Consider the following 55,808-nt stretch of genomic DNA (forward strand, 5'->3'; position numbering starts at 1 on the left):
GAGGCCTGGGGCTGGTGGCCGTCGGCGGCGGCGATCAGCACGTAGCTGCCCGCGCTGGGCGCGTCGAGCCCGTAGGAGCCGTCCGCGTGGGCGACCGAGCGGCCGAGCTGACGGCCGCTGAGCGAGATCAGCGTGACCGCGGCACGGGCCACACCGACACCGTCGGCGTTACGGACAGTCCCGCGGACCCCGTAACCGGACTGCCCGTACCGCAGTTCGCCCGGCCACGTGGGCATGGCCCCCGAGGACTGGGCCCGCTGCTCAGGTGCCGTGGCGCGCCGGGCATCGGAGACGGCAGCGCCCGAAGCGGACTCGGCCACGGACGCGCCCACCCCGGCGGGAACGCGCTCGCCCTCGGGCCCCGGCACGGGCACGGGCCCGCCGGAGGGCAACGGCCCCGGGCCGCCGGAACCGGGACCACCGGAACCGTGACCGTCAGAACCCGGGCCGCCCCCGGAGCCCGGTCCCGCGCTCTCCGGGGAGCCGCCCTCCAGGTTCTCGCGCAGGCCCTCGCCCTCCACATCGACGTTCGGCAGCGCGCGGTCCAGCCACTTGGGCAGCCACCACGCCTTCTTGCCGAGCAGCGCCAGCACCGCCGGGACGATGGCCATGCGCACGATGAACGCGTCGAAGAAGACGGCGACGGCGAGACCAAAGCCGATCATCTTGACCATGGCCTCGCTCGACCCGATGAAGCCCGCGAACACCGCGATCATGATGACGGCAGCCGCGGTGACCACCCGGGCCCCGTGCCGGAATCCGGTCACGATCGCCTGTCCTGGCCGCTCCCCGTGGACGTACGCCTCGCGCATGCGCGTGACGAGGAAGACCTCGTAGTCCATCGCGAGCCCGAAGACGACACCCACCATGAAGATCGGCATCATCGACATGACGGGCCCGGTCTCCTCGACGCCCATGACGTCGGCGAGCCAGCCCCACTGGAAGACGGCGACGACGGCGCCGAGCGCGGCGAGCACGGAGAGCAGGAAGCCGAGCGCGGCCTTGAGCGGCACCAGGATCGAGCGGAAGACGACGATCAGCAGCAGGAAGGCCAGTCCGACGACGAGCGCCAGGTACGGCAGCAGCGCGTCGTTCAGCTTCTCCGAGACATCGATGTTCATCGCGGTGGAGCCGGTGACCAGCACCTTCGCATCGGTCTCGGTGGTGATGTCGCCGCCCGCTTCGCGGATGGCGTGCACCAGGTCCTCGGTCTCGGTCGAGGACGGCTTGGAGTCGGGGACCACGCTCAGCATCGCGGTGTCGCCGGTCTTGTTGAACGTCGCCGGGGTCGCCGTGACTACGTTGTCCAGGCCCTTGACCGTCCTGGCCACCTCGCTGACGGCAGCCTTCGGGTCCTCGCTGTCCTTGGCGTCGACGACGACCATCAGCGGGCCGTTGAAGCCGGGCCCGAACCCGTCGGAGAGCAGGTCGTAGGCCTTGCGCTGCGTGGTGCTGGTCGGCTGCGACCCGTCGTCGGGCAGACCGAGTTCCAGCGAGGAGGCGGGGATCGCGGCGGCGCCCAGGCCCACCACGCCGAGCAGCAGCACGGCGATGGGGCGGCGGACGACGAAGCGGGCCCAGCGGGTGCCCGTCTTCGGCTTCTCCTCGACGATCCCGGCGCCCGAACCGGCACCCGTACCGGCGCCCGTGCCAGCGCCCGAACCGGTGCCGTCACCCGTGTCCGCCTGCGCGGGGACGCCGCTGTGGGCGCCACGGCCGCCGCCGCGCCGCGCGCGCTTCGCGCCGATGGGCCGCACCCGCTTGCCCGCGTAGCCGAGCAGCGCGGGAATCATGGTGAGGGCGATGAGGACCGCGATCACGACGGTGCCCGCCGCCGCGATGCCCATCTTGGTCAGCATGGGGATGTTGACGACGGCGAGGCCGACCAGCGCGATCACGACCGTCAGGCCCGCGAAGACCACCGCGGATCCCGCCGTGCCGACGGCCCGGCCGACCGCGTCCTCGCGCTCACGGCCCTCCGCGAGTTCCGCGCGGTAGCGGGAGACGATGAAGAGCGCGTAGTCGATGCCGACGGCGAGGCCGATCATCATCGCGAGGATCGAGGTGGTGGAGCCCAGATCGAGCGCGTTCGCCAGTGCGGTGATCGTGGAGACGCCGATGCCGACGCCGATCAGCGCCGTGAGCAGCGGCAGCCCGGCGGCCACCAGCGAGCCGAAGGTGATGACCAGCACGATCGCGGCGACCGCGATGCCGATGACCTCCGTCGCGCCGGTCTCGGGCACCGCCTGGAGCGCGTCGCCGCCGATCTCGACGGTCAGCCCGCCCTCGCGGGCCTTCTCGGCCGTGTCCTCCAGCGCGTCGCGCGAGGAGTCCGCCAGCTCCATGCCGGAAACCTCGTACGAGACCTGCGCGTACGCGGTCGTGCCGTCGCGGCTCACGGCCTTGGACCGGAACGGGTCGGCCACGGAGGCGACTTCGTCGCCGGTGCCGAGTTCCTTGACGGTCCGCTCGACGGCGGCCTTGTTCTCCGGTGAGGCGATCTTCTCGCCGTCGGGCGCCTTGAAGACGACACGTGCGGTGGCACCGTCGGCGCTCGCCCCGGGGAAGCGGTCTTCCAGCAGGTCGAACGCCTTCTGCGCCTCGGTGCCGGGGATCGAGAAGGAGGTGGTGCCCGCCGCGGGCGCCTGTGCGGCACCCACGCCCGCGAGGGTCAGCAGGGCTATCCAGATCAGGGCGACGAAGTGCCGTCGCCGGAAGGCCGTTCGGCCCAGTTTGTAGAGGAATGTGGCCACGAGGACGTACTCCCGGTCGGGTCGTAGGGTCTTGCGGGGCAGGGGGCATCGGCCCGACGACGTGAGCGGTCGCGTCAGGTGCTGAGAGGGTTCGGTGTGGCTGGTACGGGGCTACCTGATGGACGGGTCAGACGCCGAGGGCGGGGAGTACCACGGCGTCGATGTACGAGAGGAGGAAGTCCTGCGTGGGTGGCAGTTCGTCGATCAGGGTCCGGGTGCCGATCGCGCCGACCAGCATGTGCAGGACGTACTCCCGCGCGGGGTTGTCCGCGCGGACCTCGCCCCGCTCGACGGCGCGCCGCAGCATCCGCCGCAGCTCCTCCAGCTCCGGTTCGATCAACAGCTCGCGGAAGGCGCGGAGGAGGTCGGCGTTGCTGTGCACCGCCGTGGCCAGGCCCCGCATCAGCGCGGAAGTCTGCTCCACCTGGCAGTCGTCCTGGCACAGGGCCAGCGCGTGGAAGTCGCCGCGCAGGGACCCCGTGTCGACGTCGGCGAGGCTGAGCGGCTTCTGGTGCCGCAGCGCCCTGACGACCAGCTCGGCCTTGCCGCCCCACTGGCGGTAGAGGGTGGCCTTGCTTGAGCGGGTGCGGGTGGCCACGGCGTCCATGGTGAGCGCTTCGTAGCCGACCTCGCCGAGCAGGCCGAGCACGGCCTCGTACAGCTCGGCCTCGCGCTCGGGCGACATACGGCTGCGACGTGCCACTGCGGCATCGGACATGCTCATCCACTCCTGCGGCCACCCGCGCCGACTGCTCCGACTGCTCCGGGCGCCGCGAACACTGCGATCACTGTAAACGAAACGGTTTCGTACTGCGCCGAGCCTAACCCGGTGGTTCAGCGAAACGAGACCGTTTCGTACGTGGCCTGCGTCACGTCCCCGCGATCCCGCCGCGCGCGGGGACGGACGGAGGTCGCACCGTGCGGGTCACACCGTGCAGTGCAGGGGGCCGCCGTTGAAGGCGATCATGTCGGCGAGGGGGTCCTTGAGGGGCAGGTGGACACCACGGGGGCGGCCCTCGCACTCGGCGTAGGCGCGGTGCAGGTTGCCGACGAGGCGTTCGGGCTCCGCCAGCTCCGCGTACGGGCCCAGGTCCGCACGTCGCGCCGTCTCCAGCGGCGACCACCCGGCGGCCGTGCCGTCGGCGGCGAGGTGCTGAATCCAGCGCAGGTACTCCGCCGTGCGGTCGAGCACCTCGGGACCCTCGACCGGCCCGTGCCCGCTCACGACGACCTCCGGGTCCAGCTTCTTCAGCGTGTCCAGCACCTCCAGGGAACCCTCCACCGAGCCCATGAGGACGAAGGGTGTGCACCCGGACCAGGTGAGGTCGCCCGCGAAGAGGATCCGGTGCTCCGGGAGCCAGGCGACGACGTCACCCGTGGTGTGGGCGGTGCCGTGGTGGAGCAGTTCGGCGCGTACGGCGCCCGCGTGGAGCGTGAACGCGTCGGTGAAGGTGAGGTCCGGCAGCCTGAGCGCTATCTCGTCCCAGCCCGCCTCGGGCCATATGGCGGGCAGGTCGATACCGTTCCTCGCCATCGCCTCCCTGGTCTCGTCGTGCGCGATGACCGTGCTGCCGGTGAAGTGCCCGGCGCCGAAGTGGTGGTCGCCGTGATGGTGCGTCAGCACGACGCGGGTGACGGGCAGTTCGGCGCGGGCGCGCACCTCCGCCGCAAGGCGCCGCGCGCCCGCGTAGGTGGCGGTGGCGTCGATCAGGGTGACGCCGTCCTCTCCCACCAGGACGCCCGCGTTGCTGACGCACCAGCCGCCGCGTGGCTGGAGGTAGGCGTACACGGCGCCGGGGACCAGCTCGGTCAGGTGGGGCTGGGTCGAGCCCTGGGACCGCTGCTGGGGCGAGGGGGCCTGGGAGGAGGTGCGCTGGGCGGGAACGGAAAGGTTTCGCACGGTCTCTCTTCGCGGGGTGTGTGGTCGTCGACGGTGTGGCCGGGGCCGTCGGATGGATGGTGCCAGGCGGCCCCGACCAGGAGATCATCCACTGTGGACCTGTGCGCAACCGGCCACCCGCCGGGAGGTCAGGGTGCCGTGACGACCGGGTTTCCGCCCGCGCCCGCGACGATCCGGCCCGGGCACAGGCCGCGCGCCGCGAGCCCGGAGAGTATCTGCGGCACGGCGTCGACGGTGGCGCGGTACCCCCCGTCGTGCATGAGGATGATCCCGCCCGCGCGCAGGGTCGCGGCGGCCGCGACGATCTGCTGCGTCGTCGCGTTGTTCCAGTCCCGGGTGTCCACGTTCCACATGACCTCGGCCATACCGAGCCGCGCCGCCGTGGCCTTGATCTGGGCGTTGGTCTCGCCGTAGGGCGGGCGGAAGAGGGTGGGGGTCTGCCCTGTGATGCGCTGGATGGTGCTCTGGGTGTTCGCGATCTCCTGATAGGCCGCGGACTCGCTGAGCTGCGGGAGGTGGGGGTGGGTGTAGGTGTGGTTGCCGATCCACATGCCCGCCGCGTGCACCGACCGGAGCAGGTCGGGGTACTGGTCGGCGTGCTGGCCCCAGATGAAGAAGGTGGCCTTGGCGCCGCCCGCGCGCAGTGCGTTGAGCAGGGCCGTGGTGGAGGTCTGGTGCGGGCCGTCGTCGTAGGTGAGGCCCACATATCCGTTGGGGCAGTTCGCCCACGCCCGTCCGCCGCGCTGCTCCCCCGCCGAGGTGCCCGTCGAGTCGTCCGGCGATGTCCCCGTCGAGGCCGCGGGCGAGGGCGCCGCCGTGAACGCCAGGGTGGCGGCAGCGGCGACGGCGACGAGAGTGGCCCGCACCTGGCGGCGCGCACCGCGCGGGCGTTGGCGTGGCACGTGACGGCGGGCCGGGTGACGGCGGGGTAAGTGACGACGTGTACGGCGCATGGGTGGCGGGTCCTTCCCGTGTGCGGGGCTGGGCGAGATGGCGAGATGGGCGGGCCGCGAGGGGCGGCCCGTGGGCCGGGAGTGCGGGGCGGGGCGGGGGGGGCGGGGGTTTGCCCCCCGCGGGCCCGCCCCGCGGGCCGGGGCTCGGCGGGGGGGGGGGGCCGGCGGGTGGGGTGGGGGGGGGCGGCGTATGCGGAGCAAACATCGCCCCGCCTGCCGCCCCCGCCAGGGAGCCGCGGCTATCGGCGAGTCCGCGGCTCCCGGGTCCTCCGCCCGGTTCGGCGGGCCGTGCGGAGGACCGGTCGGAGGCCGGTCAGAGGAACGGCCAGTGGACGGCAGGAGGACCGGCCGGGGTCAGGGGCCGGTCGGCCGCCCGGTCAGGACGCCGTGCAGGAGGTGACGGTGGGTGTCGCCCACTCGCCGTTGGCCATGACCGTGAAGCCGAAGCTCGTCGAGGCTCCGGCCGCGACCGTCCCGTTGCCGCTCGGCTTCATCGTCATGACGCTGCCGCTGGAGTCCCAGGAGGGGGTGCCGTTCCAGGTGGTGGAGACCCTCTGCGGGGAACGGATGGCCACGGTCACCGTCCAGTCGCTGACGGCGGCGCTGCCCGCCGTCACCGTGACCTTGCCGTTGAAGCGGTCGCCCCAGCGTTCGGCCGGGGAGTACGTCGCGGTGCACGCCTTGGTGCCGCCCTCGCCGCCTCCGCCGCTCGTGCCGCCGAGCGCCGTGAGCACGGCGTTGTACGCGGGCTTCTTGTTGTAGTTGCTGTCGAACAGCAGCGGGGTGCCGCTGGCGCGCCAGGAGTACTTGTCGGTCACGCCCCACACCGTGATGCCGGTGCAGCGGGAGACGGCCAGGCACGCCTGGACGACGCGACGGTAGTTGTCGGCCTGGGCCGTGCCGGAGCCCTCGATGTCCAGCTCGGTGATCTGCACGTCGACGCCGAGGTCGGCGAAGCGCTGGAGGTTCTGCTGGTAGTCACCGGGCACGGGCGAGTTGCTGTTGAAGTGGGACTGGAAGCCGACGCAGTCGATGGGCACACCGCGCGCCTTGAAGTCCTTCACCATGTTGTAGACCGCGTTGCTCTTCGCGTTCTGCCCGTCGGTGTTGTAGTCGTTGTAGCAGAGCTTGGCGTTCGGGTCGGCGGCGCGCGCGGTGCGGAACGCCTCCTCGATGAACCCGTTCCCCAGCTTGTCCTGGAAGGGCGAGCTGCGTCGCGCTCCCGAATTCCCGTCCTGGAACGCCTCGTTGACGACGTCCCACGAGTGGATCTTTCCCTTGTAGTGCTGCATCACGGTGGTGATGTGGTTGTTCATCGCCGAGCGCAGATCGTTCGCGCCCAGCCCGCTGACCCAGCCGGGCAACTGGGAGTGCCACACCAGCGTGTGACCGCGGAGTGCCATGCCGCGGCTCTGCGCGTGGCTGGCGATCCGGTCGGCCGCGGCGAAGTTGAAGGAGTTGCGGCTGCTCTCCAGCGCGTCCCACTTCATCTCGTTCTCGGGCGTGACGCTGTTGAACTCGGTGTTCAGCGTGGACACGTACTGCGACTCGCCGAGGTGGTTCGCGGCCACGGCGGCGCCGAAGTACCGCCCCTTCTCGGCCGCCGCCGCGCCCAGCGTGCTGGCCGCTGCGGCGGACTCGGTGGCTCCGGAGGCCCTGGTGGCTCCGGCCGCCGTGGTGGCGCTGGTGGCGGAGAGCGTGGCGAGCCCGGCCGCCGCGAGGATGCCCGCCGTGCCGACGGCGAACACCCTGCGGACACCCGGCCGAGTACGTCCGCGTCTGTGGCCGGGAGAGGAATCGATGACCATTGGTGCCCCTTCTGCGGGGGGCCGGACGGTGGGGGGCTGCCGTCCGGCTGTGCGGGTGAGGACCGTGCACAGCGCTGCCGGGTCCGTCGCGCGACGGGGGGTGCAGGCCCGGCAGCGCCGCAGCGATTGGCGCCGATCGTTGCGGAGTATGCTGCGGCCCCGTCGCAACGTCAACACATCTTTCCGGAAACGTTCCGGAAGTAGATGCGACGCCGTTGACGCGCTGAATTCGCGAAAATATCGCACTCGTGACGGGTCATCAGGGCCTAAACGGCCGGGCGTTCCTCAGTTTCTGGCTCATTTCTTACCGGTAACTGGGATAGGATTACCGGTAAGCGGAACGGCACCGTACCCGTCGCCTCACAGGCCGTGGCGCCGGTCGCCCATCGCCACCTCGCAGACGCGGGCCTCGGCCTCGGCCGGGAACAGCGCTCGCCGCGCCGCCACGGCCCGACGGGTCTCCTCGGTGACGAGATCGGCGTTGATCTGGGCCCCCGCACCGGCACCCTGCGCCGCGGCGGCGCCCACCTGAGCCGTCAGATCCGTGACGTTGCCCGCGACCCACACACCGGGCACGTCGGTACGGCCCGTCGCGTCGGAGGGGACGTACGTGCCGACGCCACCGGGGTGTTCCACTGCCCGCAGCCCCAGCGACTCCAGGAACCCGGCGCGTGCCTCCATCCTCGGCGCGACCACCAGCGCCTCGCGCCCGATCACCGTGCCGTCGTCCATCCGCACCCCCACGAGACGGTCCCCTTCGACCTCCAGCGACGCCACCTCGCCGTCCACCACACGCACACCCCGGGCCGCCAACTGCTCGGCCTCGTCGCCCGTCGGCCGCGCCCTGGTGTGGGCGAAGAAGGTCACATCCTCGCTCCACTGCCGGAACAGCAGCGCCTGGTGCACCGACATGGGACCGCTGCTCAGCACGCCGATGGCCTGGTCACGGACCTCGTAGCCGTGGCAGTACGGGCAGTGCAGCACCTCGTGCCCCCAGCGCTCCCGCAGCCCCGGCACGTCGGGCAGTTCGTCGGCCAGTCCGGCGGTCACCAGCAGCCTGCGCGCCCGCACGGTGCGGCCGTCGCTCAGCGCCACCTCGAACTCCCCGCCGGGCCGTGACCCGGGCCCTTCGCCCTCGGCACCCTCGGACGGGGCCCCCTCGCGGGTCACCGCGGCCACCTCGCCGGAGACCACGTGGCCGCCGTAGCCCCTGACCTCGGCACGCCCGCGCTCCAGCAGCTCGGCCGGGCTCATCCCCTCCCGGGCCAGCAGCCCGTGCACCCCCTCGGCGGGGGCGTTGCGCGGGGCGCCCGCGTCGATCACCACCACGGAACGCCGTGCTCTTGCCAGCATCAGCGCCCCGTTCAGACCCGCGGCGCCACCGCCGATCACCACCACGTCGTAGCCGCTCTCCAGCCGATCGGTCACCTTGACCACCTCCTTGCGGACGACCATGCGCCAACGTCCCCGTAAGAGCAAACACTGTTGCCGTTCCAGCAAAGCGGAGGGGCTACGGTACGCGCCCCGGACCACCCCGTACCGCCTGCCGCACGGCCCTCGTACGCTGAGCCCACCGCCGCCCCGAAGGACTCGAAGGACCCGCAGAACCCGAAGGAGCCGCCTCATGACAGCACCGCACGCGCCCGCGCCCGGACCCGGACCCGGACCCGAGGTCCGCACCACGGCGGGCCGGGTGCGCGGACGCCAGGAGGGCGGGCTCGCCGTCTTCCGCGGCATCCCCTACGCCCAGGCCCCCACCGGCGAGGCCCTGTTCGCGCCGCCCGGCCCGGCCGCGGCGTGGGACGGCGTACGCGAAGCCCTCGCCTTCGGACCGCCCCCACCCCAGGGGACGATGCCCGGCATGCGCCCTGAACCCCCGGTGCCCGGCGACGAGTGGCTGACCGTCAACGTGTGGACGCCCGCGCCAGGACCGGCGAGCCGCCTTCCCGTGCTGGTGTGGGTCTACGGCGGCGCCTACATGTCCGGCTCGGCCGACAACCCCGGCTACGACGCGGCCCGGCTCGCCCACGAGGGCGGCCTCGTCGTGGTCACCCTCAACTACCGGGTCGGAGTGCTGGGGTTCGCGCACATCGAAGGCGCCCCCGCCAACCGGGGCCTGCTCGACCAGGTGGCGGCGCTGACCTGGGTACGGGAGAACATCGCGGCGTTCGGCGGCGACCCGGGCCGGGTCACCGTCTTCGGCGAGTCCGCGGGCGCCGGGTCCATCGCCGCGCTGCTGACCATGCCCCGCGCCACGGGGCTGTTCCAGCGGGCCATCACCCAGAGCGTGCCGGGCACCTACTTCTCGGCCGAGCTGGCCTCGGACATCTCCGCGGCCATCGCCGCCGAGGTCGGGCTGCGCCCCGAGGCCGCCGCACTCTCCGGCGTCGGCCCGCACGCGCTGACCTCGGCCGGGGACGCAGTGGCGGCCCGGCTGCGGCAGTACGAGGACCGCTGGGGGCCGGTCGCGCACACGCCCACGCCCTTCTCCCCCGTCGTCGACGGCGACGTACTGGCCGCCACGCCCTGGCAGGCCCTCGCCGACGGCGCGGCGCGCGACGTCGAGCTGATCACCGGTCACAACCGCGACGAGTACCGCCTGTTCCTCGCCCTCGACGGGCGCCTCGGCACCGTCACGGAGGAGCAGGCGGACACGGCGCTGCGCATCTTCGCCCCCGGCCCGGACGGTGCGCGTGCCTTCCGGGCCGCGTATCCGGAGCTCTCGGCGGAGGAGCTGTGCGAGCGGGTCCAGTCGGACTGGCTGTTCCGCATGCCGTCGCTGCGGCTGGCCGAGGCCCACACGGCGGGCGGCGGACGCGCGCACGTCTACGAACTCACCTGGCCCGCGCCCGCCGACGGCGGCGTACTGGGCGCGTGCCACGCCCTGGACATCCCCCTGACCTTCGGCAACCTGGAAGCGGGGCTCGCGCCCCTGTTCCTCGGGCCGGAGCCCGGGCCCGGGGTTTCGGCGGAGGCCGAGGCCCTGTCGGCGCGGTTCCGCGCGGCCTGGACCGCCTTCGCCGTCTCCGGCGACCCCGGCTGGCCCGCGTACACCGAGGAGAAGCGCCTCGTGCGGATCCTCGACGCCGAACCGGAGATCGCCGCCTACCCGGAGGAGACCTCCCGCCGCCTGTGGCGCGACCACCCCTTCGCGGCCCTGCCCCTGCTGGGGACGTGACCGCCGCCGCGGCACCGGACACGGGGCCGCAGGTCCGACGGCAGGCGGTCGGACGGCGCATGTCCGACGGCGCACGCTGGCGGCCGGGGACCCCTCACTAGGGGGTTGAGGGACCCCCGGCCACGACCCCGCGGGGCCGTACACCCCCTTCGACGGCGCGCCGCGCGGAAAGGTTCACCAAGTCCGGAGACTTTTCCCCCGCCGCTCCGTCCGCCGCACCGTCCGCCGCTCCATGAGAAGAACATTCGCCGTTGTTTCCCTGGTGCGTACGGCCCGCGCAACAACGTCCCGCCGCGCAAGACTCGTCGCGGATGAGGCCACCAGAGCCGTCGGGACAGCGCAGGTACGGGGGGATTCATGGACGTGGTCAGCAGCGCCGGTGTTCCCGCGGAACCCCGGTTCGTCCTGCGGCGCGGGGAGGGCGCGAGGCGCCCGGTTCCCGACGGCGTGCCCCTCGGGGCACGCGGCGGCCCGTACAGCCGGTGCGGCGCGGAACAGGACGCAGGGGACCTGGTTCTGGTGGAGGCCACGCCTCCCCGCCAGGCCAGGACCGCGCCGCACCACCCTCACCACCCTCCCGCGAGCGAGGCACTGCTCCCGTACGTCCCGCGCACGCTGCTGGCGCAGATCCGCGCCTACATCGCGGGCCGCCTGGGCGACGCGGAGCTGACCCCTGAGGTGATCGCCTCGGCGCACCACATCTCCCTGCGCTATCTGCACAAGCTCTTCCAGCAGGACGGGCACACCGTGGCGGGCTGGATACGCGAACGCCGCCTGGAGCAGTGCCGTCGCGATCTCGCCAACCCCCAGTTGACCACCCGGCCCATCCACGTCATCGCGGCCCGGTGGGGGTTCACCAACGCCGCCCACTTCAGCCAGGTCTTCCGCGGCGCCTACGGCCTCTCCCCACGCCAGTTCCGCCAGCACTGCGCGGCGGTGCGCGCGGCCTGACGGAACCGTTCCGGGCCGCCGTACCGGCGCGTGGAGGTGCCCTGGCCCGCACCCCGTTCGGCCTTGCCCGCGTGGCCTCTGCCGCCGGTTCGCCGGAAGGTGGAGGGACGCCGTGACCCCCCGCGGAACGAACAGTGGAAGGGCGCCGTCCCAGCCGCCCTGGGGTGAGAGAACGAGGCCAGGCGATGTACACGAGCATCACGACGGAACGCCCGGATCCGCACGAAATCGAGAGACCCTTCCGGAAGGGCTCCGGAGTCCTCATGCGCTGGAACCCCGCGGAACACGCCCGGCTGCGGACCGCCATGAGCTCCCTCAAGGAGTTCCTCTCCGGCACCGAACGCGAAAGCACGTTTCCGGGGATGGACAAGCTGGAGGCCAGCCGGCAGAGCTTCTGGGTGGCCGCGAGAGGTCTCCATCGCCCCTTGGTGGAGGACGAGGAATTCCTCGGTTCCCTGGACGGCGATCGTTCAGGAGGCCGCAGGGGCGCGGAGATCCTGAGATCCCGCCCCGACGTCTCCTCGGCCCTCGAGCGGGTGAGACGGACGCTCGACGGAGCACTGCTCACGGCCGCCCGCGCCGTCACGGTGCCCCGCGACGTCCTGCGCGGAGTCACGGTGCGCTACCGGGTCGTGCGGTACGCGGCCGGGACGGCGGACACGTCGGGGATCGGGCTCCACCCGGACGGGAACGTGCTCTCGGCGCTGGTGACCGACGGAGACGGCCTGACGCTGTGGCAGGACAGGAACACGTTCGTCTCCCCCGAACGCGACGGCACCCTGGTGCTCCCCGGATCGATTCTGTACCGATGGTCGGAGGGACACTACGAGCCCACGTTCCACCGGGTGGAACTCGACGAGCGCCACGAGCCCAAATTCTCGATGGTCGCCTTCCTGAACTTCCCGGACAAAGCCCCGCTGGCGTACTGGCGGTCCGGCGGCACACGCCTCTACTTCAACGACGTGCAGGCGAGCAAGGAAAGCGACCTGGACCGCTTTGGGGACATCGCGGAACTGTGGAAGAGATTCTTCTAGCCGGAACCGGTGCCCGGAAGGTCATGCGCTCATGGTGGCACGCAAGCAGCGGGAGGTCCCGGAGACGGAGCGGCCGGGACGTGCGGGAAAGCGCGTGGGCGGCGCCTTGAACGGCGGGCGTCCGCCTGCCACATGGGACGTTTTCCTGAGTTATTGCAGCACGGACGCGGAAAAGGTCCGGATGCTCGTGCGCGAGCTGAGGGGCGCCGGGCTGCGCGTCTTCCGGGACGCCGATCAACTGCCGTACTTCGGGTCCGTCTCGCAGCGCCTGCTGAGAGAGATCAGCGCCTCCCGCGTACTGGTCGCGTACTACTCACGCGACTACGCGGAGAGCCGGCCGTGCCAGGAGGAGCTGATGCACGCCTTCCTGGCCGGGCAGCGGGCGGGCGATCCGCTCAAGAGGATCGTCTTCATCAATCCCGAACTCGACACGGAACACGTGCACCAGCACGAGCTGCGGCGCGACGCGAACTGCCTGACCGCACCCCGGTCGAAGAGAGCGCTCAGAGAGGTCGCCGGGGCGGTGCTGGACGCCGCGCGGTCGCACCCCGACGGGATCGGACCCGAGGGGACGGAATGCCCCCGGCCCGCGGCTCAGCCCGCGACGCGGGGATCAGGTCTGTTCATCTGCCGCTACCGGGAGGAATGGGAGCTGCACGCCATTCTGAACCGGCACGAGATCAGGGTGACCGACGGCCGCTCTCCCGCGCTCGCCGTCGTGCACGGCCCTCCGGGTGTGGGCAAGAGCATGCTGGTGGCGGACTACGCATACCGTTTCCAGAGCGCGTATCCGGGCGGCACCGGATGGCTGAGCGCGGACGATGCCCCCGGCCGGCCGGGCGGACGCGGAAACCGGCCCGCCGGGAGAAGCGGGGGGCGGGTGCTGCGCGTCATCGACGACGTCCCTGAGAACCTCCCCGAGAAGCAGCTGAACGAGCTGCTCGCCCCCCTTCCGGACGGCCCGACGGTGCTCATCTCCAGATTTCCGCAGCAACTGCCCTGCGGCGCCGGCCTGGCCGTCCGGCAGATGTCGTACGGGGACTTCGTCCACGCCTTCCAGGAGCCGCTGCTCCGCGACGACTCCGGCGCGGAACTGCTGACGAGCATCTACGCGTCGGGAGGAGGGCATCCGGCGCTGCTGAGGATTCTGGAGGGCAGAGTCGCGAAGTACGGTCTGCGGGCCGTCGCCGAGGACTTCCTCAGTCCGGCTTCCACGCTCGCCCGGCCCGTCGCGGACACGCTGCTCGCCTACGTCGAAGGTGTGGGTGACTCCACGCTGGACCTGATGCGCGCACTGTGTTACCTGCCGGTTCCGGCGCCGGTGTGTCTCGTGCGGGACATCCTCGCCGATGATCCTGACGAGAGGAGCGGTGGCCGGACACGCGATTCCCCGCGAGCGGTCGAGGCGCGGCTCTCCCGGTGTGCGGATCTCGGGCTGATCCGGATGAGTGGGGGCGAGGTGTGGGTCTCGCCCATCGCCTCGTACGTGTTCCGGAACTTCGACGCCGACTGGGTACGGCACGACCGGGTCCGCCGGGCCGCGACCTGTGTCTCCGCGCCGTCCCCCGCCGGGAACAGGGCCGGTGCGCGTCTTCGGAAGCGCCGGGACGCGGAAGAGCGCGAGCGCCGGGCAGCCTTCGGCCTTCAGGTGGCCTTCGCGGCATCGGACCTCACCGTCCGGGTGCACAAGAGATCGGACCTGAGGAAGTCGCTGAACAGCGTCAGAAAGCTGCTGCGTGCGGCGCGGTCGGCCCTCGAAACGGCGGGATCGGCCACGACGCTCAGAAGCGGAACGCGCGTCGACCATGTGCAGCACAGCGTCATGAACCTGTTCAACCTGTTGCAGCCGATCGTGGTGGAGTGGGAGTCGAGGCTCTGCTCGTACCTCGAGCTGCGGCCACCGGGCGTGGAACGGCTGGCGCACGAGGAACGATGGCAGCACCGGGAGGAGGTCTGGCGCCAGCTGGAGACCGCGGTGGCCGAACTGGACGAGATCAGGAGCGAGCTGGCCCATGTGACGGGGGCGGGCGAAGGCTGGGTGAGGTGACGGACGGCAGGCGCCCTCGCGCCGGTGTCCGGCCCCGGCCGACCGCGTCGTGCAGCAGTTCCGCGGCCACCGATGTCCCGTCGGTACGGACCGTGCCGGCGACGGCCGTCGCTCGTGCCCGGGTTCCGGGGGCCAGGGCGATGCCGAGCGCGGCCGACAGGGAAGCGGCGGTCGGCTGCGCGCCGTCGTGTGCCGCTCCGATACCGAGAGCGGCCACCCGCCCGGCCCAGTAGGGCTGGTCCACTCCCTGGGGTACGACCACCTGGGGCGTCCCGGCCAGGGCGGCGGTCGTCGTGGTTCCCGCGCCGCCGTGGTGCACGACGGCGGCCACCCGGCGGAACAGCGCCTGGTGGTTGACCTCGCCGACGGCGAAGCAGTCGTCCTGGCCGTCGGCCGGGCCCAGTCCGGCCCAGCCGCTGGAGACGAGCGCGCGGTGGCCGTGCGCGCGGACCGCCGCGAGGGCCGCCCGGGAGGCGTCCGCCGCCGAGCACAGGGACGCGCTGCCGAAGCCCACGTACACCGGGGGCGGCCCGCTGTCCAGGAAGGCTTCCAGCGCGGCGGGGAGCGGGCGCTCGTCCGGCAGGATCCACGCGCCGGTCTGTACGACGTCGAGACCGGCCGGTTCCCGCCACGGGCCCAGGAGGGGATCCGCCGCCAGCCACGGGCGGCCGGTGTAGATGTGATCGCGGACGCTGTCCACCGGGGGCAGGCCGATCGCGGCGCGGTGGGTGTTGAGCGCGGCGCCGAACAGCACGTTGTAGTTCTCGGCGTCCAGATCGTTCAGCACCCGGTTGTCGGTGACACCCGGTGGGAACGGCCGGCCCGGCAGCGGATACGGCGGGTGATGCGGCGACGGCAGGGTGGTCGGCTGATAGCTCGCGTACACGTAGGGGATCCCCAGCTTCTCGGCCACCGACCGCGTGGCGAACTGCTTGACTCCGGTCGCCACCACCGCGTCGCACCCCTCGGCCGCCGCTGCGACCGCGCCGGAGTGCGCGGCGATCAGCTCGGCCGTGCGCCGGGGCAGGTCCTCAGGGCGCGGCGGCTTCCTGGCTGTCATGGCCGGGCGCACCGGTGAACCGACCGGCACGAGCGGCACGCGGACGCGGGCCAGCAGCTCCGCGAACTCCTGGTCCGGCGGCGCGCACATCCGCACGTCCGCGCCGAGTTCCCTGAGCCGCAGCGCGAGCCCCGCCAGCGGTTCGACGTCCCCGCGCGACCCGTGGGTCGACAGCAGAACACGCATGTCGCGACTCCCGTCCGCGGCGGCATGGCCCGGTGCTCGCCTCCGCACCTTCGGTGCGCTATTTTTCCATAAAGGCGCCAATAATCCCTTTTGCTGGAGTGTCCGCGTCGGCAGACGGCCCCGTCGACGCCGGCCACCCTTTTCCCTCCCACCCGCCCGGAACCGGAAGGCGGCGCGTGATGTCCGTGGTCGCCGTCTGGAACTGGTCCCAGGCCGGGGTGCGGAACTTCGGCGACGAACTGGGGCCCGCGCTGCTGGAGCGGCTGGGGTACCGGGTCCGGCGGGTTCCGCACATCGGCGAGGCCGATGTGATCGCCTGCGGCAGCGTCCTGGAGTACACCCAGCAGGCCCGTCCGGGGCTCATCGTCTGGGGGTCAGGGCTGATCAGGGGCGGTGAGTGCGATACCTCCCGGCTCGACGTCCGTGCGGTACGCGGGCGCCTCACCGCTCGTCGGCTCGGCGTCACGGTGCCACTGGGCGACCCGGGACTCCTGGTCTCGGCGCTGTGGGACCGGCCGCCGGTCCGGCATCCGGTGGGCGTCGTTCCGCACTACCTCGACGACCGTCCGTACCCGTGGGCGGACACCGTGATCGATGTGACCCGTCCGGTGGACGAGGTGATCGCGGCGGTGGGCGAGTGCGCCGCCGTCCTCTCCAGTTCTCTGCACGGAGTGATCGTCGCCCAGTCCTACGGCATCCCCGCCATGCGTCTCCACCATGACCAGGTGCTCGGCGGCGACTTCAAGTGGGCCGACCACGCGACGGCCCTCGCGGAGCCCGTCGAGGCGCTTCAGCAGGGTTTGTTGGCGGCGCTTCGGCCATAGGCGGGTCCGCCCAGGGCCGAATCGGCTCACGTGCGGGCGGCCTCGCCCTGTAGCGCGTCACCAGCAGCGCGGAGACGGCGAGCCACGCCGCGACGGCGCAGAGCACGAGCACACCGGAGGGCGGCGGCGGGGGCAGGGGCCACGACAGCGGTGCCGTGGACGTGACCGTGCCGAGGCGCTGGGTCGCCGCCGCGTACATGCCCGTGGGGAAGACAACGCACCACAGTGCCGGTGCGTAGACCAGCGGGACGCGACGCCGAAGGTGCCGCCACACGCCCGCTGCCAGCAGCACCGGGATCAGGAGCGTGGCCCACACCCAGGTGCCCAGCAGCGCGGTGTCCAGGTCTACGGAGCGCACCCGCGCGGGCAGTTGGCACCCCGCGAGGAGGGTGATGGCCGCGGCGCCCCTCGTGATCCAGTACGTGGGGTCGAGGTCCTGGGGGCCCGGCGGGCTGCGCAGGAGCCGGTGGCCGAGCACGGCGAGCGTCGCCACGTAGAGGAGTCCGCCGCAGCACCACAGGGCCGCCGCCACGACGGCCGCGCGGGGCCCCTGGTGCGTGGCGGTGAGCGCGACGACGAGGGATTGCAGGCCCACCGTGGCCAGGAACCAGGAGCCGTCGGCCTGCTGGAGCGCCCCTAGGCCGTGCGTGCGCGGGGCGCGGACGGCCGCCGTCGCGACGAGGGCCCAGGCGGGCGCCGCGACGACGAGAAGCACGGTGGCCAGGCCAGTGGCCGTAGCGCGGTGGTGCTCAGCCCTGTGGCGAGGTTTCGATGAGCGGCCCGTTGCGGGCCAGTCGCAGCGCGGCGGCGCGGTCGGCGGGGGCCGGTCCCGGCAGGGTGGCGCAGACCGCGTGGAGGAGGTCGGCGTACGGGCTGTGGTGGTCGGTCAGTGCCATGCGCAGGAGTTCGAGAAATGACCGTTCCTGGCGAGAAATCACCGACGGCACAAGGGAAGAACGTGTCAGCGCTCGCGGTCGCCCGGGACCACCAGGCCGGACTCGTAGGCGAGGACCACGAGTTGCGCGCGGTCGCGGGCGCGGAGCTTGGCCATGGCCCGGTTCACATGCGTCTTCGCGGTCATCGGGCTGATCACCATGTGATCGGCGATCCCGTCGTTGGACAGCCCCCGCGCGACCAGCGCGACGGCCTCGCGTTCGCGGTGGGTCAGCGCTTCCAGCGCCGTGTCCGCGTCGGCCGGACGGAGCGGCTGGGCGACATACCGGCTGATGAGCTTGCGGGTGATGGCGGGGGCGAGCAGCGCGTCGCCGCGCGCGACGACACGTACCGCGTGCACGAAGTCGTCCGGCACGATGTCCTTGACGAGGAACCCGGCGGCTCCGGCACGTAGCGCGTCGAAGACGTACGCGTCCAGTCCGTAGTTGGTCAGGATGACGACGTGCACCCCGGCCAGGTCCGGATCGGCGGCGATGTGCCGGGTCGCCTCGATGCCGTCCATGACGGGCATCTGGATGTCGACGAGGGCCACGTCGGGCAGATGTTCCCTGGCCAGTGCCAGGCCCTCCTTGCCGTCACCGGCCTCGGCCACCACCTCGATGTCGTCCTCCAGGCCGAGGAGCGCGCGGAATCCGCTGCGGATGAGCAACTGGTCGTCGACCAGCAGGACACGGATCATCGCGTCCCGTCCACGGGAGGTTCGGCGGCCCGGCGAGGACTTTCGGACAGGAGAGGTGGTTCGCCCCGGAGAGGACGTCCGGTCCGGCGAGGCGACCCGTCCCGGAGAGGACGTCCGGCCCGGAGAGGGGAGCCGGTTCGGAGGGGGAGTTCGGCCCGGACCGTGAAGCCGCCCTCGTCGCGTGGTTCCGCGCGCAGCCGCCCGCCGAGCGCCACGACACGTTCGCGCATGCCGAGCAGCCCGACGCCGGGCACGGGCGCACCCTCCCGCGTCGCCTCGCCGTCGTCGTCGACGCGTACCAAGAGCGCGTCCTGACGGCGGTCGATGCGCACCGACGCCGACGGGACACCCGCGTGCCGGGCGACGTTGGTGAGCGACTCCTGGACGAGCCGGTAGACGGTCCGGCCCACCGCGGCGGGCACGTCGTCCCCGCAGCCTTCCCAGGGCGTGACCGTCAGCGTCACGTCCAGGCCGAACGCGCGGGCCCGTTCCGCCAGTTCGGGTATGTCGTCGAGCCCACGGGGCGGGGCCGTGCCGTCGTCGCGCAGCACCTCCAGCGTCGCCCGCAGCTCCCGCGTCGCCTCACGTCCGGCCTCCTGGATCGCCAGCAGGCTCTCGGGCACCGGCTCGCCACGCCTGCGGGCCGTGTGCACGGCGACTTCGGCCTGCAACTTGATGACCGAGATCTGGTGGGTGAGCGTGTCGTGCAACTCCCGCGCGATGTGCAGCCGTTCCTCGTCCGCGCGGCGCCGCGCGGTCTCCTCCCGGGTGCGCTCGGCCTCGTCAGCGCGCCGCTCGGCCTGCCGCAGCGCCTCGCCCGCGGCACCGGCCGCGACCAGCCAGGCCAGCTCAAGGGCGCCCCTGGCCTGCGCGAACGCCGCACCCGTGTCGTGCGGGCCCGAGGCCAGCGCCGCGAGGGGCAGAGTCCCCAGCACGGCCACGCTCGCCACCACCGTGGCGATGCGGTGTCCCGCCCGTACGGCCGCGTACACCGCGAACAGATACGCGACGGCGGGCACGTCGAACCCGACGGCCTGATGGCCCACCGCGCACAGCCCGGTGACGGCCAGGACGGGAACGGGGGCCCGACGGCGCGCGGCCAGCGCCAGGCCCCCGGCCGCCAGCAGCGCGTAGCCCAGCAGGCCGAGGCCCGTGGCCGGGCGCTGCGCGCTCAGCCCGGTGATCAGGAGCGCAGCCGCCACACCGAGGGCGATCGCCCAGTCCCCGAGCCCGATCCGTCCCCGTCCCCTGGCCATGCGCGCACCCTAGCCGGACGGCCGCGCGGGCGAGTCCCGCGCGCGGACGACAGGCCGCTACCGCGACCGCGGTACGTCCACGGCTCCTGCGGCGTCCACGGCAGCCGGATGCGGTGCCCGTGGCAGTGCGAAGTGTCCGCGTCCGGCGGACGACCAGGGGCGCGGCCGACGGTCATGATGCACGCGCCATCCCGTCGCGGGACCGGTCACCGGAGCCGCGGGAGAAGAAGGAGCCCTCATGCCAGCACGGTTCGGACTCGAACTCGGACTCGGACTCGGACCCACCGCGCCGATGGACATGTACGCCTCGGTCCAGCCGGTCGCCGCCGACGCCTACGCCATGAGCGCCGGACGGACAGGAGCCGTCGTGGCCGCGCTCATGGCGCTGACCGCGGTGCTGGTCGGCGGCCTGGCGCTGGCCCGCCGCACCGCTCGCGTCGGCATCAGGTCCGAGCGGACGGGGGCCGACGCGGCGCTGGCCGCGGGGCTGCTCGGTGCTGCCCTCGGTGCGCTGGTCGTGGCCACCGCAGACGGCGGTCTCGGCACCGGCAACGGGCTGGGCGGGGGCATCGTGGCGCTGGTGCTGGGGCTGCTCGGCACGGTGCTGGGCGGGCTGGCCCGCGCCCGACACACTCGCGGCGCGGGCCGCACGCACGGCGCGGGTCGCACTGGCCGCTCGGCCGACCGGGGGCGGACGCCCGGCCCCTGACGACGGCCTCCGGCAGGTCGAGGGCGATGTCGGTGTCATGTCCTCCTGACCGCCGGCCATTTCGCGGCGGCCGACCTCGACGAGGATCGCGCGGGTGTCCAGCCCGTACCGTCGCGCCGCGTCCGGCCGCCCCGCCGAGGGCGGTCCACCCGGCCGATGAGAGAGTGCCGAAGGCAACGGATACCGGTGCGGACGCGCACACGTACGCGCGCACGTACGCGCATGCGCACGCAGGACAGAAAAGGCACAGCCCGGTGACAGGTCACAGCGACACGGCCGTACTCGACGACCCGGTGGGTGAGTCGCTCCGCGGCAGCCACGCGCATCTCGCGCGCGGCCTGGGCCGGGCGGTCACCTATTCCCGGCCGTTCGCGACCTTCTCCGCCGTGTCCCCCACCGCGGACGCGGCGGAATGGGCCGACCTCGCCGAGCTCCTCGGCCACGGCAGAGTCGCCGACATGTTCTCGTGCCCGGTGCTGCCGCCACCGGAGTGGGAGGAGGTCTTCACGCTGGAAGGCCGCCAGATGGTCCGGCCCGACGGCGCTCGGCCCGACCACCCCCGTACCGCGCCCGACCCCGACATCGTCGAACTGGGCCCGGAGGACGTGCCCGAGATGCTGGAACTCGTCGAACGGACCCAGCCGGGGCCGTTCCGGCCGCGCACGCACGAACTCGGCACCTACCTCGGCATCCGCGAGAAGGACACCCTGGTGGCGATGGCGGGTGAACGGCTCCGGCCTCCGGGGTGGACCGAGATCAGCGCCGTCTGCACCGCGCCCGAGGCACGTGGCCGTGGCCACGCCGCACGCTTGGTGCGTGCCCTCGCCGCGCGTGTCCTGGACCGTCGCGAACGGCCCTTCCTGCACGTGGCCGAGGCGAACACCGGCGCGCTCGCGCTCTACGAGCGACTCGGCTTCCGGACCCGCGCACAGGTGACCTTCCGCGGGTTCCGCATCCCGTGACGGCCGCTGGCCGAGATCCAACTTGACGGTCCCCTCCGGCATCACGGACGGTACGTAAGTGGTCACGGGAAACGTCTTCCCGCCCGTCAGCGGCCGGACCGTGCCGCGACGGGAGCATCGCACCCGCAGAGGTGCGCACGGGCCACATGCGTCTCTCCGCACGGCAAAAAAACCGGTCGGCATGGTTTTCCATAGAGGGTGATTCCGGACCTACGGGCCATTGGGGATTTGAGGCCGCCTCTTCGCAAAATGGCCAACGGGTCACCCCGTACGCGCACCCGAAACAGACCGTCCGCCATTTCTGAACAGTCACCGTCCAGAAATGGCCATCCGAGGGGCGCGTGACCGGAATCCATCGCGTGCGCGGCGCACCGCTCCGGCCGAGCGGCCGATGGTTCGACCAGTCATTTCACGCCGTCGCAACAATTTCCGGCGCCTGCTTCGTTACCGGCCAGGTTCTTTACCGCCACAAGGAGAATGGCTCATTCCGGTCTTGGTCTACACCACTCAACGTTGAACGCATTCATGTGCGCCTTTATGTTCGAAAGAACGTGATCGGCGAACAGAATGGATTCGGCGTGACACTTTCTGTGAATGAGGCAACGACAAATGCCTATGCCGCCGGCGTCAGTCACTACGCGTCACCCGGGCGGCGCGACAGCGTGAAGCAGAAATGGGAGGAGCCGGTCACGCACGAAATCATCGCGACGGCCACAGGGCCCGTTCCCGAGGATTCTCCGTTACGGGTCGTGGATGTCGGCTGTGGAGGCGGTGACGGGCTGCGGCTCTTCACCGAGGCGCTCCCGGAGGCGGAACTCGACTACCACGGGATCGACATCGACGAGGCGTTGCTCGCGCTGGGCCGCGATTCGGCCCCTGAAGGGGTGCGTGCACTCTTCAGCCGGGGCGACATGCTGTACGACATCCCGGATCACCCGGCCGACGTCTATTTCTCGTGCGGCGTTCCGTACTCCCATCTGACCGAGGAAGAACTCGGTCACGTCCTGCGGCAGATCTTCGGGAAGATCCGCAGCAACCGCACATCCTCCACCGTCGTGGTGGACGTACTGGGGCGCTATTCCATCGAATGGTGGACCAGGTGGCAGGAGAGCCGCTGGGACTACCGCATGAGCTTCTTCCACAACGGAGAGGAATCCGTTCCGACCCCCATGTCCTTCTGGGACTCGCAGTCGCTCATCGGCTGTATCGGACGGGCCTCCCGCGACTCCTCCACCACCGTGAACACGGTGAGTTTCCACGACCGGTCGATCATGACAGGCCGGCACACCACCACGGGAGAGTTCAACCCCGGCCTCGCGCCGTACAGGACCCTCATCAACCACCTTGAGGACGAGGGTGACGACGTCCGTGCCCACGACCTGCTGTTCCCCCACGAGACCCCGCTGGCACCGTCCGCCATCACCGCCTTCCACCAGACCTTCCGCCAGAAATGGAATGAGGTGGTCGAAAAGTACAGCAAGGGCTCCGTGTTCGTTCCCAGGGACCGGATGAAGAACCTTGCGAAGAGCCTCCGGGAAACAGAGAGGCATTATTCTCCCGGGCTCGGTGTGGGACACTCCCTCACTGCGGTGATCACCGTCGACCAACACCCGTAAGAGACAGGCACGCAAGGGAGAGAGACATGCGGGTCGAGTTCGAAATGGACCGAACCACTCTGCTGGGCAAGGACGAGAACTGGAAGGTGGGGAATCTGGGCGTCATGCAGCTCGCCCACGACTACCCGCTCGACCTCCTTGCCGAGATCAAGCGGAAGGCCCATATCTTAAAGGAGGAGCAGAGCGCGAACATGCACCTCAATCTGCGCTTCATCCGCGACGCGCAGAAGTACATCCCCGAAATCAGCGAACTGGTGCACTGGCCCGGACGGATCGAGCAGCTCAGCGAACTCGCGGGCGAGCCCCTGGAACCCTATCCCTTCTCGGTGATCAACACGGCCGTGACCTTCATGGGGCCCGACGACGGAACCGTCGACTGGCACGGCGACGGCCCGCCGATCACCGAACTCGTCGCCCTTGAGACGGAGGACGTCGAAGGAGGCCGCCTGGAGCTTTTCCAGGGCGACTACGAGGCGACGATCGCGGCGGTCAACGCGGGAGAGGAACTGCCCGAGGACCGCATGATCCACATCGAGCACAAGGTGGGAAGCTGCGTCTTCGGCCAGCTCATGAGCGTTCCGCACCGCACCGAGCCCATGACCAACGGCTCACGTACGACGCTGACGATGAACCTGCGTTCGCAGCGGCGGCCTTTCATCGACAACAATCCGATGTACTACCTGGCCGCAGACAACCCGGACTTCGCCTGGGTCGAGGAATACATCGACGATGTACGGAACAGGCAGCTTCCCACATATCTGGAGTACCGCGCCGCGAAATGACATATTCCAAACAGAGTAGGATCAGTACACCTCCCGGTCCCCTTCCCACCGCGCCGGTCGTTCCGGAGAAGGCACCCGCACGCAAGCCGCAATTCCTCACCGCGGTCGCCTTCGCCTTCGGCGGCATCGGCTTCTGGAGCACGAACGCCCTCGCGGGCTCCACCGCCCTCAAGGAACTGGACCTGGGGGTTGTGCTGACCCTTCAGTTCGCTTCCGCGACTCTCGCGCTCGCCGTCATCGTGGCGGCGCAGGAGTCGCGGAGGCGGGCGCGGCCGGTGCGGCCGGGGCCGCCGCTCACCCGGAGCGACTACCTGCGCAGCGGCCTGGTCGGACTGATCGGTTTCTGCGGTACGCAGACCACCCAGTACGTCGGGTTCGCCTACGCGCCGATCGTCGAGTCCAACATCATCGCCTACGCCTGGCCCATGTTCGCCGCCATCTGGCTCGCCGTCACCGCCTGGAGCCGACGCACCTTCGTCGGCTTCCTCTTCTCCCTCCTGGGGTTCCTCGGCGTCGCCATCATGACCGTGGCACAGAACTCCGGCTCCGGCGGCGGCAGTCCGCTCGGTTATGTGGCCGCGCTGGTGTCCGCGCTGTGCATGGCCTACTACACCCTGGCCTCGGGCGCCGCCCGTGCCCCGGCCACGTACGGCATGCTCATGGGCGGGGTGGTCGGCACCCTGCTCGCACTCGTCATCGCGTTCTCCACCACGACGGACTGGGATCCGAGCCTGGCCTGGCTGGCCATGTGCTACGTGGGCATCGGGCCCTGCGCGGCCGGGTTCCTGCTGTGGAGCGCGGGCATGGCACGCAGCGACGGCCGGCTCGCGCCCCTGGGCTACGCCACGCCCGTGCTGTCCACTTGCGTCCTGCTCCTCTCGGGCCGCACGTTCGGGGACGCCTCGGCTGCCGTCGGCGCGTTCCTGGTGCTCCTGTGCACGGTGGGTGTCCTCGTCAACGACCGTCTCTCCGGGGAACAGCGGCTCTGAGCCGGGCGACGACGTCGGGGCGCGGGCCGTACGCGTACGTACCGCGCCCCGCGCCCCGCGCCCCGACGTTCCGCCGTTCTGACAGCCAGTCAGGCGGCCGGACGGGCTCAGCCGGAGGCGTGCAGCAGGGCGTCAACGGCGGTGCGCACGGCGCCGGGATCGATGCCCGTGCCTGCTTCGTGCTGCGGAAAGACGGTGCTGCCGCCCCACTCCCCCGGATCGGTGTAGTCGCCTGCCGCGGGTACGGCGACGCACCCCATACGAGCGGCCCGTGCGGCGCGGACCCCGGCGACCGAGTCCTCGATGACGACCGTACGCGCGGCGGCGACGCTCAACTGCCGTGCGGTGCGCAGGAAGACGGCCGGGTCGGGCTTGCCCGCGGGCACCTCTTCCGCCGAGACCACGACGCGGAAGAACTCCCCCAGTCCCACGGCGGCCAGCACGGTCTCGATCGTGTCCCTGGAGGAACCGGAGGCCACCCCGAGCCGGTGCCCGTCGGCGTGCAGCCCCTGGATCAGTTCCCGCATGCCAGGGACCGGAGAGGGCTCGGCGGTGGCCAGTGCCAGATAGGAGGCGTTGACCTCTTCGAGAAGGGTGTCCGTGTCCTCGCGCAGCCCGTAGCGCCCGCGCAGGGAGTCGAGCATGTCCCGCATGCCGATTCCGGTGTACTGGCCGTGCGTGGCACGGTCGAATCCCCGAGCGCCGTGCCGGTGCAGCACTTCCCGCTCGGCCTCGAAGTAGTTGCTTCCGCTATCGACGATGGTGCCGTCCAGGTCGAATATCACGGCCCTGTCCGTCATGTGCTTCCTCTCGCTCAGCAGACGCGGTCAGCCGCCGAGGAGCCTTTCCCGTCCGCCCGGGAACACGCGGTGCCGTGACGGCCCGGAGGGGTACCGATCCGGACAGGCGGCACGCGGTGCCGTGACGGCCGACGGTCAGCGCGGCCCCGTCGCACCCGTCGTACCCGTCGCGCCCGCGCGCAGCCCGTCCATGACGAGGTCCAGGAGCCGGGTGAGGCGCGGTTCGCGGTCCTCCTGGCAGGCGATCTGCCAGAGGCCCGCGATGGCGAGGAAGAAGTCGTCGGCGGTCACACCGGGGCGGATCGTGCCCGCCTCCTCGCCCGCCCTGAGCAGCGACTCGGCCGCGGCCATCACGGGTGCGTACGCGGGCTTCTCCGGTGCGCCGGGCCCTGCGGTCGCCCGGCGGATCGTGTCCGCGAGACCGGTCTTCGTCATGGCGAACTGGGCCAGCCGGTCCATCCACTCGCGCAGCGCCTGGTCCGGCTCCCGCTTCCTGAGCAACTGCCCCGCGGTCTCGGCCACCCGCTGCACCTCGTAGCGGTAGACCTCCAGGACGAGGGCCTCGCGGTCGGGGAAGTGGCGGTAGAGCGTGCCCTGGCCGACGCACGCCTTCTTGGCGATGGTGCTGAGCGGCACGTCGTGCGCGCGCGTCAGCTCGGCCACCGCCACCTTCAGGATGCGTTCGCGGTTCCGCTGGGCGTCCTGGCGCTGAGGCGCGTCCTTCTTGTGCTGCACCCGTCCTCCTCACCGGAGTTGGCCGGACCTCGCTTGTTAAGCGGACAGTTGTCCGTTAGGTTTTCAGGGAGCGCGGACAGTTGTCCGCTTAGGTCTACCTTAGCTGCTGCCGCGGGTGCCCGGAAACGGCCGTGACCGGTGCGCTCCGTCACGCAGCCTGCGCTTTTCGCACCGGCGCCCCCGTGCGGCGGTCCCGTGTCCCTGCCCTTATCCGTACATCTTCCGAACCGTCTGCCTGCCGGACCGTCCCTTCGGCGTGCTCCGGGCAGGCGAAAGAAGGCCGAGCATGGACCCATCGACGTCCAGCGACATCACTTTGCACATCAACGGCGAAAAGCACACCCTTCCCGTCGACCACCGCACCACCCTCCTCGACGCACTGCGCGAGCGACTCGACATGACGGGCACCAAGAAGGGCTGCGACCAGGGGCAGTGCGGTGCCTGCACCGTCATGATCGACGGGCGTCGCGCCGTCTCCTGCCTCCAGCTCGCGGTGGCCGCCGAGGGGCGCGAGATCACCACCATCGAGGGCGTGGCCGAGGGGGACCAGCTGCACCCGGTGCAGCAGGCGTTCCTCGATCTCGACGGGTTCCAGTGCGGCTACTGCACACCCGGCCAGATATGTTCCGCCGTCGCGATGCTGGAGGAGCACGCCGCGGGCTGGCCGAGCGCCGCCACCGGCGACGTACGTCCCGAGTCGGGGCCGCCGCCCCTGACCCCGGAGGAGATACGGGAGCGGATGAGCGGCAACCTGTGCCGCTGCGGCGCCTACGTGTCGATCGTCGAGGCGGTGTCCCGCGCCGCTGACACCCCCACCGGTACGGCGTCGGCCACCCAGGGTGCCAAGGCCACCGCCGGCGCCGGAACCACCGAGGAAGGCAGGGCCGCATGAGGGAGTTCGGATACCAGCGCGCCGGTGATGTGTCCGGCGCCGTCGCCGTCCTCGACGCCGACCCCGAGGCGCGCTTCCTCGGCGGCGGCACCAACCTCGTGGACCTGATGAAGACCGGCGTCGAGCGGCCCGCGCGGCTCGTGGACGTGCGGGAACTCCCGCTGGACACCATCGAGGAGGTGCCCGGGGGCGGCCTGCGCATCGGGGCCACCGTCACCAACAGCGACCTCGCCGCGCACCCCCTCGTCCGGCGGAACTACCCCGCGCTCGCGCAGGCCGTGCTGGCCGGTGCCTCCGGACAGCTGCGCAACATGGCGACCGTCGGCGGGAACCTGCTCCAGCGCACCCGCTGCGGCTACTTCGCCGACGTCAGCAAGCCGTGCAACAAGCGCGACCCCGGCAGCGGCTGCCCCGCCGTCGAGGGCGAGCACCACAACCACGCCATCCTCGGCGCCTCCGGGCACTGCGTCGCCGTCCACCCCTCCGACATGGGTGTGGCGCTGACCGCGTTCGACGCCGTCGTCTCCTACGAGACGGCCGACGGGCCCGGCGAGCTGCCGCTCGCCGAGTTCTACCTGCCCGTGGGCGACACCCCGCACCGGGAGACGGCCCTCCCGCAGGGCGCCCTGATCACCGCCGTCACCCTGCCGCCCGCGCCCGTCGCCGGGCACTCGCGCTACCGCAAGGTGCGCGAGCGTGCCTCGTACGCGTTCGCGATCGGCTCCGTCGCCGCCGCGCTGGAGATCAGCGACGGCACCGTGACCGACGCGCGGCTCGCCTTCGGCGCCGTCGCCTCCCGCCCCTGGCGGGCGCGGGCCGCCGAACGCGTGCTGATCGGAGCCCCGGCGACGGCCGAGACCTACGCCGCAGCGGCTGACGCCGAACTGGCGGCGGCCGAGCCGCTGCGGGACAACGCCTACAAGGTGACCCTCATGCGCAATCTGACCGTGGCCGTCCTGACCGAACTGACGGAGGAGACCGCCTGATGACGACCCTCACGACCGGTACGTCGGCGCCACCCGCGTCCGTCGGCACCGCGCACACCCGCGTGGAGGGCCGGGACAAGGTCACAGGGGCCGCCCGCTACGCGGGCGAGATCCCCTTCGCCGACCTCGCCCACGGCTGGCTGGTGCTCTCCACCATCGCCCGCGGCCGGATCGTCTCGGTGGAGACCGACGCCGTCCTGGAGATGCCCGGTGTGCTCACCGTCCTCCACCACGGCAACTCGCCCCGGGTGAACGGCGACTTCGTCAGCATGATGGGCACCCCGCCCGACCCCGGCGCCGTCCTCTTCCAGCACGACCGCGTCCCCCACCTGGGCTGGCCGGTGGCGCTCGTCGTCGCCGAGACCTCCGAGCAGGCGAGGGAGGCCGCCGACGCACTCGTGGTGCACTACGAGAAGGAACCGCACGACATCGCCTTCTCCCTGGAGCGCCCGGACGCCTATCCGCTGGAGGGCCACATGCCCGCGGAGACGGAGAAGGGCGACCAGGCTGCCGGACTCGCCGCCTCCGCCGTCGTGGTGGACGCCGAGTACAACACGCCGGAGGAACACCACAACCCGATGGAGCCGCACGCGGCGACCGCACGCTGGGACGGTGGCCGCCTCGACGTCGTCGACTCCAACCAGGGCAGCGGCTGGGTGGCGGGCGAGCTGGCGCAGCTCTTCTCGCTCGACCCCGACTCGGTGCGGGTGCGCTCCGAGCACGTCGGCGGCGGTTTCGGCAGCAAGGGCACCCGCGCACACCAGGTGGGCGCCGTGCTGGCGGCGACGGTGCTCCAGCGGCCCGTACGGGTCGTCATGACCCGCCGTCAGATGTTCTCGCTCGCCGGATACCGCAGCCCCACGGCGCAGCGGGTGCGGCTCGGCGCGGACACCGACGGCAGGCTGCGCGTGCTGGACCACAGCGCGCTGAGCCTGACATCGTCCATGCACGAGTTCGTCGAACCGAGCGCGGGAGTGGCCCGCGTGATGTACGACGCCGAGGCGCACCGCACCTCCAACCAGGTCGTACGCCTCGACATGCCGACCCCGACGTGGATGCGCGCGCCTGGCGAGGCACCCGGGTCCTTCGCGCTGGAGTCGGCCCTCGACGAGCTGGCCGAGAAGTGCGGGATCGACCCGATCGAGCTGCGGGCACGCAACGAGCCCGAGCGCGGCCCCGTCTCCGGGATGCCGTTCAGCACCCGCAACCTGCCGGCCTGCTTCCGCGAGGGCGCCCGCAGGTTCGGCTGGGCCGACAGGGACCCCCGTCCCCGTCAGCGCCGTGAGGGCCGCTGGCTGATCGGCACCGGCACCGCGGCGGCCTCCTTCCCGTCCGGTGCCATGCCGTCGACGGCGGCCGTGACCGCCGAGGCGGACGGCACCTTCACGGTGCGGATCACCGCAGCCGACATCGGGACGGGTGCGCGCACCGCCCTGACCCTGGTCGCCGCCGACGCCCTGGAGACGGCGCCCGAGCGCGTCCGGGTGCGCATCGGCAACAGCGACTTCGGGCCCGCGATGATCGCGGGCGGTTCGATGGGCACCCGCTCCTGGTCGTGGGCGGTCACGGCCGCGGCCCGTGAGCTGCGCGAACGACTCATCCCCGGTACCGAGGTGCCGCCGGAGGGGATCACCGTCCGCTCGGACACCAGCGAGGCCGTCGCGGCCCTCGCCCAGAAGGAACGGCACTCCTTCGGGGCGCAGTTCGCCGAGGTCGCCGTGGACGTCGCCACCGGCGAGGTGCGCGTGCGGCGCATGCTCGGGATCTTCGCGACGGGCCGCGTCGTCAACCCGCTCACGGCCCGCAACCAGCTCGCGGGCGGGATGGTCTGGGGCCTGTCCATGGCCCTCCACGAGGAGGCGGTCAGGGACGCGGCCTCGGGCGGCCTCTACGGCGCCGACCTCGCGGGCTACCACGTCGCCACGCACGCCGACGTGCCGCCCGTCGAGGTCGACTGGGTGTCGGACGACGACCCCGAGGACCCGGTCGGGATCAAGGGCGTCGGCGAGATCGGCATCGTGGGCGCGGCGGCGGCCGTCGCCAACGCGGTGTGGCACGCGACGGGTGTGCGGCACCGGAGCCTGCCCATCCGGCCCGACCGCGTCCTGGAGGCGGGGGCCGGGGCGGTTCCGGGTCCGGGAGCGGGTTCGGGAGCGGGGGCGGGTTCGGGCTCCGGCGTGGGAGCGCCTGATGCTTGACATCGCCGCCGAGCTGGACCGCTGGGCGGAGGAGGGCCGGGAGTTCGCCGTCGCCACCGTCGTCGGGGTCAGCGGCAGCGCGCCCCGCGACCCCGGTGCGGCCCTCGCCGTCGACAGCGAGGGCACCGCGATCGGCTCGGTCTCCGGAGGCTGCGTGGAGGGCGCGGTGTACGAGCTGTGCCTCCAGGCGCTCCGGAGCGGCGAGACCGTCCTCGAACGGTTCGGCTACAGCGACGAGGACGCCTTCGCCGTCGGGCTCACCTGCGGCGGGGTCATCGACGTCCTGGTCGTGCCGGCCGGGGCCCGGACGGCAGGCGCCGCCGTGCACCGCGCGGCGGTGTCGGCCGTCCGGCGGGGCGAGCCCGTCGCCCTGGCCAGGGTCGTCAAGGGCCCGGCCGGGCTGCCGGGGCGGGCCCTGCTCCTGCGGCCCGACGGCACCCGCGAGGGCACCCTCGGCGGGCCCGACGAACTGGACCGCACGGCGGCGGCCGAGGCCCTGGCCATGCTGGAGGCGGGCCGCACCGGCACCGTCACGCTCTCGGAGGACGGTTCGCACTGCCCCGGTGGCGTCACCCTGCTCGTGGAGTCCAGCCTGCCCCCGCCGCGCATGATCGTCTTCGGCGCGATCGACTTCGCCTCGGCGCTCGTCAGGGCCGGGCGGTTCCTCGGGTACCACGTCACCGTGTGCGACGCGCGTGCCGTCTTCGCCACGCGGGCCCGCTTCCCGGAGGCGGACGAGATCGTCGTCGACTGGCCGCACCGCTACCTGCTGCGCACGGAGACCGACGCGCGCACCGCCCTGTGCGTGCTCACGCACGACGCCAAGTTCGACATCCCGCTCCTGCGGGAGGCGCTGCGGATGCCGGTCGCCTTCGTCGGCGCGATGGGTTCGCGCCGCACGCACCAGGACCGCGAGCGGCGGCTGCGCGAGGCGGGGCTGACGGAGGAGGAGACGGCGCGGCTCCGGTCGCCGATCGGCCTGGACCTCGGCGCCCGCACGCCGGAGGAGACGGCCCTGTCCATCGCGGCGGAGATCGTCGCGGCCCGGCACGGCGGCACGGGCATGCCGCTCACCGGCTCCGGCACCCCGATCCACCGGGAAGGGGCACAGGGGGTACGGGGCTCGGCGCCCCGTACCGCGGCCTGACGGGCAGCGGCCTGACGAGTGAGGGCCCGCACGGACGCCCCGTCCGCGCGGGCCCTCGCGTGCGCGTCGGTGCGGGCGGGTACCCGGACGGGCGCGGCCAACCGGATCCCCCCGGATGTGCCCGTCGGCCCCGTGCAGGAGCATGGAGACCGCCGAGGAGCGGAGGACGACGATGTTCGAGGCGCACGACATCAAGGAGTGGCGGGACCACGACGTGGTGGACCTGGACGGGCACAAGATCGGCTCCCTGGAGTCGGTCTACGTGGACACCCGCACCGACCGGCCCGCCTTCGCGACGGTGACCCTGGGCCTGCCCACCCGTCGACGGCTGGCGTTCGTCCCCCTGGACGGGGCGACCGTGGGTCCTGGCTATCTGAAGGTCACCCACTCCAAGGACCAGGTCAAGGACGCCCCCTCGATCGACACCGACGGGGAGCTGCGGGCCGCCGAGGAGGAGTCGGTGTTCGCGCATTACGGCCTGGCCTACGAGCAGGGCAGCGGCGGCGAGCGGCGGCTCGCACGGCGCTGACCGCGCCGGGACGTACCACTGTCAGCGGCGCGGCGGCTCCGAGGGCGTGAACAGGTGACGCGGCGGCCGGGAGGAGGCCGCCGCGTCACGGGGGTGGTGCCGAAGGGGAGCGGGAACGGTCAGCCGCTCACCGAGATGTTCGAGCTGCCGCTGCTCTGGTAGCCCTCCGTCGCCATGATCATGTAGTACCGGAAGCTGCCCAGGGACATCCCGGCCCGGGACCACGCGTCGAAGTGGTTGCCCGTGGTGATGGTGCCGCCCGTCTTCTTCTGCTGCCGGACGCTCCAGAACTGCGGGAAGGTGCGGGTGCCCTCGACGGAGGGGGCGTTGTACCGCATCGTGTGGTAGATGTCGTACGTGCCGCCGTCGCTGGTGACCGTGCCGCGGTGCGTTCCCGTGGGCCGGTAGTTGCCCCAGTTGTCGACGATGTAGTACTCCACCAGCGGGTTCGACGTCCACCCGTAGAGGCACAGATAGCCGTTGCCCGACGGATAGAAGCTGCCCGAATACTGCACGGTCCTGCGTCCGCCGGTGCTCCAGCCCTTGCCGCAGACGAAGTTGCCGGTGTTCCGCCACGAGGTGCTGTAACTGCCGCCGCCGGTCAGGTTCATGGAGACCGTCCCGGCCGCGTCGGTCCAGAACGAGTAGTAGTAGCCGTTGTGGGTGCCGGTCTGGTTCGAGCTGACGGTTCTGTCGGAGTCGGCACGGGCCACGGTGCTGGGCAGCATCACCGCGGACGTCGTGGCCACCGCCAGAGTGCCGCCGCGGACGATGAGACTCCGGCGGCTGATCGGGCGGGGTGTGGGGGCGTCGTTCTCGTGCATGCTTCCTCCTCGTGAGGGCTGGCACAGGCCAGGCAGCGTGATACGACCCGGCAGGGGGGTGGTGGCCAGGCGGCGCCGACCGCGCGTCGGCGTCCTGCAACGCGGCGGGGCTGGGCTGGGCCGGTCGCGCGCGGCTCGTCGACCGGAGAACCGGGCCATGACGGGCGGCCCGGATCGACAGCGGTGCGGCCTGTCGATGACCGACAGTGTTGAACCGGCTTCACGGGTTGTCAACGGTTTCCGGAAGTATTACGGAAATCTCTTCTTGATCGGAAATTGACGAGGAGAGCATAAGGGCAGTTCAGTGCCGTGCTGAGCACATGAAAGCCGGATCGATCGCCGAAAGCGTCGATGCAGAGATCAATGACCTGGTCAACGTCTTCGAAAATTATCGGAGAACTTCCGGCCTGATCGGGAGCGGAGGCCGTCGGTCAGGCGCGCTTGGCGGGCAGCAGCCCTACGGCCTTCAGCCGCTTGTCGGAAGTCCGGGCTGCCCAGGCGACGGCCAGGAAGCCGACGGCGAGAAGCGGGTAGCCCATGGCGATCTTGGCGAAGCCCAGCGAACCGACCTCGTCGGCCTGGTAGAGGTACTGCTGGACGGCGAACCGGGCGCCGAAGATGGCGGCCAGCACCAGGGTGGCGATGTCGTAGTAGATCCGCGAGCGCTTGTCCGCCCGCCAGACGGTGCCCTTGCCGGTCGCCGAGTTCCAGATCAGACCGGCCAGGGGCCAGCGCAGCACCACGGAGAGGACGAAGACGACGGCGCCGGCCAGGCTCGCCCAGATGCCGATGAGGAAGAAGTCCTTGGCGGATCCCGTGTACCAGGAGATGCCCGCGGCGATCGCCACGCCGAACACGCCGCCAAGTGCGGGCTGGATCGACTCCTTGCGCGTCAGCCGCTCCACCGCGATGCCCAGGGCGACGAGCAGAGCGGCGAGGATGCCCACCTTGAGTCCGCCGAGGCTGTTGGCGACGACGAACACCAGCGCGGGCAGCGCCGAGTAGACGATCCCCTTGGTGCCGCCCGCCTGCTCGAGCGCCGACTTCCGCTTCCGATCGCCCGCCGTCTGCGTGTCGGTCGCCGCCGCCTGGGGACTGGTGGTGGTCTGCATGGTGATCAGCTCTTCCGGGGTCGTCTCGGGGGCACATCGATCGTTCGTCACTAAGTGACATCCTGACACTGCACGACGAACGAAACCACTTCGCGAGCTGTGATCTGAGTCACATCCAGGTGCCCGCGTCCGACGCGGCGGATGCCTCGTCCAGGTGGACCGGGTCACCCACGGCGCCCCCGGTGGCCTTGCGGACAGCGTCCGCGATGAAGACGAAATTCTCGTCACCGAGCTTCCGCGGATCGGCGCCTTCCAGCAGGGCGGCTCCGACGTACTCGTTGATGACGCGCAGGGCCGCCGCGGCGGCCGCGGCGTGCAGACGCGCCTCAAGGCCGTCGGGCGCGACGCCGAGGCGCGTCGCGATGACCCCGGTCAGTTCGCGTTCCACCTGGTCGCAGGCCATCAACCAGGCCGTGCGCAGGGCCGGTTCGGTGTCGGCCAACCGGATCATCCTGATACCCAGCCCGGCATCCACCTGCTCCGACGGGCCGACCTCGCCGACCAGCCGCCTCGCCTCCGTGACGAAGTGCTCCTCCAGAGAGCGATGCGGCGGCCAACTGCGCAGCGTGGCCAGCTCCCACTCCACGCTCTGCGCGACGATCGGCTCCGCACAGCTCTCCTTGCTGCGGAAATGACGCCAGATGGTGCGGGTCGACAGCCCCACCGCCTCCGCGATCTGGTCGCCGCTCGTGCCGTCGACACCCTGCGCCCAGAACAGGCGTGCCGCCTCCCGCGAGATCTCCAGACGTACGCGACGGCGCCGCCGCTCGCTCATCCCGCCCCGGCCGCGTTCGGTCGATGCCACGCCGTCGGCCCCTTTCACCATCGCACTGCATTCACTCAGCGCCATACTGACACTAAGTGACGCAATGTGCTAGCTGGCGGCGGAACTCGCTCGGGTTGGTGCCCCGGAGTCTCTTGAACGCCACGCTGAACGCGAACGGATCGGTGTAACCGACGGCGCGGGCCACATGAGCGACGGTCGAGGATTCCCGCTCGACGAGGAGATCAGCGGCCAGCGTCATGCGCCAGCGGGTCAGATAGGCCAGCGGCGGCTCGCCGAGCAGACCGGCGAACCGTTTCGCGAGCGTCGAGCGGGACACCCCCGTGCGCCGGGCCAGCTCGCCCACCGTCCATGGCGCCGCGGGCTCGGTGTGCAGGAGGCTCAGCGCCTGGCCGACCACCGGGTCCTTCTGGGCGGTCCACCAGGCCGGAGGGTGGCCCCCGGGCCGGTCCAGCCAGGTGCGCAGCGTGCAGACCAGCATCCAGTCGAGGAGCCGGTCGAGCACGACCTGCTGGCCCGGTTCGTCGCGGGCGACCTCGGAGGCGAGATGGTCCAGCACCGGGTCACCGGTGTCTCCGGCGTCCACGCGCAGCACGACGGGCAGCGCGTCCATCAGCGGCCGGCTGATCTCGCCGCTGACCGGATAGGCGCCGACCACCAAAGTCGTCGCACCACTGCCGTCGCCGCCCCCTTCACCGGGATCGTGCCAGCCCAGACGGTGCCGTGTGCCGCCCTGCTCGGGCGTCGCGCAGTCCTGCCCGCAGACAATCGGCTCCGCCGTGCTGCCGGGTTCGTCGACGAAGGTGAATGTCGTCGGACCACGCACCACGATCGTGTCGTGGGCGCCGAGGCGCTCGGGCGGATGCCCCTCAGGGACGATCCAGCCCGCCCCGGTGAGGACAGTGCACAGGGTCAGCGGCGCACCGTCCACGAAGTGCAGTGACCAGGGCGGGGACAGCGTCGAGCTGCCGAACAGGGAGCCGCGGGCCCGCACCCCGCGGAAGAGGTCACTGGCGATGTCCACACGCACAAGGTAGACGATCACAATGGCATTGCGGCTTCTCGCCCATGTGAACGTGCGGCCGGTACGTGTTCAGTGGTGGTCATGAGCACGGATGACAACAACGCACTGACCCTGGTGGTCACGGCACACCCGGACGCCGACTCCCTGACCCACCACGTGGCGGAACGACTCGTATCGGCCCTCCGCCCTCGGGCGGTCGAGGTGGCGGACCTGCACCGCGAGCAGTTCGATCCCATGTTCTCCCCGGTGGACCGCCGGGCCTATCACGGGGGTGGCGGCCACCCTCCCGATGTCGCGCGCGAACACCGCCGTCTCGACCGCGCCACCGACCTCGTCCTGGTCTTCCCCGTGTACTGGTGGTCCGTGCCTGCGCTGCTGAAGGGGTGGATCGACCGCGTGTTCGTCAATGGCTGGGCCTTCGAGTACGCGGCCGAGTCGGGTCTGCGCCCGAAGCTGCAACGGCTCACGACGCATCTGCTGCCCGTCGCCGGTGCCGACTCCGGCATCTACGAGCGTCACGGATACGAACAGGCGCTGCGGACGCAGATCGAGCACGGCATCGTCGACTACGTCGGAAGCCGCCGTGGTGTCACCGCGTTCATCCACGAATCCGAGCAGCTCTCCCCCACGGCCACGGCGGCGAGCGTCACACGCGCCGTACGCGCCGTCAGCGAAGCCATACGGACCGGCTCACCGCGTGACCTCTCCCGTCCTGCGCCCGCGACGCTTGAAGCCGGGTGACCGAGGAACCTCCTGGCTGCCGAGGAGCCTCCTGCCCGGTCAGCGACGTCGGCCATGACGTGAATGCCGAAGAGCGGGCCCTCCCCCCCCCGGTACCGGAAGGGTAGGGCCCGCTCCTCGTGCGCCGGGTGGTGTGTCAGCGCAGCGCGGCGATCATGTCTTCGGCCAGCCTGGCGCTGGAGGCAGGGTTCTGGCCGGTGAAGAGGTTGCCGTCGATGATGTTGTGCTGCTGGTATGCCGCCCCTTCGACGTGGTCGGCGCCCAGCTCCCGCAGACGCGAGGCGAGCAGCCACGGAGCGCCCTCGGCGGTGCCGAAAAGCTGCTCCTCCTCGTCGGTGAACGCGGTCATCCTGCGGCCGGCGAAGAGCCAGTCGCCGTCCTCGTCCTTGGCGCTGAGCAGCGCGGCCGGACCGTGGCAGACAGCGCCGATGAGCTTGCCGCCCTTGTCCGCCTCGGCCAGCAGACGGCCCAGGTCGGCGTCCTGGAAGAGGTCGACGACCGGGCCGTGGCCGCCGGGCAGCACCACCGCGACGTAGTCGTCGATGCCGGTCTCTTCGAGCTTCAGGAGCGGGCCGAACTCCTCCAGCACCTTCTGGGCGTGTGCCACGTGGCGGGCGCACTCCTCCCCCGCGACCGCCGGGTCGGCGCTGTGCTCGTCCAGCGGCTGGAGTACGCCGCCCGGAGAAGCGAAGTCGACCGTGTAACCGGCCTCCACGAACTTCTCGTGCGGAGCGGCCAGTTCCTCCGCCCAGTAACCCGTCGGGTACTTCGATCCGTCGGTGCGCTCCCACACGTCGGCAGCCGACATGACGATGAGAACCTTGCCCTTGCTCATACGCGTTCCTTTTCCGTGCAGGGACATCCCGGGCAGGCGGCACCTTGCTCCGGGACAGTCGGTGGCCAGGCATGACGCGACGGCGACAGAGCGCGCAAGAGCGCCGACCGTGGGTGTGGGCCCGCTCATCGGCCGCCCGTCGGAGGAAGGCCGTGGAACCCCTTTGCGCCGTGCACATGCCGTGATCCGTCCTCTGTCACTCACCCCGAGGACGTACTTCCAGCATGGCCCGCCGCCGGTCCCGGTGGACGTGCGTAGCGGGCCCTGTGCGACAGCGGACCGGGCGGACCAGGACTCGCAGACCTACGCGGGATTCACGTTCAGGCGGCGATGAGGGCTGCGAGCCGGTCGGCGGCGGTGCGGGGCTCGCGGCCGAGGAGTTCGGCCAGCAGCGGGTCGGCTTCGGCGAAGTAGCCCTCGCGGGAGGCCTGGTACCAGGTGAGTATGAGCCGGGCCGTCTGCTCCGGCACACCGCTCGTGATCTGGTCGGCGACCCACTGTTCGTCGTCCACGACGACGCGTTCGATGGTGCGGCCGGTGAGGTTCGAGGCGATCTTGGCGAAGTCGTCGAAGGTGACGGCGGCCGGCGCGGTGAGGGTGACGGGGCCGTCGAGGGAGCGGTCACCGGCGAGGACGACCGCGGTGGCCTCGGCTATGTCGGCACGGTCGGTATACGGGATGGGGCCGTCTTCCGGCTGGGCGATCACGCCGGTCCGCTGCCACGGGCCGAGAACCTGGTCGAGCGGGCCGTAGGCGCCGTTGCGCAGTGCGGTCCAGGCGACTCCGGAGTCGCCGAGGAGCGCCTCGGTGGCGATGTGGAAGTCCGACGGCCGGTACGGGTTGCCGGGTACGGCGCCCTGCTGGCTCGTGTAGACGATCCGCCGGGTGCCGGCCGCGACCGCGGCTTCGATGGCGTTGCGGTGCAGGCCGACCATGTCGGCGGCCGGGTCGTTGCCGGACACCAGGAGGACCTGCTCGGCACCGGCGAACGCGTCACGCAGCGCGGCCGGGTCCTCGTAGGAGCCCTGCCGCACACGCACGCCACGGTCGGCGAAGTGCTGCGCCTTGGCGGTGTCGCGGACGCTGACGCCGATCCGGTCGGCGGGTATGCGCGTGAGGAGGTGCTCGACGGTGGCGCCGCCCAGCCCGCCGGTGGCGCCGGTGACAACGATCATGTTCTTGCCCTTCCCGGGCGCCCACTGTGTCCGTCCTGGCGGTGGGCGCAAGCATAAGTTGACCATGCTGGTCAGTTTCTCTTCCGGCTGCGACCGTAGGTAAACTGACCCGGTGAGTCAAATTACGACGGCGGGTGACAAGAGGAGGCGGTGAGGGCCATGGCAGGTGCGGTGTCTTCGGGTTCCCGGCTGCGCGCCGACGCCCGGCGCAATTCCGAGCAGATCCGCTCCGCCGCGATCGGCGCCTTCCAGGGGCAGGGCCTGACGGTGCCGCTGGAGGAGGTCGCCAAGGCGGCAGGGGTGAGCAAGGCCACGATCTTCAACCGGTTCGGCGGGCGGATCGGCCTCATCGAATCCGTCATCGAGGAGATCGTCGCGAGCGAGCTGTTCGCCGTCATCGACCACACCCGGACCATCGGCGACGTCGGCGAGCGGATCGCGTACTACCTCACCGCGATCCGCGACCTCCAGTACCGCCAGCCCGCCTTCAACGACATCCTGTTGCAGACCTATCCGCACTCGCGGCAGCTCATGGAGATCTGCCGGGCCGGCAGCGCGGCCAACGAAGAACTCATCGCGGCGGCGCGGGCCACCGGTGCGCTGCGGCCGGAGTTCACGGCGGACGACCTCCACGCACTCGTCGTCGACAACGCCCTCGCCCTCAAGCACGGCAAGCGGCCACCCCGGAACGACTACGACCGCCGCACCACGTACCTCCTGGACGGAATCCGAGGGCACTCCCCCGCTTCCAGCGGACGATGAGCACCCGATGAGGTGGCCGCAGCCGCGAACGGTGTGCGCGGCTGCGGACGGTCCCGCCTCTGCTCCCTACTCAGGGTTGATGTGCCAACGCTGCGCCGCTGTGGACGTGTTGCTGCTGGGGAGTGGGCGCAGCGGAGCGTAGTTGTCGTTGCCGTAGAGGCCGGTCACCGCCAGGTCCTCGTCGTTGTAGGGCGAGATGACGAACTGGTCGCTGGTGCCGCCCACCGGCCGGACGACCCACCACTGCGCCTTGTTGGAGCCGCACTTCTGGAGCAGCACCGATGTGCCGGCCTTTCCGTTGCCCTGGGTCTCGGCGCAGGAGCCGGTCTTGGCGGACTTCCACTTGTAGATGTCGGAGTGCCCACTGACCCGTTCGAAGGTGAAGGTCCGCGGGATGGTGCTGCCGTCGGCGTAGTACACCTGAAGGAAGGTGCCGGGGTTGCCCACCGTGTCGTCGGGGACGAGGTAGTTGTCGTGTGCGTGGTTGGTCAGGACGGAGGGTTCGGAGGGCACGTCGCCGGGTGCCGCCTGTGCCGAACCGCTGCCGACGAGGACACCGGCCAGCGCGGCTGCGGTGGCCATAGCTACCCGGAAGCATGAGTGGCGCATGGATCTCCTTTGGCGAAGGGTGTCCGGTGAGTGGAGCGTGCCGAGGCTGCCCCGCGAGAAGCCCCGGCAACGCACGCACCACGCACACCACCCGACCGAGTGCCCACGGGCGCGGGGAAGTTGACGCTCACACGCTTCCGGAGCCCCAGGGGCAGCAGGGGCACCACCGCACGCGCGTCAGTTCGTCGGCACCCTCCGGCGGATCCGAGCCCGCCCAGGCCCTAAATTTAACTATCTGGTAAGTTAAAATAATGCAGCGGAACACGACCTCCCGCGCTCGCCTGCTGGCCGCGGCCGAGCAGGTCTTCTACGAGCAGGGCATCACCAGGACGAACATCGACACCGTCGCCCGGGCGGCCAACGCGACCAAGCCGACCGTGTACGCACATTTCGCCTCCAAGTCGGCGCTCGTGGCCGGCGCGCTGGAGGCGAGACAGCAGCGCATCGCGGCCGACCTCGCCGCACGCCTGGCGGACGAGGAGCCCGGAGCGCCGCGCCTGACCGCCCTGTTCGACTGGTTCGCGTCCTGGTACGAGCACGCCAACGGCCGGGGCTGCGCCTTCCTCAACGCCGCCGCCGAGTCCCCCGGGGACGACACGGTGGCCGCCGCCGTACGGGCCGAGAAGCAGTGGCTGCTGCATGTGCTGCGAGAACTGTGCACGGAGACCGGGTGCGACCGCCCGGACGAGCTCGCCTCGCAGCTGCTTCTGCTGATCGACGGAGTCGCCGCGCGGGTCCTCGTGCACGGCCCTGGCGAGGCGAGCGCGGCCACGACCGCGGCAGCGCACGCCGCCGCCGCGCTCCTGGCGTCCGCCACGCACGGCCATGGCGCGTCTTGACGATCGTCCCGTGCAGCGCGCGCTGCGGATCGCGGCGGGTCTGGCGCTGTACGGGACGAGCCAGGCAGTGCTGGTGAAAGCCCGCCTCGGCACCGATCCGTGGACCGTGTTCACGCAAGGTCTCGCGCGGGTCACCGGCTTGACGCTGGGCCAGACCACCATCGTCGTCTCCCTGGCCCTGCTGGCACTGTGGATACCCCTGCACCAGCGCCCCGGACTGGGCACGGCCGCGAACGCGCTGATGGTGGGCCCGTTCGTGGACCTGGGAATCGCCTGGATCCCCGCACCGGAGCACTGGAGCGTGCGCGTCGCGTTCATGGCCATGGCCGTGCTCGGCGTGGCCGTCGCCACGGGACTGTATGTCGGAGCCGGATGGGGGCCCGGTCCTCGCGACGGGCTGATGACAGGGCTCGCGCGCCACGGCATCCCGCTGATCGCGGCCCGCGCCGGGATCGAGGTGAGCGTGCTCGTCGTCGGCTGGCTGCTGGGCGGCAGCGTGGGCGTGGCCACCGTCGTCTTCGCCGGTGGCATCGGGCCGCTCGTCGGCTACACGCTGCCCAGACTGACACTGCCTCCCGGGCGGCGGGGCGACGGCGGCCTCAACGGCGCGCGGCCCGCACCCGGCACTCCACGGTGACACCGTCGAACTGAAGCCTGCCTCGGGGCATCCGCACACGCGCGCCCGTCGCCGCGCGTGACCTGCGGGGTTCCGCTCCTCGCGCGGCGGCCGGGCTCATCGCGCGGCGTCGAGCACGGCGCGGGCGGCCCGGCGGGCATGGAGGGCGGCGTCCAGGTCCCCGGTGAAAGTGGCGACCGCCATGGCGCCGTCGAACAGGACCGCGAGCTGTGCCCCCGCCTTCTCCGGGTCCCGCGCCCCCGCCTCGGCCGCCAGCCGGATCACCAGCACGCGCAGCTCCCGCTTGTGGCTCTGCACGGCGGCCACCACCGGCGGCGCGGCGGCGCCCGCCTCTCCGTAGGCTCCGGCGAACACGCAGCCGCGGAAGCCCGGTTGGCGGAACCAGTCGTCCAGGAACTCGAAGGGACGGAGGGCCCTCCCCACCGGGTCGTCGACGGCGTCGACGTACTCCTCGATCGCGGCGCGGGCGATCCGGTCCCGGCGGTCCAGGCAGGCCGCGAGCAGTACGTCCTTGGAAGGGAACATCTGGTAGAGCCGCTTCAGCGGCACCCCCGCCGCGTCCCGGATGCGTCGCATCGTCACCGCGTGGACGCCGTGGGCGTAGAAGAGGTCGTCGGCGACCGCGACCACGCGCCCGAGCGTCTCGTCCTCGTCCTCGTCCATGGCGCGCAGCCTCCCTCCATGCCAACTCCGGTGATCCGTAAGCACGTTCGGTTCACATGTCACCCGTACGCGGCTTGAGAACGGCTGTTCTCGCCACTACGGTCTTCGGCAGAGAATAGCCGTTCTCGTGATGGCGTCAGTAACGGACTGTCCGGGGGGAAGTCGTGCTGCGTATCCATTTCAGCGCCGGAGATCTGGCCCGCACCAGGGTCGCGGACGGGCTGGACCCGTTATGGGAGATCGTCCTGAGCATCCATCAGCTCCACGAGCGGCGGCGGGACCCCGTCCTCCGCTCCTGGCGGCACGACGCGCGTACGCCGGGGGTGCGGGCGCAGCGCGTCCTGGCACCGCTGATGCCGCCCCAGGGCTATTTCCCCGACTTCCTCACCCCGGCGGCGGCGTCCGACGGGCTGGAGTGCGGGATCGACGCCGTGCTCTCCACCCCGCGCCACCAGCTGCGCGGCGAGGTCACCCTGCTCTCGGCCCGCAACCCGGTGCCCGCCTGGGCCCGGGCCCTGGCCGACGGGGAATGCGACACCCTGCGCCGCGTGGGGCAGGCACTGCGCCAGTACCACGCCTCGGTCCTCGAACCGAACTGGCAGCGCATCACCCACCGCACCGAGTCCGACCGCCTGGACCGGAGCCGGACCCAATGCCGCCTGGGCACCGAGGCGATGCTGCGCACCTTCGCGCCCCTGCTGCGCTGGCAGCCGCCGGTACTGTGCGCCGACTATCCCGTGGACCGGGACATGCACCTGCACGGGCGCGGGCTGCTGCTCGTGCCCTCGTACTTCTGCCGCCGCACACCGGTGGCGCTCGTCAACGAAACGCTGCTGCCCGTCCTCGTCTACCCGGCCAGGCCGGAACCGCCCGGCCCACCCGGCCCGCCCGCCGTACCGGAATCCCGGCTGGCGCCGCTGCTCGGGCACACCCGTACAGCCGTGCTGCAAACGCTCCGGCACCCCCGCACCACCACCGAGCTGGCAGGACACGCGGGGGTCTCCCTGTCCTCGGCCAGCGAGCACGCCGCCGTGCTGCGCCGCGCCGGGCTCGTCACCAGCACGCGGGAATCCCACTGCGTACGCCACGCCCTCACCCCGCTGGGTGCCGAGCTGCTCACGGGAAACACCTGACCTGCCGGTTTCGGACTCGCCCGAAACCGCTACCGGCGCGGCACGCCGGGCCCGCAGACTCTCGCTCGAAGGTCGTCACCGGGCCGCACTGCCCGGAGACGTCAACGGCCTGCGGCCGGGCGGACGGCCGGGAAGGTGACGGGGGTACGGTCCGGCCGGGACGGGCCGGCTCCGGCGACGCCGCCCGCACGTCAGTCATGAGCTGACGCGACCGGACCGGCTGGATGGTCCGGCAGGGCAACGGTGCTGCTGATTCTCTCGCCCAGTTTGAGCATGCCGTTCAGGAACAAGGAGCGCGAGAGCAAGGCATTGCGGAGGCGCGCGCCGGTGGCGGTGGCGGGGGCGAGGAACTTCCCGGTGCGGTCGCCGCCTTCCTGGCAGCCCTTGGCGTACTTGCGGAGCCTGCTCTCGTACCGGATGAAGGCCGTGCGGTACTCGCCCCCGGCCTGCGCCAGCTCACCTGCCAGCACGTAGGCGGCGACCATCGCGGTTCCCGTGCCCATGCCGCCGATGGTGGCTCCGCAGGCCGCATCGCCGACGAGGCACACCCGCCGCGTGGACCAGGTGTCCACGTCCGCCCGGCTGATCGAGTCGAAGTACAGATCGGGGGCCTGATCGAGGGAGGCGAGCAGGCGGGGTACCTCCCAGTCCATCCCGGAGAAGGCATCGGCGATCAGCTTCTTCTGCTGTCCGGGGTCGTGCCGGTCGTACGACAGCTCGGGCGAGGCAAAGACGAAGAACGCTCCCGCCCGTGCCGGATCCCGGTGGTCGGCACCGACGGAGGCGAGCCGCCCCGGCGCGTTGTAACCGACCGCTGGCCCTGGTGGGCGAGGGCGATGGTGTTGCGGATCTTCCGCTTGAGTGCGACGTCGGTGATGATGCCCTGGCTGGTGCTGGGGTCGGTGCGGGGCATGCCGCCGACGTCGGGGTCGCCGTCCTTGACGTCGATGAGGAATGCGTAGTCGTGCTTGCGAGTGGGGTCCAGGTGTGCAGGGTCATGGCTGGGCTCGGTGTCCTTTGCGGTGACAAGGTGTCGTGGCGGGCTGCTGGGGGCCGCGGAACCTGACGCACAAGTAGTCGGCGGGACGAAGGTCGTCGGGGGTCTGTGTGCCGCGAGAGCTGGACGCGGTGAGGTCCCGCACCCACGAGAAGGTCTCTCCGCTGTCGAGCACGGTGGCGCCCTGATGGCTGCTGGAGGTGGATGCAGGGACTCTCTCCTCGTGCGGCCGTGGTCCGAACGCTGACCGCCTGAGCCGCAGTAGCCAATCGCCCTGTCACCCGGCGGGAGGCTGCCTGCTGGTCGACCGAAGGAGCGGTTCCGCGGTCGAGCGGCCCGCCGCACCACCGCTTGCAGGCAAGCTGTGTCGCTTCACTGCCCTATCCAGCCGCAGATATCTCCAGGAGGCTCAGCCTTTCCTTGCGAGATTGGCAAGGACCTTCTCGGCAACGTCAACAGCTTGCGTGTTCAGCTCCTTCTCGGTCACCACGTGACCCGGCGAGTGCCTCTCCACATACAGGAAACGGCCCCGTCCGATGTCCACCGTCACGCAAGCCCGCCAGTCCTCGCCGTACATGACCTGTCGTGCGGCCATCCTCCCCTTCACCGTGACGGGGACGGCTTTGGTCGGCATCGGATCCGTCCCGTCGACGTTGCCCAGCAAGGCATTTTCGTTCCCGAACAGCGACACGATGTAGCCAGCAGCGTTGTCCTCGTCGGCGGTCATGGAGAAGTAGCAGCTCGCTTCGCCCTCGTCGGAGACCGGCTCGGCCTCCCGCACACCGAGGTCGTCCTGCTGTTCCTGCGCCAAGGTGCGCTCGCAGACGGAGTTCTCGTTCACATCATCGACGCGCAGCGGCGCGAGAGCCGCAGGTCGGCCTGGCGTGCTGGTTGCCTCCGGCGCCGAAGATGTGGCGAAGGTTCCACACCCTGTCACGCTCACGGCCGTGAGCAGCACCGCTGGCCACATGCGGAACTGGCGGCGCATGACACCCCCTTGCCGATGCGAGGCACCGTCCTGCGCCCGCGTTCCGCGGAGAATATCCCGATGCGACGTCGCTCGCCCGTCACGGATGCGGGACGACGGCTACGGGAGCCTTGGCGTGGTGCATGACGGCATGGGCCACCGATCCGATGTGGATCCCCAGCGAGGAGCGACGGGTACGGCGGCCGATGACGACCAGGGAAGCGTCCTGCGAGGCTGTCACGAGCCGCTCGCCGGGACGGCCCCTCTCGACGCGCTCCGAGAGGGGAACGTGCGGGTACTTGTCCCGCCAGGAACGCAGCGCCTCCGCGAGTGAGGTGGCCGCGCGCGAGGCGAGCTCGTCCATGGTCTCCTGTCCGACCAGACCGGGGTCGAAGTCGTACGCGTTCGGAGGCGACCACGTGTGGACGACCCGCAGGGTGGTCTCCCGCCTCGCGGCGGCCTCGAAAGCATGCGCGATGAGGTCCTCGTGCGGGCTGGCGAGGTCCACTCCCAGTACGACGTCACGGTACGGCGCATCGCCGCCCGCCCCGGAGCCGCCGTCCGCGGTCCGGTGCTCGTCCTCGGCCCGCTCCCCGGCGCGCACGAGGACGACCGGCCGCTCCGTCCTGGCCACCGTGGCCATGGCGACCGAGCCGACGAGGAAACCCACCATCGCGCCCAGCCCCCTGGAACCGATGGCCAGGACCTCCGCGTCCTTCGCCGCGGTGAGCAGGGCGGCGGAGGTCTCCCCCTCGACGCGTTCCGTCGAGACGTCCAGTCCCGGGTAGCGTGCGGTGATCTCAGCGGCGACCTCACGAGGTATCCGCTCCGCCCAGTGCTGCTGCGTCTCGGGAGAGAGAAGCGCTCCGGAGGGGTAAGAGGGCTCCCAGTGCCAGACGTGGACGAGGCGCAGAGGAAGTTTGCGGAGCAGCGCTTCGCGCGCCGCCCAGTCCGCGGCTGCCCGGCTTTCGGGAGAACCGTCGATACCGACGGTGACGGTACGGGCCATGACCAACACCTTCCAGTGAGAGGCGGGGATTCCTTGGTGAGCGTTCCACCTCGTGCGGCCGGGCAAGAGGGACCGACCGGCCCTGACGCACGGCCCATCCAGCCCCCGCCCCAGATCTCCGGGCTTTTTCAGCCCGGCCCGGCGGGGCCGTGCGCCGTCACGGTCTGCCCCGTCCGGCCGCTGTCGGCGGACCACGGGAAGAGGTGGGATCAGGAGTGTGAGAGCAGGTGATCCCATGTCCCGTACCGCGCCTGGCACTGGCGCTCCACCGGAGCGATCCAGCCACCAGCCTGCCCCTGGCACCGGGCAGTTCGAGGTCCGCTTCACCCATGGTGAGACGTATGCCGCGCACGTGGGCGGTCACGAGATCGTCGTCGACCAGCCGACTGAGGCCGGAGGCGACGGCAACGGCCCCACCCCGGTCGAATTGTTCGTCGTTTCGCTGGCGTCCTGTGTGGCCTTCTACGCGGGAGGGTTCCTCACCCGGATCGGGGTACGGCGTGAGGGATTGCGCGTCACCGCTGACTTCGCCATGGCGACCGACCGGCCGACGCGCGTGGCCCGGATCGGCCTGACCCTGACCGTGCCCGCCAGGCTGACCGAACAGCAGCGGCGTCGGCTCCTCGCCGTCGTGAACCACTGCACTGTCGGCAGCTCCCTCCGGCAGCCACCCCGTGTGGAGATACGGCTGCGGTGAAACGCTTCCCGCCGTCTGGGGGGTGCGGTGCCTCAGCCGGACAGTTCGTGGGTGCGACAGGGGCGCTCCGGCTCGCCGTCAAGCGCGAGCCCGCCCGGCCGTGCCGTCCGCGGCGGACGTGCCGGTGACCGGGACGACGGTGACCGGGCAGTGCGAGAAGCGGAGCAGCGCGCCAAGTGCCTTACGGCCGGGCCCGGTGCCGGACGAGCGGCTGAGGCGGCGCCCGCGAGGCCCCGCGATCACGGCCGTGTCGGCTCCCTTCGTCGCCGCGACGAGCGCCCATCGCCGGGCCGCCGCCGTGGTGCAGGGAACGACGGTGTGCGGAACCGTGTGCGCCGACGCCGCTCCCGTGTCGTGCGCACCGCGGGCGCCGGGCGCCACCGGCCCGGTGCCCGGTGCGCTGCCCCGCTCTGTAGGAGAGGCGGTCAGGGGCGTGACAGCCGCCGCCCGGCCCCGATCCGGCGAGCCCCGCTCCGGCGACCGGGCGCCCGCTTCCTCCTCCGTCTCCAGCGGCAGGACGCGCACGCCCAGCCGGGAGCGTGCCGCCTCGGTGAGAGCGTAGGCGGCGGCATCCGCGTCACGGACGCCCGTATCGGCCAGTACCACCGCGCCGGGCCCGGCCGGGTGCCGCGCCGGGTCGCCACGGACGACGACGAGCGGCGCGCGGGTGCGGACGGCCAGCCGGGCGGCGAGGGAGCCGAACAGCCGCCGCACCGGGCCGGGATCGTCGTGGCCTCCGACCACGACGAGTGCCGCCGTCCGGCTCTCGTGGGCCAGCGCGGTGACGGGGTCGCCGACCGCCGCACGGACGGCGACGGCCGACACGTCCTCGCCCCGGACGCGGGCCCTCGCCGCCGCGGCGGCGAGGACAGGGTCGGCCTCTTCGGCGTCCCGCACCGCGAACACGATCCTCAGCGGCGCACCACGGCGCCCGGCTTCCAGCACGGCCCGGTCCAGGGCCCGTACGGAACCCGGTGATCCGTCCACGCCGACCACGACAGGGTGCTCGCTCATCGAAGCCTCCAGCACTGTCCAGGACGTGCCCGTCCGGCGGGTGCAGCCGGGAGACGGGCCCTCGCCACGAGATTCGGCGCTCCGGGAGGTCCGGGGCAGGGGCCCGGCGAGCCAGTACCGGGTGCCGACCGGCCTCGGCCGAAGGGACCGCTCGGCTCTGCCGCCCGGTGGTCCGGGCGGCAGAGCATGGGCGATGGGGCCAAGTGGTGATGAGCAGGCCCGTGACGAGCAGGCGCGTGACGAGGAGGCGGCGACAATGACCGTGACCGAGACCACCGGCACGGGTGCGGACCCGCGCCCGGCCGCCGGGACCGCCTGGCGCGGCTTCGACGGCGTGGCCTGGCGGGACGAGATCGACGTCCGTTCCTTCATACAGGCCAACTACACGCCCTACACCGGCGACGGGGGCTTCCTCGCACCGGCGACCGACCGGACCCGCGCGGTGTGGGCGGCCGTCGCCCGGCTCTTCCCCGAGGAGCGCCGCAAGGGTGTCCTCGACGTCGACGCCGCCACACCGTCGACGATCACCTCCCACCGCCCCGGCTGGATCGACCGCGAGCGCGAGCTGATCGTCGGTCTCCAGACCGACGCTCCGCTGAAGCGGGCCATCATGCCGAACGGCGGACTGCGCATGGTGGCCAACGGGCTCAGGGCGTACGGCCGCGAGCCGGACCCCTTCGTCACACGCGTCTTCGGCACCTACCGCAAGACACACAACGAAGGTGTCTTCGACGCCTACACGCCCGAGATGCTGCGCGCCCGCAAGGCAGGCATCATCACCGGCCTTCCCGACGCCTACGGCCGCGGCCGGATCATCGGCGACTACCGCCGCGTCGCGCTGTACGGCACGGAACGGCTGCTGCGCGCCAAGCAGGCCGAGCGGGCTCTGCTCGACGCGTGCCCCTCCACCTCCGAGGTGGTCAGGGACCGCGAGGAGCTGGCCGAGCAGATCAAGGCCCTCGGCGAACTGGCGGAGATGGCCGCCTCGTACGGCTGCGACGTCACCCGCCCGGCGGCCGACGCGCATGAGGCCGTCCAGTGGCTCTACCTGGGTTTCCTCGCCGCGGTGAAGGAGCAGAACGGCGCCGCCATGTCGCTCGGCCGCACCTCCGCCTTCCTCGACGTCTATCTGGAACGCGACCTCGCCGAGGGCCGTATCGACGAGAGCCGCGCCCAGGAACTCATCGACGACTTCGTCATCAAGCTCCGCATCGTGCGCTTCCTGCGCACCCCCGAGTACGACGCCCTCTTCTCCGGCGACCCCACCTGGGTCACCGAGACCCTCGGCGGCATCGGCGAGGACGGACGGCCGCTGGTCACCCGTACCTCCTTCCGCCTTCTCCAGACCCTCCGCAACCTGGGCCCCGCGCCGGAGCCCAATCTGACCGTGCTGTGGTCGCCCCGGCTGCCCGAGGGGTTCAAGCGCTTCTGCGCGCGGCTGTCCGTCGAGACCAGCTCCCTCCAGTACGAGTCGGACGAGCTGATCCGGCCCCGCTCCGGCGACGACAGCGCCATCGCCTGCTGCGTCTCCGCGATGGCGACGGGGAAGCAGATGCAGTTCTTCGGCGCCCGCGTCAACCTCGCCAAGGCGCTGCTCTACGCGGTCAACGGCGGAAGGGACGAGATGACCGGCGAACAGGTCGCGCCCGCGACCGTGCCGCTCACCGGCGAGTACCTGGATCACGCCGAGCTGACCGCCGCCTTCGACCGCACCCTGGACTGGCTCGCGGCGACCTACGTGGACGCGCTCAACGTCATCCACTACATGCACGACAAGTACGCCTACGAGCGCGTCGAGATGGCCCTGCACGACCACCCCGTCCACCGCACCCTGGCCTGCGGCATCGCCGGACTCGCCGTGGCCGTCGACAGTCTCTCCGCCGCCGAATACGCCCGTGTCAGGGTCGTCCGTGACCCGTCCGGACTCGCCGTGGACTACGTCGTGGAGGGCGACTACCCGGCATACGGCAACAACGACGACCGGGCGGACGTCCTCGCCGTCGACCTGGTGCGCGGCTTCATGGCCAAGCTGCGCCGTCACCCGGCCTACCGGGGCGCTGAGCACACCCTGTCGGTGCTCACCATCACCTCGAACGTGGTCTACGGCAAACACACCGGCAACACCCCCGACGGCCGACGCGCCGGGACGCCCTTCCCGCCCGGTGCCAACCCGATGAACGGCCGCGACCGGCGCGGCATGGCCGCCTCGGCGCTGTCCGTGGCGAAGATCCCCTACGACCAGGCCCGCGACGGCATCTCCCTCACCTCCACCATCACACCGGAGGGGCTGGGACACGACCCGGCGGAGCGCGCGGACAATCTCGTCGGGCTCCTCGACGCGTACATCGAGGCGGGCGGTTTCCACATGAACGTCAACGTCCTCGACAGGGCACTGCTGGAAGACGCCATGGAACACCCCGACAACTACCCCGACCTGACCATCCGTGTGTCCGGCTACGCGGTCAACTTCGTCCGCCTCACCCGTGAACAGCAGTTGGACGTGATCAGCCGGACCTTCCACGGTGCGCCGTGAACGCCGCGGGAACGCTCACCGGGCGCGTGCACTCGTGGGACCTGTCCACCGGGGTGGACGGGCCCGGGACCCGCTTCGTCCTCTTCCTCAGCGGCTGCCCGCTGCGCTGCCTGTACTGCGCCAACCCCGACACCTGGAACATGCGCGACGGTGAACCGGATTCGGTGGAGGAGGTGATGCGGCGGATCACGCCCTACCGGCGCTTCCTCGTCACCTCCGGCGGGGGCGTCACCCTGACCGGCGGCGAGCCGCTGCTGCAACCCGCTTTCACCAAGGCGGTGCTCCACCGCTGCAAGGACCTCGGTCTGCACACAGCCCTGGACACGTCGGGTCTCCTCGGTGCACGCGCCGACGACGCCCTGCTGGCGGACACCGACCTGGTGCTGCTGGACATCAAGTCCATCGATCCGGGGCGCTACCGGAAGCTGACCGGGGGCGAGCTGGGCCCGACGCTGGCGTTCGCGCGGCGGCTGGCCGCGCTGCGCGTGCCGGTGTGGGTCCGTTACGTGCTGGTGCCCGGCTGGACGGAGGACAGCGCGTCCGTCGACGGGCTGGCCCGCTTCGTCGCCGGGCTGGGCAACGTGCGGCGGGTCGATGTCCTGCCCTTCCACAAACTCGGCGCCCACAAGTACGACGCCCTCGGTATCCCTTTCCCGCTCCGCGACACCCCGGTCCCGGACCCGGCACTCACGGCGCGGGTACGCCAACAGTTCCGCGAGCATGGCCTCCGGGCGTGGTGAGCCACGGATGAGGAGCCGAGCGACCCCCTCGCCGGGTGCCCCTCGGCACCGGACCGCGAGACCTGTGGCCCCTGCGGTGCGGCGGGCCGGGGGACGACGGTGAAGGAACGGGACCGGAAGCTCCGGGCCCGGTGGGCGGCCGGAGGGCCCGCCGCCACGGAATTCGGTACGGGAGGGGAGCGGCGTCATGGAGATCGTGGCAGGTGTCGACGGGTCCGGTGGCGGCTTCGCAGTGGCGGAGTGGGCCGCGTGCGCGGCGGGTTCGACGGCCTGCGTGCTGCGACTCGTGCATGTCACCGCGCCCGGGAGCGCGGCCTCGCCCTGGTCCGGCGCCCCGGAGCGGATGCTGAACGGCCTCGGCACCTCGCTCGCCGCACGGCACCCCGGGCTGGAGCGGAAAGGGCAGGTGCTCACCGGGAACGCCGGTCCCGCTCTGGCCGATACGGCCGACGACGAGACCGGGCTCCTCGTGGTGGGCGCGCGGGGCGGCGGCGGGTTCCCCGGGCTTCTGCTGGGGTCGGCCGCGCTGGCGACGTTGAAGGCCGCCACGTGCCCGGTCGCGCTGATACGTACGGGGGCTCCGGCGCCGGAGCCGCGCGGGGACTCACCGGCTCCGGAACACCCGCCCGTACCCGCTCGGGCGTACGGGAGCAGGTCGGAGGTGGTGCTGGGAGTGGACGCGCACGCCCCTGACCGCGAGGCCGTGGGATACGCGTTCGCCGAGGCGTGGCGGCGCGGCGCACGGCTGCGGGCGGTGCACGCCTGGGACCCGGCCGCGCGGTACGACCCGTGGCGGCCCTACGCCGTCCCCGGGGAGGACCGGGCGGTGTGGGAGGACGAGGAAGTGCGGGCGCTGGCGTGCGCCTTGCGGGAGTGGCGGCGAAAGTACCCGCGGCTCCAGGTGCTGGAGGACGTGCGCGGGTTCAGCCCTGCCAGGGCCCTGGTGCACGCCTCGGAGGGAGCTGACCTGCTGGTCGTGGGGCGGGGCGCGGACGGACTGCTCGGCCCGGCGGGCGACGCCGTCGCCCACCACGCCCGCTGCCCCGTGATCTTCGTGCCCCGCGGTCCGGGCGGGTGACGTCCGGTCCCCGCCGGAGCCGCGCGGCCGGGCGAGGTGCCCCAGTGGCCCAGGAGGCGTGGCTTGATGTGCTCGGGGCGCAGCGGCTCGGTGAGCAACGGGTTGGCCAGAAGATGGATCTGACCAGCAGCCAGGCAGTTTGCCGCGCGCCAGTGTGCGTCGAGCGAGTGCAGTTCCTCCTCGGTCAGGACGGACGGCTCGGGCGTGGTCGTCTCGTGCACGGCCTCCTCCGCGAGTTCGGTGTGCCGGGCGTTCCCCCGCTCTCCGTGCGTTCCCCGCTCTCCGTTCCTCGCCGCCGCACGGGGGCGGGCGACGGATACCGGGGACATGCTGGTGCCGGGGCCAGTCGGATCCCAGGGCCGTACGGGACAGATCCCGGGCCGACCGTCCCGGTGACCGGGAGGCCGAAGAGGCGGCAGGGACACAGGAGGCGGGAACGTGGACGACGAGGGAACGGGACACGGAAGACAGCGGGAGAGGGCGGCCAGGCTGCCCCGCAAGGTCTACGAGAGGGAACTGCTCCGGCTCCAAGCGGAGCTGGTGACCCTCCAGGAGTGGGTGCGCGAGGAGGGCGCGCGGCTCGTGGTCCTCTTCGAGGGGCGTGACGCCGCGGGCAAGGGCGGAGCCGTCAAGCGCGTCGCCGAGCATCTCAACCCCCGTATCGCCCGCACCGTCGCTCTGCCCAGGCCGAGCGAGCGGGAGCGCGGGCAGTGGTACTTCCAGCGCTACGCCGGACAACTGCCGGGCGCGGGCGAGATCGTCCTGTTCGACCGAAGCTGGTACAACCGCGCCGGGGTCGAGCGGGTGATGGGCTTCTGCACCGAGGAGGAGTACCGGCTCTTCCTCCGCCAGTGTCCCGTCTTCGAGCGGCTGCTGACGGAGGACGGCATTCTGCTGCGCAAGTACTGGTTCTCCGTGAGCGACGCCGTCCAGGAGCAGCGGTTCCGCAGCAGGCTGGAGGACCCCACTCGGCGCTGGAAGCTCTCGGCCATGGACCTGGAGTCGGTCACCCGGTGGGAGGCGTACTCACGGGCCAAGGACGAGATGTTCGCGGGCACGGACACCACGGAGGCGCCGTGGTACGTCATCGAGAGCGACGACAAGCGCAGCGCACGCCTCAACGTCATCGCCCACCTGCTCTCCACGGTGCCGTACCAGGAGGTGAGGCGTCCCCCGCTCACTCTCCCCGCGCGCCCGCCCGCCGTCGGCTACCGACGCCCGCCCCGCTCCTCCCAGCGCTACGTACCGGACCACGCGGCGACGCTGCTCGACGGCACCTGACGGGCCCCGCCGAAGAGCCGGATGGACCCGCCGAAGGCCCCCTACGGCCCCTGGGAGCCGCCTCCCCGAAGACCGACGCTGTCATCGAGAACCCCAGCAGCCCAGGAGAGGTGACCGCGATGACGCGCCCGGCAGAGCCCCGCCCGCGTGACGTCCACGCGCTGTTGTCCGACGGGACCACCGTGCGCATCCACCGCGCGGCCCCCTCGGACAGCGACGAGGTACTGCGCCTGTACGAGGGGATGTCGGCCCAGAACCTCCGGCTGCGGTTCTTCTCCGTCAGCGACCGAAGCGCACGGCTGGCCGCCGACCACGTCCGCGACCCGGGCTTCGGACGCTGCGCGCTCCTCGCGCACGTCGCGGGCCACCTCGTCGGGATCGCCGAGTACGCCCAGTGCCCGGCCGACACCGGTCCCGTCGGCGCCCGGGCCCCGCGCACCGCCGACATCTCCGTCGCGGTCGCCGACGCCTGGCACCACCACGGCGTCGGCACGCTGCTCCTGGAACACCTGGTGGACGCGGCGCGCGAGGCGGGCATCCGTGCCTTCAGCGCGGACGCGCTGTCGGAGAACCGCGAGATACTCAAGGTCTTCGCCGATCTGGGGCTGCGGACCTCCCGGTGGTTCGAGGGACCCGAGGTCCGTTTCCTGGTGCACCTGGAAACGGACGAGCACTACCGGGAAGCGGTGGACGCCCGGGACAGCGCCGCCGACGTGCTGAGCCTGCGTCCGCTGCTCGAACCGCGGTCGATCGCCGTCGTCGGTGCCGGGCGCAGGCCCGGCTCGGTGGGCAGGGCCGTGCTCAGGAATCTCTCCGAGAGCGGCTATCCGGGAACGCTCCACGCGGTCAACCCGCGCGCGCACTGCGTCGCCGGTGTCTCCAGCTACCCGTCCCTCGACGCGCTGCCCACCGCGCCGGATCTCGCGGTGGTGGCCGTCCCAGCGGCGGAGGTGCCCGCCACAGCGGACGCCTGCGGCAAGCGCGGCGTACGCGCGCTGGTGGTGCTCTCCTCCGGCCTGGACGCGGAGCACTCGGCCGCCCTGCTCGCGACCTGCCGTACCTACGGGATGCGGCTGGTGGGGCCCAACTGCCTCGGCATCGCCAGCACCACCGACGCCCTGCGCATGAACGCCACCTTCGCGGCGCACTGCCCGACGCGGGGAACGGCAGGGGTGGCCGTGCAGTCCGGCGGCGTCGGCATCGCCGTCCTCGACAAGCTCTCGCGGCTGGGCATCGGCGTCTCCAGCTTCGTCTCTCTCGGCGACAAGCTGGATGTGAGCGGCAACGACATGCTGCGCTGGTGGGAGTCCGACGGCACCACCGATCTCGTCGTGCTCCACATGGAGTCCTTCGGCAACCCTCGCGCCTTCTCCCGTACCGCCCGTCGTGTGGCCCGCCGGATGCCGGTCCTCACCGTGGACGCGGGCCGCTCCGACGCGGGCAGGCGCGCCGCGGCCTCGCACACGGCCGCCGCCGCGACCCCGACCATGACCCGTCAGGCGCTGTTCGGGCAGGCCGGGGTCATCGCCACCGACGGCATCGGCGAACTGATCGACACGGCGGCCCTGCTGCACTCCCAGCCCCTGCCGTCGGGCACCTCGGTCGCCGTCGTCAGCAACGCGGGCGGCATCGGCGTACTCGCGGCGGACGCCTGCGTCGAAGCCGGGCTCCAGGTGCCGTCGCTGCACAGCACACTGAACGACGGTCTCCTGGAGATCCTGCCGCCGGGCGCCTCCGCCGCGAATCCCGTGGACACCACGGCGGCGGTCTCCGAGGAACAACTGCGCGCCTGCGTCGACCGGCTGGCGGAGGCCCGTGGGCTCGATGCCGTGCTGGTGGTCCTCGCGCCCACCGCGCTGGCCGCGGCGACCGGCGACGATCCGGTCCGCGCGCTCACGCACAACCTGGGGCACCGCCCCCGGACGATCGCCGCCGTCCTCACCGACCTGACCACGTCCACCGAGCTACGGCCCACGGGCAGCGGCTCGGCGGTGCCGGTGTACGCGGACGCGCGGCAGGCCGCCCGCGCCCTCGCCCACGCGGCCCACTACGCACAGTGGCGTGCCCGCCCCCCGGGCACCGTGCCCGAGGCCCACGGCACCGTGCCGGAGGCGGCCCGCGCCCTCGTCGCGGAGTACCTGGCGGAGAACCCCGGGGGCGGCTGGCTCGATCCCCTCGGCTGTGCGCGCCTGCTGGAACACTACGGAGTGCCCCAACTGCCCTGGCGCTGGGCCACGGACGAGGAGGAGGCCGCGCAGGCGGTGGCATCGCTGACGGCCCAGGGCGCCGACCGGGTGGCACTCAAGGCGTACTGGCCCGGCCTGGTGCACAAGAGCGACGAGGGCGCGGTCGTGCTCGACCTCGACGGCGAGGACCGGGTCAGGGCCGCCTACCGACGGCTCGCCACCCGTTTCGAGGGCCAGATG

At 71.7% G+C, this 55,808-nt stretch carries 52 protein-coding genes and 2 pseudogenes (1 of these 54 running past the window's edge); 26 read left to right on the forward strand and 28 right to left on the reverse strand.

What is annotated here, in order from left to right:
• From ACWGJ2_RS31220 to ACWGJ2_RS31245, 6 genes are all read right to left on the reverse strand, one after another.
• On the reverse strand, positions 1-2,753 hold a 2,753-nt coding region (locus tag ACWGJ2_RS31220; RefSeq protein ID WP_453349646.1), incomplete at its 3' end, for an MMPL family transporter.
• A 127-nt stretch (positions 2,754-2,880) separates the two neighbouring features.
• Positions 2,881-3,471 carry a TetR/AcrR family transcriptional regulator gene (locus ACWGJ2_RS31225; RefSeq protein WP_453349647.1) on the reverse strand — a complete coding sequence of 197 codons (591 nt, stop codon included), beginning with the start codon at positions 3,469-3,471 and terminating at the stop codon, positions 2,881-2,883.
• 207 nt (positions 3,472-3,678) lie between these two features.
• Complete coding sequence (locus tag ACWGJ2_RS31230) at positions 3,679-4,653, reverse strand: MBL fold metallo-hydrolase (protein WP_453349648.1); 975 nt, start codon at positions 4,651-4,653, stop codon at positions 3,679-3,681.
• A 128-nt stretch (positions 4,654-4,781) separates the two neighbouring features.
• Positions 4,782-5,519 carry a polysaccharide deacetylase family protein gene (locus tag ACWGJ2_RS31235; RefSeq protein WP_453349649.1) on the reverse strand — a complete coding sequence of 246 codons (738 nt, stop codon included), beginning with the start codon at positions 5,517-5,519 and terminating at the stop codon, positions 4,782-4,784.
• A gap of 464 nt (positions 5,520-5,983) precedes the next feature.
• Complete coding sequence (locus ACWGJ2_RS31240; RefSeq protein WP_453349650.1) at positions 5,984-7,414, reverse strand: endo-1,4-beta-xylanase; 1,431 nt, start codon at positions 7,412-7,414, stop codon at positions 5,984-5,986.
• 360 nt (positions 7,415-7,774) lie between these two features.
• A complete protein-coding gene (locus tag ACWGJ2_RS31245; protein WP_453349651.1) occupies positions 7,775-8,869 on the reverse strand; it encodes an NAD(P)/FAD-dependent oxidoreductase in 1,095 nt (364 codons plus the stop codon).
• 169 nt (positions 8,870-9,038) lie between these two features.
• On the opposite strand from ACWGJ2_RS31245, the gene ACWGJ2_RS31250 reads away from it, so the two are divergent.
• The 4 genes from ACWGJ2_RS31250 (at position 9,039) to ACWGJ2_RS31265 (ending at position 14,624) form a co-directional block, all read left to right on the forward strand.
• On the forward strand, positions 9,039-10,592 hold the full coding sequence (locus ACWGJ2_RS31250) for a carboxylesterase/lipase family protein (RefSeq protein ID WP_453349652.1): 1,554 nt from the start codon (positions 9,039-9,041) through the stop codon (positions 10,590-10,592).
• A gap of 357 nt (positions 10,593-10,949) precedes the next feature.
• Positions 10,950-11,543: a helix-turn-helix transcriptional regulator gene (locus ACWGJ2_RS31255; protein WP_453349653.1), complete on the forward strand. Its 594-nt coding sequence runs from the start codon at positions 10,950-10,952 to the stop codon at positions 11,541-11,543.
• Positions 11,544-11,806: 263 nt separating this feature from the next.
• The gene (locus ACWGJ2_RS31260) at positions 11,807-12,577 is read left to right on the forward strand and encodes a 2OG-Fe(II) oxygenase family protein (RefSeq protein ID WP_453349654.1); all 771 of its coding nucleotides are present in this window, start codon (positions 11,807-11,809) and stop codon (positions 12,575-12,577) included.
• A 31-nt stretch (positions 12,578-12,608) separates the two neighbouring features.
• Entirely contained in the window at positions 12,609-14,624 is a 2,016-nt protein-coding gene (locus tag ACWGJ2_RS31265) for a TIR domain-containing protein (RefSeq protein WP_453349655.1), read from the forward strand.
• Here ACWGJ2_RS31265 and ACWGJ2_RS31270 read toward each other — a convergent pair.
• Positions 14,572-15,870 carry a glycosyltransferase gene (locus ACWGJ2_RS31270; RefSeq protein WP_453349656.1) on the reverse strand — a complete coding sequence of 433 codons (1,299 nt, stop codon included), beginning with the start codon at positions 15,868-15,870 and terminating at the stop codon, positions 14,572-14,574. The two genes, ACWGJ2_RS31265 and ACWGJ2_RS31270, sit on opposite strands and share 53 nt — an antisense overlap.
• Positions 15,871-16,049: 179 nt before the next feature.
• Here ACWGJ2_RS31270 and ACWGJ2_RS31275 point away from each other — a divergent pair, with 179 nt between their 5' ends.
• Positions 16,050-16,694 carry a polysaccharide pyruvyl transferase family protein gene (locus ACWGJ2_RS31275; protein ID WP_453349657.1) on the forward strand — a complete coding sequence of 215 codons (645 nt, stop codon included), beginning with the start codon at positions 16,050-16,052 and terminating at the stop codon, positions 16,692-16,694.
• Here ACWGJ2_RS31275 and ACWGJ2_RS31280 read toward each other — a convergent pair.
• The 4 genes from ACWGJ2_RS31280 to ACWGJ2_RS31295 form a co-directional block, all read right to left on the reverse strand.
• The gene (locus tag ACWGJ2_RS31280; protein WP_453349701.1) at positions 16,612-17,418 is read right to left on the reverse strand and encodes an SLAC1 family transporter; all 807 of its coding nucleotides are present in this window, start codon (positions 17,416-17,418) and stop codon (positions 16,612-16,614) included. The genes ACWGJ2_RS31275 and ACWGJ2_RS31280 overlap by 83 nt on opposite strands.
• 25 nt (positions 17,419-17,443) lie before the next feature.
• Entirely contained in the window at positions 17,444-17,590 is a 147-nt protein-coding gene (locus tag ACWGJ2_RS31285; protein WP_453349658.1) for a hypothetical protein, read from the reverse strand.
• A gap of 65 nt (positions 17,591-17,655) precedes the next feature.
• Positions 17,656-18,327, reverse strand: coding sequence for a response regulator (locus ACWGJ2_RS31290; RefSeq protein ID WP_453349659.1), 672 nt, complete (start codon positions 18,325-18,327; stop codon positions 17,656-17,658).
• On the reverse strand, positions 18,324-19,583 hold the full coding sequence (locus tag ACWGJ2_RS31295) for a sensor histidine kinase (RefSeq protein WP_453349660.1): 1,260 nt from the start codon (positions 19,581-19,583) through the stop codon (positions 18,324-18,326). Before ACWGJ2_RS31295 ends, ACWGJ2_RS31290 begins: the two co-directional genes overlap by 4 nt.
• A gap of 238 nt (positions 19,584-19,821) precedes the next feature.
• Here ACWGJ2_RS31295 and ACWGJ2_RS31300 point away from each other — a divergent pair, with 238 nt between their 5' ends.
• The gene (locus tag ACWGJ2_RS31300; RefSeq protein WP_453349661.1) at positions 19,822-20,292 is read left to right on the forward strand and encodes a DUF6223 family protein; all 471 of its coding nucleotides are present in this window, start codon (positions 19,822-19,824) and stop codon (positions 20,290-20,292) included.
• A gap of 4 nt (positions 20,293-20,296) precedes the next feature.
• On the opposite strand, the pseudogene ACWGJ2_RS31305 reads toward ACWGJ2_RS31300, so the two are convergent.
• Positions 20,297-20,412, reverse strand: a pseudogene (locus ACWGJ2_RS31305) (4-hydroxy-2-oxovalerate aldolase); the annotation flags it as partial.
• 134 nt (positions 20,413-20,546) lie between these two features.
• Here ACWGJ2_RS31305 and ACWGJ2_RS31310 point away from each other — a divergent pair.
• The 4 genes from ACWGJ2_RS31310 (at position 20,547) to ACWGJ2_RS31325 (ending at position 24,641) form a co-directional block, all read left to right on the forward strand.
• Entirely contained in the window at positions 20,547-21,254 is a 708-nt protein-coding gene (locus ACWGJ2_RS31310; protein ID WP_453349662.1) for a GNAT family N-acetyltransferase, read from the forward strand.
• A gap of 341 nt (positions 21,255-21,595) precedes the next feature.
• Entirely contained in the window at positions 21,596-22,870 is a 1,275-nt protein-coding gene (locus ACWGJ2_RS31315) for a class I SAM-dependent methyltransferase (RefSeq protein WP_453349663.1), read from the forward strand.
• 44 nt (positions 22,871-22,914) lie between these two features.
• Positions 22,915-23,652: a hypothetical protein gene (locus ACWGJ2_RS31320; protein WP_453349664.1), complete on the forward strand. Its 738-nt coding sequence runs from the start codon at positions 22,915-22,917 to the stop codon at positions 23,650-23,652.
• Positions 23,649-24,641, forward strand: coding sequence for a DMT family transporter (locus tag ACWGJ2_RS31325; protein WP_453349665.1), 993 nt, complete (start codon positions 23,649-23,651; stop codon positions 24,639-24,641). Before ACWGJ2_RS31320 ends, ACWGJ2_RS31325 begins: the two co-directional genes overlap by 4 nt.
• A gap of 107 nt (positions 24,642-24,748) precedes the next feature.
• Here ACWGJ2_RS31325 and ACWGJ2_RS31330 read toward each other — a convergent pair whose 3' ends face one another.
• Positions 24,749-25,441 (reverse strand): HAD family hydrolase, encoded by a 693-nt coding sequence (locus tag ACWGJ2_RS31330; protein ID WP_453349666.1) that lies wholly within the window; start codon positions 25,439-25,441, stop codon positions 24,749-24,751.
• 135 nt (positions 25,442-25,576) lie between these two features.
• Positions 25,577-26,176 (reverse strand): TetR/AcrR family transcriptional regulator, encoded by a 600-nt coding sequence (locus ACWGJ2_RS31335; RefSeq protein ID WP_453349667.1) that lies wholly within the window; start codon positions 26,174-26,176, stop codon positions 25,577-25,579.
• 286 nt (positions 26,177-26,462) lie between these two features.
• Here ACWGJ2_RS31335 and ACWGJ2_RS31340 point away from each other — a divergent pair, with 286 nt between their 5' ends.
• From ACWGJ2_RS31340 to ACWGJ2_RS31360, 5 genes are all read left to right on the forward strand, one after another.
• Positions 26,463-27,068, forward strand: a complete 606-nt coding sequence (locus tag ACWGJ2_RS31340) for a (2Fe-2S)-binding protein (RefSeq protein WP_453349668.1) — start codon at positions 26,463-26,465, stop codon at positions 27,066-27,068.
• Positions 27,065-28,054 carry an FAD binding domain-containing protein gene (locus tag ACWGJ2_RS31345; RefSeq protein WP_453349669.1) on the forward strand — a complete coding sequence of 330 codons (990 nt, stop codon included), beginning with the start codon at positions 27,065-27,067 and terminating at the stop codon, positions 28,052-28,054. The genes ACWGJ2_RS31340 and ACWGJ2_RS31345 overlap by 4 nt, the downstream gene beginning before the upstream one ends.
• Positions 28,054-30,252, forward strand: a complete 2,199-nt coding sequence (locus ACWGJ2_RS31350) for a xanthine dehydrogenase family protein molybdopterin-binding subunit (protein WP_453349670.1) — start codon at positions 28,054-28,056, stop codon at positions 30,250-30,252. Before ACWGJ2_RS31345 ends, ACWGJ2_RS31350 begins: the two co-directional genes overlap by 1 nt.
• Positions 30,245-31,399: an XdhC family protein gene (locus tag ACWGJ2_RS31355; protein WP_453349671.1), complete on the forward strand. Its 1,155-nt coding sequence runs from the start codon at positions 30,245-30,247 to the stop codon at positions 31,397-31,399. Before ACWGJ2_RS31350 ends, ACWGJ2_RS31355 begins: the two co-directional genes overlap by 8 nt.
• Positions 31,400-31,571: 172 nt before the next feature.
• A complete protein-coding gene (locus tag ACWGJ2_RS31360) occupies positions 31,572-31,928 on the forward strand; it encodes a PRC-barrel domain-containing protein (protein WP_453349702.1) in 357 nt (118 codons plus the stop codon).
• 119 nt (positions 31,929-32,047) lie between these two features.
• Here the strand turns inward: ACWGJ2_RS31360 and ACWGJ2_RS31365 are convergent, their stop codons facing one another.
• The 4 genes from ACWGJ2_RS31365 to ACWGJ2_RS31380 form a co-directional block, all read right to left on the reverse strand.
• Positions 32,048-32,752, reverse strand: coding sequence for a glycoside hydrolase family 11 protein (locus tag ACWGJ2_RS31365; RefSeq protein WP_453349672.1), 705 nt, complete (start codon positions 32,750-32,752; stop codon positions 32,048-32,050).
• 431 nt (positions 32,753-33,183) lie between these two features.
• Positions 33,184-33,864 (reverse strand): DUF3159 domain-containing protein, encoded by a 681-nt coding sequence (locus tag ACWGJ2_RS31370; protein ID WP_453349703.1) that lies wholly within the window; start codon positions 33,862-33,864, stop codon positions 33,184-33,186.
• A gap of 109 nt (positions 33,865-33,973) precedes the next feature.
• A complete protein-coding gene (locus ACWGJ2_RS31375; RefSeq protein WP_453349673.1) occupies positions 33,974-34,669 on the reverse strand; it encodes a TetR/AcrR family transcriptional regulator in 696 nt (231 codons plus the stop codon).
• 52 nt (positions 34,670-34,721) lie between these two features.
• Positions 34,722-35,672: an AraC family transcriptional regulator gene (locus tag ACWGJ2_RS31380; RefSeq protein ID WP_453349674.1), complete on the reverse strand. Its 951-nt coding sequence runs from the start codon at positions 35,670-35,672 to the stop codon at positions 34,722-34,724.
• Positions 35,673-35,753: 81 nt separating this feature from the next.
• Here ACWGJ2_RS31380 and ACWGJ2_RS31385 point away from each other — a divergent pair, with 81 nt between their 5' ends.
• Positions 35,754-36,413: an NAD(P)H-dependent oxidoreductase gene (locus ACWGJ2_RS31385; protein ID WP_453349675.1), complete on the forward strand. Its 660-nt coding sequence runs from the start codon at positions 35,754-35,756 to the stop codon at positions 36,411-36,413.
• Positions 36,414-36,549: 136 nt separating this feature from the next.
• Here the strand turns inward: ACWGJ2_RS31385 and ACWGJ2_RS31390 are convergent, their stop codons facing one another.
• Together ACWGJ2_RS31390 and ACWGJ2_RS31395 are read right to left on the reverse strand one after the other, a co-directional pair.
• Positions 36,550-37,248 carry a type 1 glutamine amidotransferase domain-containing protein gene (locus ACWGJ2_RS31390; RefSeq protein ID WP_453349676.1) on the reverse strand — a complete coding sequence of 233 codons (699 nt, stop codon included), beginning with the start codon at positions 37,246-37,248 and terminating at the stop codon, positions 36,550-36,552.
• A 320-nt stretch (positions 37,249-37,568) separates the two neighbouring features.
• A complete protein-coding gene (locus ACWGJ2_RS31395; RefSeq protein ID WP_453349677.1) occupies positions 37,569-38,423 on the reverse strand; it encodes an NmrA family NAD(P)-binding protein in 855 nt (284 codons plus the stop codon).
• Between the two features lie 159 nt (positions 38,424-38,582).
• On the opposite strand from ACWGJ2_RS31395, the gene ACWGJ2_RS31400 reads away from it, so the two are divergent.
• Positions 38,583-39,185, forward strand: coding sequence for a TetR/AcrR family transcriptional regulator (locus ACWGJ2_RS31400; RefSeq protein ID WP_453349678.1), 603 nt, complete (start codon positions 38,583-38,585; stop codon positions 39,183-39,185).
• 66 nt (positions 39,186-39,251) lie between these two features.
• Here ACWGJ2_RS31400 and ACWGJ2_RS31405 read toward each other — a convergent pair whose 3' ends face one another.
• On the reverse strand, positions 39,252-39,794 hold the full coding sequence (locus ACWGJ2_RS31405) for an RICIN domain-containing protein (protein WP_453349679.1): 543 nt from the start codon (positions 39,792-39,794) through the stop codon (positions 39,252-39,254).
• Between the two features lie 251 nt (positions 39,795-40,045).
• On the opposite strand from ACWGJ2_RS31405, the gene ACWGJ2_RS31410 reads away from it, so the two are divergent.
• Together ACWGJ2_RS31410 and yczE are read left to right on the forward strand one after the other, a co-directional pair.
• Positions 40,046-40,633, forward strand: a complete 588-nt coding sequence (locus tag ACWGJ2_RS31410) for a TetR/AcrR family transcriptional regulator (protein ID WP_453349680.1) — start codon at positions 40,046-40,048, stop codon at positions 40,631-40,633.
• Positions 40,634-40,643: 10 nt separating this feature from the next.
• Complete coding sequence (yczE, locus tag ACWGJ2_RS31415) at positions 40,644-41,270, forward strand: membrane protein YczE (RefSeq protein ID WP_453349681.1); 627 nt, start codon at positions 40,644-40,646, stop codon at positions 41,268-41,270.
• A gap of 96 nt (positions 41,271-41,366) precedes the next feature.
• Here yczE and ACWGJ2_RS31420 read toward each other — a convergent pair whose 3' ends face one another.
• Positions 41,367-41,933, reverse strand: a complete 567-nt coding sequence (locus tag ACWGJ2_RS31420; protein ID WP_453349682.1) for a TetR/AcrR family transcriptional regulator — start codon at positions 41,931-41,933, stop codon at positions 41,367-41,369.
• Between the two features lie 164 nt (positions 41,934-42,097).
• On the opposite strand from ACWGJ2_RS31420, the gene ACWGJ2_RS31425 reads away from it, so the two are divergent.
• A complete protein-coding gene (locus ACWGJ2_RS31425) occupies positions 42,098-43,066 on the forward strand; it encodes an ArsR/SmtB family transcription factor (protein ID WP_453349683.1) in 969 nt (322 codons plus the stop codon).
• A gap of 191 nt (positions 43,067-43,257) precedes the next feature.
• On the opposite strand, the gene ACWGJ2_RS31430 is transcribed toward ACWGJ2_RS31425, so the two are convergent.
• From ACWGJ2_RS31430 to ACWGJ2_RS31445, 4 genes are all read right to left on the reverse strand, one after another.
• Positions 43,258-43,719 carry a hypothetical protein gene (locus tag ACWGJ2_RS31430; RefSeq protein WP_453349684.1) on the reverse strand — a complete coding sequence of 154 codons (462 nt, stop codon included), beginning with the start codon at positions 43,717-43,719 and terminating at the stop codon, positions 43,258-43,260.
• A 20-nt stretch (positions 43,720-43,739) separates the two neighbouring features.
• Positions 43,740-43,979, reverse strand: coding sequence for a type I CRISPR-associated protein Cas7 (locus ACWGJ2_RS31435; protein WP_453349685.1), 240 nt, complete (start codon positions 43,977-43,979; stop codon positions 43,740-43,742).
• 493 nt (positions 43,980-44,472) lie between these two features.
• Entirely contained in the window at positions 44,473-45,051 is a 579-nt protein-coding gene (locus ACWGJ2_RS31440) for a hypothetical protein (protein ID WP_453349686.1), read from the reverse strand.
• A gap of 79 nt (positions 45,052-45,130) precedes the next feature.
• Positions 45,131-46,039: a universal stress protein gene (locus tag ACWGJ2_RS31445; protein ID WP_453349687.1), complete on the reverse strand. Its 909-nt coding sequence runs from the start codon at positions 46,037-46,039 to the stop codon at positions 45,131-45,133.
• 235 nt (positions 46,040-46,274) lie between these two features.
• Between ACWGJ2_RS31445 and ACWGJ2_RS31450 the strand changes: the two genes are divergently transcribed.
• Entirely contained in the window at positions 46,275-46,736 is a 462-nt protein-coding gene (locus ACWGJ2_RS31450) for an OsmC family protein (RefSeq protein WP_453349688.1), read from the forward strand.
• 78 nt (positions 46,737-46,814) lie between these two features.
• Here ACWGJ2_RS31450 and ACWGJ2_RS31455 read toward each other — a convergent pair whose 3' ends face one another.
• Entirely contained in the window at positions 46,815-47,750 is a 936-nt protein-coding gene (locus ACWGJ2_RS31455) for a universal stress protein (protein WP_453349689.1), read from the reverse strand.
• 256 nt (positions 47,751-48,006) lie between these two features.
• Here ACWGJ2_RS31455 and pflB point away from each other — a divergent pair, with 256 nt between their 5' ends.
• The 3 genes from pflB to ACWGJ2_RS31470 all read left to right on the forward strand — a co-directional run bounded on the left by pflB (position 48,007) and on the right by ACWGJ2_RS31470 (position 52,101).
• Complete coding sequence (gene pflB / locus ACWGJ2_RS31460) at positions 48,007-50,283, forward strand: formate C-acetyltransferase (RefSeq protein ID WP_453349690.1); 2,277 nt, start codon at positions 48,007-48,009, stop codon at positions 50,281-50,283.
• Positions 50,280-51,023, forward strand: a complete 744-nt coding sequence (pflA, locus tag ACWGJ2_RS31465) for a pyruvate formate-lyase-activating protein (RefSeq protein ID WP_453349691.1) — start codon at positions 50,280-50,282, stop codon at positions 51,021-51,023. The genes pflB and pflA overlap by 4 nt, the downstream gene beginning before the upstream one ends.
• Before the next feature lie 187 nt (positions 51,024-51,210).
• On the forward strand, positions 51,211-52,101 hold the full coding sequence (locus ACWGJ2_RS31470; protein ID WP_453349692.1) for a universal stress protein: 891 nt from the start codon (positions 51,211-51,213) through the stop codon (positions 52,099-52,101).
• Between the two features lie 26 nt (positions 52,102-52,127).
• Here ACWGJ2_RS31470 and ACWGJ2_RS31475 read toward each other — a convergent pair.
• Positions 52,128-52,322, reverse strand: a pseudogene (locus ACWGJ2_RS31475) (phosphoketolase family protein); the annotation flags it as partial.
• Between the two features lie 217 nt (positions 52,323-52,539).
• Here ACWGJ2_RS31475 and ppk2 point away from each other — a divergent pair.
• Together ppk2 and ACWGJ2_RS31485 are read left to right on the forward strand one after the other, a co-directional pair.
• On the forward strand, positions 52,540-53,382 hold the full coding sequence (gene ppk2 / locus ACWGJ2_RS31480; RefSeq protein ID WP_453349693.1) for a polyphosphate kinase 2: 843 nt from the start codon (positions 52,540-52,542) through the stop codon (positions 53,380-53,382).
• A 119-nt stretch (positions 53,383-53,501) separates the two neighbouring features.
• On the forward strand, positions 53,502-55,808 hold the 5' portion of the coding sequence (locus ACWGJ2_RS31485) for a bifunctional acetate--CoA ligase family protein/GNAT family N-acetyltransferase (RefSeq protein ID WP_453349694.1). 417 nt of this gene lie beyond the right edge of the window; only the first 2,307 of its 2,724 coding nucleotides appear in the window; its start codon is at positions 53,502-53,504; its stop codon lies beyond the right edge, outside the window.

The sequence above is a fragment of the Streptomyces sp. NPDC054796 genome (assembly GCF_053611545.1).

Bases quoted from the DNA above. Each gene is read 5' to 3' on its own strand.
- ACWGJ2_RS31225 (WP_453349647.1), bottom strand. From the start codon at position 3,471: ATGTCCGATGCCGCAGTGGCACGTCGCAGCCGTATGTCGCCCGAGCGC.
- ACWGJ2_RS31240 (WP_453349650.1), bottom strand. From the start codon at position 7,414: ATGGTCATCGATTCCTCTCCCGGCCACAGACGCGGACGTACTCGGCCG.
- ACWGJ2_RS31245 (WP_453349651.1), bottom strand. From the start codon at position 8,869: ATGGTCGTCCGCAAGGAGGTGGTCAAGGTGACCGATCGGCTGGAGAGC.
- ACWGJ2_RS31250 (WP_453349652.1), top strand. From the start codon at position 9,039: ATGACAGCACCGCACGCGCCCGCGCCCGGACCCGGACCCGGACCCGAG.
- ACWGJ2_RS31255 (WP_453349653.1), top strand. From the start codon at position 10,950: ATGGACGTGGTCAGCAGCGCCGGTGTTCCCGCGGAACCCCGGTTCGTC.
- ACWGJ2_RS31260 (WP_453349654.1), top strand. From the start codon at position 11,807: ATGCGCTGGAACCCCGCGGAACACGCCCGGCTGCGGACCGCCATGAGC.
- ACWGJ2_RS31265 (WP_453349655.1), top strand. From the start codon at position 12,609: ATGGTGGCACGCAAGCAGCGGGAGGTCCCGGAGACGGAGCGGCCGGGA.
- ACWGJ2_RS31270 (WP_453349656.1), bottom strand. From the start codon at position 15,870: ATGCGTGTTCTGCTGTCGACCCACGGGTCGCGCGGGGACGTCGAACCG.
- ACWGJ2_RS31275 (WP_453349657.1), top strand. From the start codon at position 16,050: ATGTCCGTGGTCGCCGTCTGGAACTGGTCCCAGGCCGGGGTGCGGAAC.
- ACWGJ2_RS31285 (WP_453349658.1), bottom strand. From the start codon at position 17,590: ATGGCACTGACCGACCACCACAGCCCGTACGCCGACCTCCTCCACGCG.
- ACWGJ2_RS31290 (WP_453349659.1), bottom strand. From the start codon at position 18,327: ATGATCCGTGTCCTGCTGGTCGACGACCAGTTGCTCATCCGCAGCGGA.
- ACWGJ2_RS31295 (WP_453349660.1), bottom strand. From the start codon at position 19,583: ATGGCCAGGGGACGGGGACGGATCGGGCTCGGGGACTGGGCGATCGCC.
- ACWGJ2_RS31300 (WP_453349661.1), top strand. From the start codon at position 19,822: ATGCCAGCACGGTTCGGACTCGAACTCGGACTCGGACTCGGACCCACC.
- ACWGJ2_RS31320 (WP_453349664.1), top strand. From the start codon at position 22,915: ATGGACCGAACCACTCTGCTGGGCAAGGACGAGAACTGGAAGGTGGGG.
- ACWGJ2_RS31325 (WP_453349665.1), top strand. From the start codon at position 23,649: ATGACATATTCCAAACAGAGTAGGATCAGTACACCTCCCGGTCCCCTT.
- ACWGJ2_RS31330 (WP_453349666.1), bottom strand. From the start codon at position 25,441: ATGACGGACAGGGCCGTGATATTCGACCTGGACGGCACCATCGTCGAT.
- ACWGJ2_RS31340 (WP_453349668.1), top strand. From the start codon at position 26,463: ATGGACCCATCGACGTCCAGCGACATCACTTTGCACATCAACGGCGAA.
- ACWGJ2_RS31345 (WP_453349669.1), top strand. From the start codon at position 27,065: ATGAGGGAGTTCGGATACCAGCGCGCCGGTGATGTGTCCGGCGCCGTC.
- ACWGJ2_RS31350 (WP_453349670.1), top strand. From the start codon at position 28,054: ATGACGACCCTCACGACCGGTACGTCGGCGCCACCCGCGTCCGTCGGC.
- ACWGJ2_RS31355 (WP_453349671.1), top strand. From the start codon at position 30,245: ATGCTTGACATCGCCGCCGAGCTGGACCGCTGGGCGGAGGAGGGCCGG.
- ACWGJ2_RS31360 (WP_453349702.1), top strand. From the start codon at position 31,572: ATGTTCGAGGCGCACGACATCAAGGAGTGGCGGGACCACGACGTGGTG.
- ACWGJ2_RS31365 (WP_453349672.1), bottom strand. From the start codon at position 32,752: ATGCACGAGAACGACGCCCCCACACCCCGCCCGATCAGCCGCCGGAGT.
- ACWGJ2_RS31370 (WP_453349703.1), bottom strand. From the start codon at position 33,864: ATGCAGACCACCACCAGTCCCCAGGCGGCGGCGACCGACACGCAGACG.
- ACWGJ2_RS31385 (WP_453349675.1), top strand. From the start codon at position 35,754: ATGAGCACGGATGACAACAACGCACTGACCCTGGTGGTCACGGCACAC.
- ACWGJ2_RS31390 (WP_453349676.1), bottom strand. From the start codon at position 37,248: ATGAGCAAGGGCAAGGTTCTCATCGTCATGTCGGCTGCCGACGTGTGG.
- ACWGJ2_RS31395 (WP_453349677.1), bottom strand. From the start codon at position 38,423: ATGATCGTTGTCACCGGCGCCACCGGCGGGCTGGGCGGCGCCACCGTC.
- ACWGJ2_RS31400 (WP_453349678.1), top strand. From the start codon at position 38,583: ATGGCAGGTGCGGTGTCTTCGGGTTCCCGGCTGCGCGCCGACGCCCGG.
- ACWGJ2_RS31405 (WP_453349679.1), bottom strand. From the start codon at position 39,794: ATGCGCCACTCATGCTTCCGGGTAGCTATGGCCACCGCAGCCGCGCTG.
- ACWGJ2_RS31410 (WP_453349680.1), top strand. From the start codon at position 40,046: ATGCAGCGGAACACGACCTCCCGCGCTCGCCTGCTGGCCGCGGCCGAG.
- ACWGJ2_RS31420 (WP_453349682.1), bottom strand. From the start codon at position 41,933: ATGGACGAGGACGAGGACGAGACGCTCGGGCGCGTGGTCGCGGTCGCC.
- ACWGJ2_RS31430 (WP_453349684.1), bottom strand. From the start codon at position 43,719: ATGGACTGGGAGGTACCCCGCCTGCTCGCCTCCCTCGATCAGGCCCCC.
- ACWGJ2_RS31435 (WP_453349685.1), bottom strand. From the start codon at position 43,979: ATGCCCCGCACCGACCCCAGCACCAGCCAGGGCATCATCACCGACGTC.
- ACWGJ2_RS31440 (WP_453349686.1), bottom strand. From the start codon at position 45,051: ATGCGCCGCCAGTTCCGCATGTGGCCAGCGGTGCTGCTCACGGCCGTG.
- ACWGJ2_RS31445 (WP_453349687.1), bottom strand. From the start codon at position 46,039: ATGGCCCGTACCGTCACCGTCGGTATCGACGGTTCTCCCGAAAGCCGG.
- ACWGJ2_RS31450 (WP_453349688.1), top strand. From the start codon at position 46,275: ATGTCCCGTACCGCGCCTGGCACTGGCGCTCCACCGGAGCGATCCAGC.
- ACWGJ2_RS31455 (WP_453349689.1), bottom strand. From the start codon at position 47,750: ATGAGCGAGCACCCTGTCGTGGTCGGCGTGGACGGATCACCGGGTTCC.
- pflB (WP_453349690.1), top strand. From the start codon at position 48,007: ATGACCGTGACCGAGACCACCGGCACGGGTGCGGACCCGCGCCCGGCC.
- ACWGJ2_RS31470 (WP_453349692.1), top strand. From the start codon at position 51,211: ATGGAGATCGTGGCAGGTGTCGACGGGTCCGGTGGCGGCTTCGCAGTG.